Below are 57,426 nucleotides of genomic sequence, written 5' to 3'. Positions count from 1 at the left end.
ATGGATCGTTTTGTTGACGGTCTGCAGGTGCTTTCCGAGGTTGATGACAGATTTCCCAACGACCCGCGTCTCAATTTCCGCATGGGTGTTCTCTATGACAAGATTGGCAACAAGGATGCTTCAATCGCCCGGATGAAGAAGGTTTTACAGTTGACGCCAAATGATGTGCAGGCATTGAACTACCTGGGCTATACCTATGCGGAACTGGGTGTCAACCTTGATGAGGCACTGCAGTACCTGAAAAAGGCTTCTTCGCTACGGCCTGACGACGGCTTCATCATTGACAGTCTGGGCTGGGTCTATTTCAAGATGAAGCATTACGATCAGGCGGTGCGACAACTGGAGCGGGCAGTGGAACTGGTGGATGACGATGCCACTGTTATCAGTCACCTGGCAGATGTCTACTATGCAAAAAAAGAGTACCGCAAGGCCCTGGCCGGATTCCGCCGCGCCCTGAAACTTGAACCCGACAACAGAAGCATTGCCGAAAAAATAAAAAAAATAATGGCGGAGACCGGTGAAAAATGAGGATCGGCCCGATAGTCTTTCTCTGGCTGTTATTTTTCACCCTCCTTGTATCCTGCACGGATAAAAAATTACCAGAAACCACCGCCAGGGACGCCGGTACCCCCGCATACGGAGACGCCATCATTATCGGCTCCATCGGCGAACCTTCCACGCTTGTTCCCATCCTGGCTTCTGATTCCGCTTCCCGTGATATTGCCGCACTGATCTACAACGGCCTTGTCAGGTATGACAAGAACCTGAAACTGGAGGGGGAACTTGCCGAATCATGGGATGTTTCCAGGGACGGTCTGACCATTACCTTTCATCTGCGCAAAGGGGTAACCTGGCATGACGGGCATCCCTTTACCTCCCGTGATGTCCTTTATACCTATCGAGTGACCATAGATCCGAAAACGCCCACAGCCTATGCCGAAAATTTCAAGCAGGTGAAGCGGGCCGAGGCATTAGATCCCTACACCTTCCGTGTCACCTACGACAAGCCCTTCGCGCCTGCCTTGGAATCATGGGATCAATCAATTCTTCCTGCCCACCTGCTGGAAGGGAAGGATATAACCAAAAGTGAGCTGAGCCGCAATCCTGTCGGAACCGGTCCCTACAAGTTCAAGGAGTGGACTGCCGGCCAGCAGTTGGTTTTGGAATCCAACCACCACTACTTTGAAGGGCGGCCGCGGATCGACCGTTACGTCTACCGCATCATTCCCGACAGCTCAACCATGTATATGGAACTGAAGGCCGGGGGGCTTGATTACATGGGACTGAGCCCGGTGCAGTACCAGCGGCAGACCGATACACCCGAATTTCTCTCCAGGTTCAACAAGTACAGGTATCCCGCTTCGGTCTATACTTATCTGGGCTATAATCTGCGCCATCCGCTGTTTCGGGACAAAAGGGTGCGGCAAGCCATGTCCTCGGCCATCAATAAGGACGAGATCATTCAAGGGGTCCTGCTCGGCATGGGGCAGGTGGCCCATGGCCCATACAAGCCGGGTACCTGGCCCCATAAAACAGATATCGGTGATTTTGACTACAATCCTGACCGGGCACGAAAGCTTCTGGCCGAGGCGGATGGCAATTAAATTCAGCCGGCATGCTGGTAAAAGACGGCAAGCCCTTTTCCTTCACCATCCTTACCAATCAGGGAAACGACCTGCGCCTGAAGACCGCTCTGATCATCCAGCAGCGCCTGAAAGCCGTCGGCATCAATGTTAAGGTCAGGGTGGTGGAGTGGGCGTCGTTCCTGAAGAATTTCATCGACAAGGGTGATTTCGAGGCGATTATCATGGGGTGGTCCATTCCCCCCGACCCAGACCTTTTCGATGTCTGGCATTCCAGCAAGACCGGCCCCAGAGAGCTCAATTTCATCGGTTTCAAAAACAGAGAAGTCGATCAGCTCATTGAAGAAGGACGCTCCACATTCGATTTGAAGGAGCGCAAGCGCTGCTATTTCCGCATCCAGGATATCCTGGCCGAAGAGCAGCCCTATACCTTCCTCTATGTGCCCGATGCACTGCCCACCGTTAATGCCCGTTTTCGCGGGATAGAACCGGCGCCGGCAGGAATCATGTATAATTTCATCAGGTGGTATGTTCCAAAGGAGGAGCAACTCTACTGATGATCTACTATCTTGCAAAGCGTATATTGCTGATGATACCGCTGCTTATCGGTATTACCGTCATTACCTTCGGCGTCATCCACCTTACCCCTGGTGAACCGGTGGAGATGCAGGTGGCCATGAATCCCAAAGTGTCAGCTGAGACCAGGGACCGCTTGCGGAAATACTACGAGCTGGACAAGCCGATCCATGTCCAGTATTACCGATGGGTATCCCGTCTGGCCCGCCTGGATTTCGGCAACTCTTTCTCCCCCGATGGCCGGCCGGTGGCGACCAAGATCCGGGAAAGACTGCCAATCACCATCAATCTGAACATCATCTCGCTGATCCTTGAATTTGCCCTGGCCATACCTATCGGTGTCATGGCTGCGATCCACCGCAATGGGCCTCTCGACCGCTGGACAACGGTTTTCGTCTTCCTCGGCTTTGCGACACCGCTGTTTTGGCTCAGCCTGATCCTCATGTACCTGTTTGGCATCAAGCTTGGCTGGCTGCCCATTTCAGGTCTTCATTCCCTCGGTTATGCAACCCACGGCTTCTGGTGGCAGTTGTGGGACCTGGCCAAACATCTTGTCCTGCCGGTCAGTGTCGCCACCTTCGGCAGTCTGGCCGGGTTGTCAAGGTACATGAGGAGCGGCATGATCGATACCCTCGGCCAGGATTACATCACCACCGCCAGGGCAAAAGGGCTTTCCGAGCGGACGGTGGTTTATAAGCACGCCCTGCGTAACGCCCTGCTGCCGGTGATAACCCTGCTGGGCCTCTCTGTGCCTGGCCTGATCGGCGGCAGTGTCATTTTCGAGAGCATCTTTTCCATCCCTGGCATGGGACAACTCTTCTATCAGGGGGTGATGGCACGGGACTATCCGCTGGTCATGGGGATACTCGTCATCGGTGCGGTCCTGACCCTGCTCGGCAATCTTTTGGCTGATGTGGGCTACGCACTGGCCGACCCGCGCATCCGTCACGGGCGAGGGGGGGGATTATGACCAGGCGGGATAGTTACATGCGGGATGTCGTCTGGAGGCGCTTCCGAGGAAACCCCTTGGCACTTTCCGGTGCTTGGTAGTCTTCTTCATGTTCCTCATTTCCTTTTTGGCAACGGCGATAACCCCCTATCAGCCGAACACGCTCGACGCCTACCACGTGCTCCTGCCTCCCTCCACCAGCCATTGGTTCGGCACCGATGATCTGGGGCGCGATGTCTTCAGCCGCATGGTCTTTGGCGCCAGGGTTTCCCTCAAGGTCGGCTTTGTCGCCATCGGCATTGCCACGGTTATTGGCACCGTCGTCGGGCTTATTGCCGGTTACTATGGCGGCTGGGTCGACAGTCTGCTCATGCGCTTCGTCGACATCATGCTCTGTTTCCCCACCTTCTTTCTCATTTTGGCCATAGTGACCATTCGGGAACCCTCCATACTGAACATCATGCTCATCATCGGTTTTACCGGATGGATGGGGGTCTCCCGACTGGTGCGGGCAGAGGTCCTTTCCCTCCGGGAACGCGATTTCGTCCTGGCCGCGCGTGCCATCGGCTGCTCGGACCTGCGCATCATTTTTCGACACATTTTGCCCAATGCCATAGGTCCGGTGTTGGTTTATGCCACACTGGGCATTGCCGCTGCCATTCTTACCGAATCTTCCCTGTCTTTTTTAGGGATTGGCGTTCAACCCCCCGAGCTAGCTGGGGTAACATTCTGGCCTCCGGTAAGGAATTTCTCGAATTTGCCTGGTGGCTTTTTCTCTTTCCCGGATTGGCCATCACCATTACCACCCTATCCTATTACCTGGTGGGGGAGGGAATCAGAGATGCCCTTGACCCGCGAAACAAGTGGTGATTAACTAAAAATGAGGTTGCCATGGCTGAACGATGTGATGAATGTTTTGAAAATTTACAGCTGGATAAAAATTCCTTTAATCTGGGCACGTTGGAGGACGAACTGCGCGTTGACGGACTATGCAAAGATCTTCTCCTTCGCTTTTATGAAGAAACCTGTGCCCAGGGCATTGATGCGGCAGAAGCAACGACACTGGCTTCTTCCGCAGATTATTTCATCCGCGATTTCATCGTGGCCATAAAACAATTGAACATCTTCAGCGAACGTCCAGGCCTGGTCCGGCAATTTGCCGGGAATTGGTACATCGTCAACACCCTTGAGCCCCGCGACGCCGAAATAGATCGTCATCTGCAGGGGATACGTTCTTTCTACCGTTTTCTGCACGGACACGGGCTGATTACATTTCAATACCTGCAGACCATCGAGAAGGAGTGTGACGACCGGGATTTCTATGCAGGTCGCATAGATTCATTCTGGGACATACAGGGAGACGGCTACGGAGAATGGGAACGCCAGTGTACCCTGAAAGATCAACCTAATTCGCCTTAAGAGGAGGTACAGCCATGGGGAGATTTCACTTCTTTTTTCTGTCTCTGCTTCTGCTGTTTATTGGTAACGGCTGTGCTGTCAACCCGGAGAGAGTCGGCGGTTTCAACCTCATCTCCGTGGAAGAAGAGAAACAGCTGGGTGAAAAATTTGCCGCAGAGATCGAGAAGGAGCAAAAGGTAGTAAAAGACCCGGAGGTCCAGGCCTATATCAACAGGATTGGCGAAAAGCTTCTGACCGGCGTGGAGAAAGTGGAGTTCCCCTATACCTTCAAGGTTGTCAAGGATGACAACATCAATGCCTTTGCCATTCCGGGCGGTCACACCTATGTCAATACCGGCCTTATCAAGGCTGCCGAAAGTGAGGACGAGCTGGCGGCCGTCATGGCCCATGAGATCAATCACGTTGTCGCCCGGCATTCCACCAGGCAGCTGACCCAGCAGTACGGTTACTCACTTCTTCTACAGCTGGTGCTTGGCCAGGACCCGAACCTGCTGGCCCAGCTTGCCTCGCAGCTTTTCGGCAAGGCCGGGTCATTATACTACAGTCGCGGCATGGAGAGCCAGGCCGACTACCTGGGAGTCAAAACCATGTACAATGCGGGGTACAACCCTGCGGGGATGGAAAAGTTCTTCCAGAAACTCCAGGCCGAGAACAAACAAGAGCCGGGAAAACTGACTAAATTTCTCTCCTCGCACCCCTTGACTTCGGAGCGCATCCAGAACGTCAAGGCGGAGATCGGCAAACTTCCTCCAAAGCCTTTCGGAGCTTCGCAGGCATCCCCCGAATTTTCCAGAATCAAGGCAAAGTTACAGCAGCAATGATGGAGAAGGGGCAGCGATCTGGCCGCTCTGCCCGACAGGTTATCGATGACCTGTCGGGCAGGTTGATGCTCAGGGTTTGATAAGCTGTTTCAGGTTTTCCACGAGGTCGCGAAGGACATCGTAGCCGTTCTGCCAAAAATCCGGAGCTGACAGGTCTATGCCGGCCGATCTTACCGTATCTGCCGGTGATCGGGAGCCGCCACTGGCGAGGATCTCCCGGTAAACGGGAATGAAGGCCTCTCCTTCAGACAGATATCTTTGGTAGAGAGAGAGGACGAGCAGCTCGGCAAAAGTATAGGAATAGCAGTAGAATCGGGCGTGGATGAAGTGGGAAATATAGCTCCACCCCCAGCGATACGCATCGATCATCTCCACAGAATCCCCAAATAGCCGGGCATTTTCCTCCCACCACAGCTCGCAAAGCCTTGTCGCTGTCAGAAGCCCGTTCTGCCGTTCCAGATGCATACGTTCCTCGAACCGGGTGAGGACGTTCTGCCGGAACGTGGTGGCAATTATATCCTCAATCTGGGCGCAGAGCAGGGCGATCTTCACCTGCGGGTCGCTCTCTTCCTCTAGCAGGTGGCGGGTGAGCAGCATTTCGCCAAAGACGGAAGCCGTTTCCGCCAGGGGAAGGGGGGCATGGTAATTGACCATGGTCTGACGCTGTGCCAGGGTGAAGTGAATGCCGTGCCCCAATTCATGGGCAATGGTGGCCACATCGCGCAGATTTCCGGTAAAGTTGAGCAGGACGTAGGGTGAAAGAGCAGGCGTCATCCCCATGCAGAAGGCGCCACCGCTTTTCCCCGGCCGCGGCAGGGCATCTACTCGACCCTCATGGAAAAAAGCGGCAGCCATATCCCTAAAATCCGGTGAAAACCGCCCGTATGCTGCCAATGCCAGATCGCGGGCTTCATCGAAGGTATATCTCTTGTCTGTTTCCCCCAGTGGTGCGTAGACGTCGGTATTTTTCAGCTTGTCCATCTTCAGCAGCTTTGCCTTGATGCGAAAGTATTCCTGGGCCAGCGGGTAGTTTGCTTCCGAGACCGACATTAACCGGTTCACAACCTCAGCAGGAATTTCATTGCCCAGATTGGTGGGTTCCATGGAATGCCGATAGCTGCGGAGTTCTTGATCCTGGCCGTGATCCAGTGCCACTGTGTTGAAAACCGTGGAAAAGACAATGGCCTGCTCTTCATGACGCTTGAGAAAGATCGTAAAGGCCCGCTCTCTGACCGAAGCTTGTGGATGATGCAGCAGTCCCAGCAGTTCCTCGCCGGTAAGTTCCTGTTCTTCACCTTCAAGCTCCAATTTGTAACGGAAAGAAGCCGATATTTCGTCAAAAAGCCGGGAGAAGGCTTCTGTACCGGTCAGGCTCTTCTGCTTCAGGAGGGTTTCTTCCCGCTCCGGCAGCATGTGCGGCCGGAACTTGCGCTGGCTTTCCATGTAATGGCGGTAGTTGGCCAGCCGTTCATCGGCAGCCAGAGCAGAAAAAGCCGGCTCCTCCAGCTGAATGATCTCCAGATCGAAAAAGAGGACCTCTCTGCTCATCTGATTGCCGAATTCAGCAGCCTTTTGCGAAAGACGCTTATTGACTTCGTCCTCGGAATCGGCGGCAAAGAGCAAATGGGCATAAAGCTGCGGTTTGACGATCAATTCTTCCAGTTCTTCGTATTCCTTAAGGGCCTGCAGCAAACCAGCCCCGTCAAGGCTCGCAACCTTGCCCCGATAACGCTCTCGGAAGTCCATGGCCTTAGCCGTCGCCTTTTGGAAATCGTTATCCAGCTCAGCCGACTGTGGGCCAGGGTAGAGGGTGTGCGTCTTCCAGATGAGTGCGTCCAGGTTCTTTTGTTCCATTGATTTCTCCGGAAATGAGATGGAAAAGGAGTACTATTACGTTTCATCCTGTTCAATTGGATGGTAGTCTATGGTGGGTGGCCTGTCAAGAAAGCTCCTGCCATGAAAAATTTCAGCATCTAATGGAGATTGATGATGATACGAAAAAAACTTCTTTTGGTGCCAGTTCTGCTGTTTGCTCTTATTCTTCCTATTCTCAGCAATGCCAGCGCGGAAACTCTTTTCGAACAGTCCATGAGCAAATTGAAAGTGCACCTGAAAAAGGCAACAGTCGATGACTATACCTTTGTTGTCCTCGGTGACAGCCGGGACAATGACGCTGTCTTCAGAAAAGTGTTGGCAAAGGCGACGCAATATAAACCCCTGTTCATACTCCACCTGGGAGATTACTCCGACCGGGGAAGCCTCAAAGAGACCGAGCAGTTTCTCTCGCTCTTAAAAGACACGGTTCCTGACGTGCCGCTTTTTGTCGTGCCCGGCAATCATGAGAATCTGCAGGTTTTCCTGGACAAGATCGGGCCCCTGCATTTTACGCTGGAAGACTCCAGGCTTGGTTTCAAGTTAATCGCGCTGGACAATTCCGCCTATGAGCTTAAAAAAGCTGAGCTGGATTACCTGCGGGAGCAATTGAAGGCAAAGCCTGCCAACACCTTTCTTGCCATGCATGTGCCGCCAAAGACAAAGAAGTGGGACTGGCATACTTTCAGCAAAGGGGCAGCAGAGCTGGAGAAAATAACCACCGGCAGCAGTATTGACGGAATCTTCTTCGCCCACGTGCATCTTTATGCCAGAGACGAATTTAACGGCATTCCCCACATCATCACCGGAGGAGCAGGCGCACCACTGGTCAGGCTTCTCTTTCCAGGCGAGCCTGTTTATCACTTTTTGCTTGTCAGAGTGAATAAGGGTAAGGCGGTTACGGAGATGATCCGGGTGGAAGAATGATCGGTCGGCGGGCGTCACCAGGCGGCCCTTCAGCAGAATTTCGGGAAGATTTGCCAGGTCACAGCATGAGGATTTTTTCCCTGAAGATGAGGATTTCAAAAGCGAGCACGGCCTTGGCCAGAAGTCTGTGCAGCTCCATGAACCGTTCACCAAGCTCCTTTTCTCCTCCGTCAACATAAAGGATCATCACCACCCGGCCTGAGACGATCAGGGGGAGCAGCAGGGCGGCAGAAGGCTTCTCTCCCCCCATGCCGCTAATCATGACCATATTCTCAGCGGTATCGGGAATCGAGCCCAGATAATAGGCCATACCGTCAGTCACCGTCTTCAGCACCGATTGACCCATGAAAGGAATTACCACCTTGCCGAAGTCGCGGATTCCCTCACCCCTGTTGATACCTTTCCAACCGAAGGCAGCGTCACCTCTGATGACGAACAAGGCAACCCGCTTGAACTCCTGACTCAGGTAACCCACAAGGGTATCGGCAATTTCTTCCCGGTCATCCACCTTGGCCAGTGTCTGGGAAACCAGATCAATGGAGTAGTGACCGACCCGCCGCACCAATTCCTCATTATCGACAATTTCAACCTCTTGCAGATGATCTTCTTCGACGCTTCGGGTGCTGTCGTTTTTGCAGCCTCCGGGGCAGCGGCAGGTGCTGACTCTGTTGCTGCCGGTTTTTCATCAGTGGCCTTTTTTAGCTGAAGGCAGGACTTTGGGTTTTTCAGCCGGTTTTTCATGCTCTATGCGTTGCAATATCTGCAGATAGCGCCGGTCCACTTCATAATCGTAGTATTTACCCAGTGCTTGCATTAGACGTAGCTCCGGTGCCGCAACCGGATTGATGATGAAACCGGTCGTGAAGGAGAGCTCATCGATGGCCTTCAGATCGGCAGGATCGGACATGACAAGATACAGTCGTTTTTTATCCCGATGAATGGGAATAACACCATAGGTCAGCGCCAGTTCTTTCGGGATAAGCTCGATTATTTCAGGGGAGATGTTAAGCAGTCGATCGGCCCCGACAAAGGGGACGGCAAGTTTCTTGCCCAGGAAGCGAGCCAGGTCTTCTTCCTTTAAATATCCCAATTCTATAAGGCTGGTGCCGATCTTTCCACCATAAAGAACGCGGTTCTTCAAGGCTTCTTCGAACTGCTCCTTGTTGATAAGGTCGGCATTAAGCAACATGTCCAAAAGTGTAATGCCCATGGGATCTCCTTCAGGAAAAAATAGGCAGATAGTTATTCAGCTTATACGTTCAAACTCCCCGCCGTCGATCGATGACATTGTCTGCAAGGTTAAACGGATTTTTTCGGCCCGCTTCAAGCGTTTGATCTCTATCTCCCTTTTTCCGGCGCTGCTTCTGGAATGTCCCGACTCCACGTAAACCAATTTCTTTGGGGGATGAAGACGGAAATATTTTGCACCCCGGCCTGCGGCATGGTCCCTGAACCTTCGTGTTATGTCGGTGGTGATTCCGGTGTAGAGGGAACTGTCCAAGCACTGAATTATATAAACATGCCACTGCATAATTTTCGTTATTTCAGCGGCTACCAGTTTTCGCCCAAAAGCTCGAAATGGGCCTGTGGGTGATTGCATGCCGGGCATTTGTCCGGGGCGTCGGTGGAGTTTTCGTGGATGTAGCCACAGTTGCGGCATCGCCAGACGACCGGCTGTCCTTTTTTGAAAACCCGATTGTTGGCAATGTTGGCTTTCAGAGCCAGGTACCGTTTCTCGTGTTGTTTTTCCGCGACGGCGATGGCCATGAAGATGTCGGCAATCTCGAGGAATCCTTCCTCTCTGGCCACTTTGGCAAAGCCGGGATACATCTGGGTGTGCTCGTAGTTCTCGCCGCCAGCTGCCTCTTCCAGGTTCTCCAAAGTGGTTCCGATGACACCGGCGGGAAATGCTGCTGTAATCTGGACCTCTCCACCTTCCAAAAGCTTGAACAGCCGCTTTGCATGCTCCTTCTCCTGGTTTGCCGTCTCTTCGAAAATATCGGCGATCTGAACGAAGCCTTCATTCTTCGCTTTGGAAGCAAAGTAGGTATAGCGGTTGCGTGCCTGGCTCTCACCGCAGAAAGCGGTGAGTATATTCTTTTCCGTCTGTGTTCCCTTGATGGTCATGATCGGTTTCCTCCTTCGTGATTAGTTCGCTGCATTGTAGCATAACCGCGACCGAATTCAACGGTAGTGGTCGTGGCAGCAGCCTCTTTTTGCCTTTGGGAATCTCTTGGGATTGGAAAAAAATCCATAGGTGAGATGATGCGGTGGGACCGGACGCGTCGCCCGGTCCCACGTTGACGGTACTACTTGTTGTGTCCTCGTCCTTTACCCTTGCCTTTGCCTTTGCTGTGGTCCGAAGCGCCACCACCGGGGGTGCCGGTAAAGGATAGATTGCCGCTCTTCAGGGCATGGAACTCTGGCGAACCGGGTTTTATGCCCAGTTCCTTGGCCATTACGCCCCATCCCTTGCTCTTTTTGGCCTTGTATGTCTGGAGAACCGTATCCGGTTTGGCCTGCGCCATCTGGCTCAGTTGCAGGACCATGAAGGCGTCGGCGGGAGCGGCCACCGTACTGAGGATCTGCTCCACCTGGGGAACCGGCACGCCGAACTGTGCGCCAAGCTTGACGTTGAAGGCGCCCAGGTCCGCTTTGGCCTGAACGTTGAGGCTGGAAAGAAAGTCATCCAGTCCTGCGTGGGCCACGGCAGCCATGCCTGTGACTAAAAGAAAGAGAGATGCTACGACGGTCCTTTTCATTGCGTTACCTCCCGATGAAAATGTTGCCGAACCCGTCAGAGATTCGGCTGCCCCCTATATACACCCAAAACTTTTCGTCACCAAAGGAAAAACCTTAAGCAGGTCTTAAGAAGTAATCTTGGCGCTATTCTGCAAAACTGCCGGCAAAGTCCATGGCACACATGGATCTAAAGACCGAGCCCCCTGGCTGGAACGGCCGCGAAAAGTGCCGTGGCAATCAGCAGGTATGACATGAGCTTGGCAATCAAGGCAGCTCTTCTTCAACATCGGATGGTGCTTCCATAGTAAAAAGGCCCGCTTTGCAGCAGGCCTTTGTTGGTTTCTCTGAAAAAAAATTAAGCGCATTCGCTGTAGCCGCAGACCCGGCAGACGGCGCATCCTCTCGTGTTCGACGATGCCGCCGCATTCGGGGCATGCTCCACGGTCGAAGGCGGCCTGCTCTATGCCCATATCTATGCCACTCTCCTGCATGTGTGCCTGAATTGCTTTGGCTACAGCGTCGGCGCAGGAAAGAACCTTGTTTTCACCGAAGCCGGCCGGACAGTGGCACGAAATGCCCAGCAGCTGCTTGATAACCTGGCGGGCTTGAATGCCGCTACGCCATGCCAGCGATACCATTCGACCGATGGCTTCGCTCTGTGAGGCGGCACAGCCGCCGGCCTTTCCCATGGTGGTGAAAAGTTCAAAGAGACCACTCTTGTCTTCGTTGACCGTCACATAGAGGGGGCCGCAACCGGTCTGCATCTGATATGTCCACCCTTGAGAGCCTTGGGGCGCTCACGCTTGTGGGATCTTTTTTCATCGGCAGGCGGCAGGGTTTTCGGTGCTTCTTCCTTCTTGCCGGTGGAAAGAACCTGCTCGTCCCTGGAACCGTCGCGATAGATGGTCACCCCCTTGCAGTTTGTCTCATAGGCAAGGCGGTAGACCTTTTCCACGTCTTCGAGGGTGGCGGTATTGGGGAAGTTGACCGTTTTGCTGACGGCATTGTCGGTATGTTTCTGGAAGGCTGCCTGCATGGAAATATGAACTTCAGGGGTGATGTCGTGGGCGGTGACAAACACATTCCTGATCTGTTCGGGTATTTCCGGGATATCATGGACAGTGCCATGCTCGGCAATTTTCTGCATCAGCTCTTCCGAATAAAAACCCTCTTTTTTTGCCGTTTCTTCAAAGATGGGATTAACTTCGAGAAGAATATTTTTGTCCATTACATGGCGGATGAAGGAAACGGCAAAGAGCGGTTCCACACCCGATGAGGCGTTGGCAATAATGGAGATGGTGCCGGTGGGTGCAATGGTGGTGACAGTTGCATTTCTGATAGGCTCCATGCCCGGCTTGTCAAAGATAGAGCCTTTGAAATTGGGGAAAGGCCCGCGGAGCTTTGCCAGTTGCACAGAGGCGGCATGTCCTTCGTCGTTGATGAATTTCATGATTTTTTCGCCCAGCTCGATGGCTTCCTTGGAATTGTAAGGGATGCCGAGCAGGATCAGCAAATCGGCCCAGCCCATGACACCCAGGCCGATCTTGCGGTTGGCGCGGGTCATGGCGTCAATTTGTTCGAGGGGATAGTTATTGACCTCGATGACGTTGTCCAAGAAGTTCACTGCCAGCTGGATGACCTCCTTGAGCCGCTGCCAGTTGATTTCGCCATTTTCCACCATCTTGCCAAGATTTATTGAGCCCAGGTTGCACGATTCGTAGGGTAGCAGCGGTTGCTCTCCACAGGGGTTGGTGGATTCGATCTGGCCGATGTGGGGGGTCGGGTTGTCCTTGTTGAGGCGGTCGATAAAGATGATGCCCGGTTCGCCATTTTCCCAGGCCTGCTTGACGATCCGGTTGAAGACCTTGCGGGCGTTGAGACTACCGGCTTTTTCGCCACTGCGTGGGTTGATCAGGTCATAGTCGCGATCTGCGTCCGCAGCCCTCATGAATTCTTCGGTAAGGCCGACTGAGATGTTAAAGTTGTTCAGCTGTCTTTGATCTGCCTTGCACATGATGAAATCCATGATATCGGGATGATCGACCCGCAGAATGCCCATGTTGGCGCCGCGTCTCGTTCCTCCCTGCTTTATGGTTTCGGTAGCCACATCAAAAACGCGCATGAAGGATAGGGGGCCGCTGGAAATGCCGGTAGTGGACATGACCATGTCGTTGGCCGGGCGGAGACGTGAAAAAGAAAAACCTGTACCCCCTCCGGACTTGTGGATGAGGGCAGTGTGTTTTACCGCATCGAAAATTTCTTCCATGGAATCTCCCACCGGGAGGACGAAACAGGCGGAGAGTTGGCCCAGCTCACGACCTGCGTTCATCAACGTGGGGGAGTTGGGAAGAAATTCGAAGGAGGTCATCATGGCAAAAAATTTGTCGGCAAGAGCAGCGATATCAGCTTTTTTATCGAATCTTGCATCTGCTGCGGCAATGGATTCGGCAACCCGGTGAAACATATCCACGGGGGATTCGAGTACTTTTCCATCCTTGTCCCGCTTCAGGTAACGCTTCTCCAGGACAGTGACGGCATTTTTCGATAAACCCGGAATGTTTCCCTTGGTTGTTTTTTTCATGTTTCTCTTCTCCTTGAAATTAAATGGTATTTCAAATTTATACTATATTTAGTGGCACGGCATGAAATAAACCACAACATATATGGCCTGTCAAGCATATTTCGTAAGGGTTTGATTCAACGTGAAAAGTGCTGAAGACTCTTCAAACATGGCAGTGTTCTCATTTACAAGGTGGACAAATTGTGCTATCAGTTACCGATTAATTCAAACGGGGTAAGTATGGCGACAAGGGATAAGAAAAGAGACGCGCTGGAGGCGCAGGTTAAAGCGCTGAAAGAGCTGATTGAAGTGGCCAAGGCCGTTGTCTCCACCTTGGATCTTGATACGGTACTCCAGCTATCCTGACAAGCGCCATGCATTTTGCTGAAACGCCAGCCGGCAGCGTGGGGCTTTACGATGAAAACAAACATGAGCTGTCCCTGCATGCCCACTCGGGTTTAACTGCCGACTTCATCAAGAAGGAACGTTGGGATGTCTCTCCTGGCGGACTTACGGAACAGGTACTTAAGGCCAGAGAGATATTCTTTGTTGAAAATACTGCTACCGCCAATTTTTCCCAGAATCCCATGATGGTCAGGGAAGGGATCCAGTCGCTGGTCTGCGTTCCCCTTACCTTTGGCGACCGGGTGATGGGGGTCCTGTACCTGGACGATTTTGTTCCCCGTGACTTCGACAAGGAGCGGATGAATCTTCTATCGGTACTTTCCTCATTTGCCGCCATGGCCATTTATAACGCCAAGCTGCACAACAGGACAAAGCTTCTTGCCATAACCGATGCCCTTACCGGGCTGTACAACCACCGCCATTTTCACCATATTTTCAGCATTGAAATGGGTAGATGCAAACGCTATCACAAGGATCTGTCTATTATCATGCTTGATGTTGATGACTTTAAAAAATTCAATGACAGATATGGTCATTCGACAGGGGATCTGGTCCTTACCGCCATCGGCGAGCTCATAGCTGGAACACTCAGGGGGGTTGACTATGCCTTTCGTTATGGAGGAGAGGAATTCATCGTTCTTCTGCCTGAAACTCGCCTTGAGCAGGCATTCCAGGTTGCAGAGCGGCTTCGCCAGATAATCGAGACGGAAACGGCGACAAAATTCACCAAGCTTGCCGGACATGGAGTTACTGTCAGTGTGGGAGTAGCCTCTTATCCGGTCGACGCCGACAAGAAGGATCAATTATTCGAAAAGGTCGATGCACTGCTTTACCAGGCCAAGGTGTTCGGCAAGAACAAGGTGTATTACAGCAAGGAGGAGACGGCGGTTTAATTACTGACGTCGTGCCATCATGTATCTGATTTTCAAGAAAGTCTGCATTTATGCCGCTGTCGCCATAGGGTTGGCTTTGTCAGGAAATCTCGGTCCGGCAACTGCAGGAGACCGGGGTAATAAAACTGATAGTCCGGATCGTGCAGTTCTGTCTCCTGTTGCCGACCTGATTTATAAAAACGGAATCATAACGGAGGATGTAACCTGGAATGGCAATGTGCTTGTCGAAGGTGGACTCATTCTTGCCCCTCAGGCAACTCTCACCATGGAGCCTGGCACCACCGTTTTTTCAGGCAGTCACCTGGTGGGGACAAACCGGTTTTCTTGATACATGGCAGAATCCAGGCACTGGGGGGGCAGACAAACCAGTAATTTTCACCTCTTTATATACGGAGCCGACACAGGGAGACTGGCAAGGGATCGTCATCATGTCCAGCGACAAGAAAAATGTCCTGGAAAACTGCCGGATATCAGGTGCTGAAACGGGGGTCGAGGCGCTTTTTTCCAGAATAACCCTTAAAAATGTCGGTTTTGCGGCTTGTGGTACAGGTGCCAGGATTCAAGACTGCATGGCTGTTATCGTCGGAGGCGGGGCCACTGATTGCAGTATCGGGCTGGAACTGACGGAAACCGAGGCTGATGTGCGAGATGCTAATTATTCAGGCAATGGACAGGCGGTAGTTGCTGTCCAGTCTTCCCTTTATCTGGGCGGATCTACGTTCTACAGCAACAGCAGGAGGCGATCAAAGTCCAAGGAGGACGGATCAGGGTTATCGGCAACAGCTTCAGTGTCAACGGCAGCGGCGTTACCCTGATCCAAGGTGAAGGCACGCTATCAGGAAACAGAATCCTGAAAAACAAAGACTATGGCGTTACTCTGGCCAAAGCAGGGTGAAGGTGACGGCCAACGACATTTCCCATAACAGCAAAGTGGGTCTCAGGGTGGAAGACGGCAAGGGGGTCGCCTGGGGAAACACTTTTGTCGGTAACGGGGATTACGACCTATACAATGCCGGAGCAGATGATTTCAAGGCAATGGGTAATTGGTGGGGAGAGGGCACATCCGCCACCGGCGTGCGCATCTTCGACAAGAAGAACAACACCTCCATCGGCAGGGTTCTTTACCTGCCAGTTCTTCAGACCAAGCCCCAATCCGACTTGTAGATTTCACATTTCACATCTTTTAATAACAATCATTACCAGGGAGAATTATGCGCTTTGACGGACGTGGAGAAGGAAGTCTCAGAGAAGTTAGAATAACCCGCAATTACATAAAGCATGCGGAAGGAGCGGTGCTGGTCGAATTCGGAGATACCAAGGTCATCTGTACAGCTTCCGTAGAAGCATCGGTTCCGCCCTTTTTGCGCGGCAAGGGAACAGGCTGGGTCACAGCGGAATATTCGATGTTGCCCAGGGCTACCCATAGCCGGTCGCCAAGGGAAGCAGCGAAAGGGAAGGTGGGGGGGCGGACCCACGAAATACAGCGGCTGATCGGTCGTTCCTTGCGGGCGGTGGTGGATATGTCCCTCCTTGGCGAGAGAAGCATAATTATCGACTGTGATGTCATTCAGGCTGACGGGGGCACACGTACGGCCTCCATAACAGGGGCCTACGTGGCGCTATGCGATGCATTGCAGGGGCTGGTGGCAAAGGGTGAACTGCCGTCACTGCCGATCCGCGAGGCTGTTGCTGCCGTTAGTGTCGGCATCGTCGGCGGAGTTGCAGTTCTCGATCTGAATTATGTGGAGGACTCTGCTGCCGAGGTGGATATGAACTTTGTCATGACCTCCTCCAACCGTTTCGTCGAGGTCCAGGGAACTGCCGAGGCTGAACCTTTCACTATCGAGCAGATGGATGCCATGCGCACCCTGGCTGTTGACGGCATCAAGCAGCTGTTTCAGATTCAACAGGCGGTTCTCGCCCGATGAAAGAACTTGTGGTCGCCACGGGCAACAGGGGTAAGCTGCGGGAAATTGAGGAGCTGTTGCGCGGATGCGTCGAAAAGCTCCTTTCCCCAGCTGATTTTTCCTCATTTCCAACCGTTGTTGAGGACGGATTGACTTTCACGGAAAATGCAGTGAAAAAGGCAAAAGCCGCTGCAGAGGCCACAGGTAAGCCCGTTCTCGCAGATGATTCCGGGCTTGTTGTCGATGCCCTAGAGGGCAGGCCCGGCGTATTCTCGGCCAGATTTGCCGGGGAAGGGGCCAGCGACGCGGACAATAACGACAAGCTGCTTGGAGAACTGGCCCGACTGCCGGAGGCGAAGCGCTCGGCTGCGTTTCACTGTGTCGTGGCCCTATGTTACCCGGACGGGTCCTGCCATACCTTCGATGGGGAACTGCGCGGCCTGATCCTGGACAGCCCCAGGGGATCAGAGGGATTCGGTTATGACCCTCTTTTTCTGGTTCCCGAGTATAACCTGACCCTGGCCGAACTGCCCATGAGCATAAAAAACAGGATCAGTCATCGGGGCAAAGCTCTTGAAGCCCTGAAGAAATTTCTTGCCACCGTAAACACTTAGTGGAAATTTGAGTAAAAAAGCTTGCAGGTCACCCAATCATGTGCTATAAAGTTTGTCTTCGATCGGGGTGTAGCGCAGCCTGGCTAGCGCACCTGCCTTGGGAGCAGGGGGTCGGAGGTTCGAATCCTCTCACCCCGACCATTTTTGTGCGCCTGTGGCTCAGTTGGATAGAGCAACGGACTTCTAATCCGTAGGTCAGAGGTTCGAATCCTCTCAGGCGCGCCATTTCCCACATATGGTGGCTATGGTGAAGCGGTTAACACAAACGACTGTGACTCGTTCATACGTGGGTTCGAATCCCACTAGCCACCCCAACTAGACACAAAGCCCCGCCAAAACGGGGCTTATTATTAGTGACAGATAAGCGAGATTGGCGGAATTGGCAGACGCACCAGACTTAGGATCTGGCGGGGTGACCCGTGGGAGTTCAAGTCTCCCATCTCGCACCATTTAGCAATCTTTGAGGTTTGACCGAAACGGTTAAACCTTTTTTCATGGGCGAAAGCACCGCAAGAGGAAGGTCATGACAGGAAGAATATTGGCTGCAGGCAGTGAAATAGAATCAATGTGTACTCGATGCAAGGCTGTGTATAACCATACCATAATCGCCATGGTGGGAGGACGCGTGGCCCGCGTCAAATGCAATACCTGCGGCAGCGAACATAACCATCGTGCAGAGAAGCCGAAAGAAGACCCTAAACCGCGCAGAGCCGCTTCAGGATCAACTCCATCGCCGCGGCCGAAGGTGAAAAAAGACGCCGGAGAATCCGAACGTGAAGAGTGGGAACGACTTTTTCACACCAAAGATACCGGGCGGGCAATTCCCTACCATATGGATGGTTCCTTCAAAGTAGAGGATCTCCTGGATCACCCGGTATTCGGCTTTGGCGTAGTCTGCTCCCGCCAGCAAGGCAAGATAGAGGTCCTCTTCAACATCGGCAGGAAACTCCTCCGCTGTAAATAATCACATCAGTGCAGCAAAAGCAAAGGCGCAAATAATCCAAGAGCATCAGCTCCCCTTGGGTCATTTGCGCCTTTCTGTTCTCAGGCAATCATTTTCCCCGAGTCCTATTTTTTTACACGGAATCCCGCCTTTTCCCAGCCACTCAAATCTGCAGCCCCTGTATTTTTCCCGGCTGCGGGGCGTGATGCAGGTTTTTCCTTCTCTCCACCTGGCTCAGCTTCTTTAATGGACAGGGAAATTCGCTTCCGCTGCAAGTCCACGGCAAGAACTTTCACCTTGACGATTTCCCCCACTTTTACCGCTTCGCCAGCTTCCCTGATAAAGCGCCGGGACAGGTGGCTCACATGGACAAGCCCGTCCTGGTGAACGCCGATATCCACAAAGGCGCCAAACGCAGCCACGTTGGTGACAGTCCCCTGGAGGATCATCCCTTCCTGGAGGTCACCGATAGTTGTTACGTCGTCACGCAGTGTCGCCGTCTCGAATTTGGCCCTGGGATCCCGCCCCGGCTTTTTCAACTCTTCGATGATATCCCTCAGGGTCGGCAACCCGACCAGGTCAGTCACGTAGCGTTTCAGATCGATCCGGCCGACGATGGAAGGCTCCTTCACCATGTCTGCAACGGTAGTGGAAAGGTCCTGGGCCATGGCTGACACCAGCGAATAGTTTTCCGGGTGCACGGCGGTGTTGTCCAGGGGGTTCTCGCCATTTCTGATGCGCAGGAACCCTGCCGCCTGCTCGAAGGTCTTCGGTCCGAAACGGCTGACCTTGAGCAGCGCCTGTCGGGAGGCAAAGGGTCCATTCTGGTCGCGATGGCTGGTAATGGCCCTCGCCTGGGTTTCATTCAGGCCCGAAACATAGGAAAGCAGTGCCCATGAAGCGGTATTCAGGTCGACACCGACAAAGTTGACGCATGATTCAACAACCGCATCCAGTGCCTTTTTCAGGGCGTTCTGATTTACATCATGCTGATACTGGCCGACGCCGATACTTTTCGGATCGATCTTGACCAACTCGGCAAGGGGGTCCTGGAGACGCCTGGCGATGGATATGGCGCCACGCACGGTCAGGTCCAGATCGGGGAACTCCTCACGGGCGATATCCGATGCCGAGTAAACACTGGCTCCCGCCTCGTTGACGACAACGACCGGCAGCCGGAGACCGGCTTCCGTCAGTGTCTGGCGGACGAACAGCTCCATTTCACGGCCGGCGGTACCGTTGCCGATGGCCACCAGTTCGCTCTGGTGGCTGTGGATCATGCGCAGCAGCTCCCTTTTTGCCGGCTCGATATTGCCGCTCCCGGTGTGGGGATAGATGGTGCAGTGACCGAGGAAACGACCGGTTTCATCCACTGCTGCCAGTTTGGAGCCGGTGCGCAATCCTGGGTCAACGCCCAGCACGCGCTTGCTTCCAGCCGGCGGCAGCAGCAGCAGGTTCTTCAGATTTTCGGCAAAAACGGCAATGGCCGCCTCATCGGCCCGATTCTTGGATTCCAGCCGTAGCTCCACTTCAATGGAAGGTGCGACAAGCCTGCGGTACGCATCTTCGGCAATGACTTCCAGGAGCGGGCGGAAGATGCTGTCCCCCTTGATCAGCCTGGATTTCAGCCCTGCCAGAATTTCATCCACCGGGGCAATTATGGAGAGAAAGAGAAACTCCTCCTTTTCGCCGCGCCGCATGGCCAGCATCCGGTGGGACGGTATGGTCTTCAGCGGCTCCTGGTAGTCGTAGTACATCTCGAACTTGCTGACCGTCTCCTTTTGTCAGGCGCCACCCGCGAACAGAATATCCCCTGCTCACCGGAAACACGGCGGACAAAAGACCGGGCATCGGCATCCTCGCTGAGGCGTTCGGCCAGGATATGTCCTGCCCCTTCCAGGGCCGCCGCCGCATCGGCTACATCCTTGTCCGGATTTACAAAGGGCGCTGCTGCTTCCTCAGGGGTGCCGGCAGTCAGTTCCTGGGCCGCGACGATATCAGCCAACGGCTCCAGGCCACGCTCTTTGGCAATGGTCGCCTTGGTTCGCCGCTTTGGTTTATAGGGGAGATAAAGATCCTCAAGTTCTGTTTTGGTCCTGGTTTGTTCAATGCGGGTTTGCAGTTCAGGCGTCAGTTTTCCCTGTTCGCCGATGGTCTTGAGAACCGTTACTTTCCGCTCTTCCAGCTCGGAATGGTAAGCGAGATTATCTTCAATCTGACGAATCTGCACCTCGTCCAGCTCAAAGGTCAGTTCCTTCCGGTAACGGGCAATGAAGGGGACGGTAGCCCCTTCCTGGAGTAGGGTGACAGTGTTGGCCACCTGTTTGGCGGCGAGTCCGGTTTCTTCGACGATTACGCCAAGAATACGCGTCAGTTGCTGGTCTGTCAGAGTCATTGTTATTCCTTCCGGTCTACGTTGGGCATCAAATGCTCCCATTCGAAAAGCTCAGATTGATACACTTTTTCCCAAACACGGGCAAGCAAAAATTATTTCATCTGAGCCGCAGCGGCTGAAGGAAAGCCGCCAGAAAGCAGCGCCGCCGTTGACTTTCCTCCCTTTATCTGTTAGATACAACAGGCTGATCAATCATCGAGAATCCCAGGAGTTTCATGGAGAATTTTTTCCTCAAGCTTTCAATCATGCTCGTTCCCGCTCTGATGGCCATTACCTGCCACGAAGTTTCCCACGGCTTCGTCGCCGACAAGTTCGGTGACAATACCGCCCGCTATATGGGCCGTCTGACCCTTAATCCCCTGAAGCACCTTGATATTTTCGGGACGTTGATGATTTTCATTGTCGGCATCGGCTGGGCGAAGCCGGTGCCGGTCAACTTCAACAACCTCAGACATCCCAAACGGGATATGATCTGGGTTGCCGCGGCTGGTCCCATCACCAATTTCATCCTGGCAGCGGTTTCCGCTCTGGCCTTGCGAGTCCTGGCCACTCTCACCTATGATGGGTCCTCCATGCCGGCAGTTCAATCGGTTGTTGAACCGGTAGCGTTGATGCTCGGCTTTTCAGTTTATATCAACCTGCTGCTGGCCATCTTCAATCTGATCCCCATGCCGCCGCTGGACGGGGGACGGGTTACCGCAGGATTACTGCCCTACCGCCAGTCCGAGGCTTTTTCGAGGCTTGAGCCATATGGCATGATCATTATTATTGCCCTTGTCTTTTTTACCGACATTTTCAGTTATGTCCTGCTACCGATTTTAAGCGCCGGGATTCACCTGCTGGCCGGTCCGCAAAGCAGCCTTGTCTTCAGTGTCACCAAGCTGCTCATGCGATAAAGCGCACCCATGCGCTTTCTGCACCACAAATATCCAAAAGGAGTCAGTACCAAATGAAAAACAAACGTATCGTCAGCGGCATGAGGCCGACCGGAAAGCTGCACCTGGGGCATTACCACGGGGTACTCTCCAATTGGCTCGAACTTCAGCAGGAATTCGAATGTTTCTTCTTTGCTGCCGACTGGCATTCGTTGACCACCGAATATGCCAATACGGAAGGGATCCGGGACAATATCCGCGACATGGTGCTCGACTGGCTGGCTTTCGGCATCGATCCCGATAAAAGTACCGTCTTCATCCAGAGTCAGGTACCGCAGCATGCGGAACTTAACCTGGTTCTTTCCATGATCACCCCCGTTTCCTGGCTTGAGCGCAATCCAACCTATAAGGAGATGCAGGAAAACCTGACGACCAAGGATCTTTCCACCTTCGGTTTTCTAGGTTACCCGGTGCTCATGGCTGCCGACATCATTGTCTATAAAGCGGCCCGCGTACCTGTCGGCCAGGACCAGATTCCGCACCTGGAACTTACCCGGGAAATAGCCCGCCGCTTCAACTACCTCTATGGCGAGGTTTTCCCGGAGCCGTCTGCCCTTCTTACCGAGACCCCGAAGGTGGTGGGGCTTGACGGACGCAAGATGAGCAAGTCTTACGGCAATGCCATCTTCCTCTCTGACACCGCCGAAGAGACACGGAAAAAGGTCATGTCCATGGTGACCGATGCCCAGCGCCCATTGCGTAGTGATCCGGGCGAGCCGGATCGGTGCGTGGCCTTCACCCTGCATAGCCTGTATGTGCCCGAGGAGAAACGGTCGGAGATTGTCAGCGCCTGTCGCAGTGCCCAGATCGGCTGCGTGGACTGTAAAAAGATTCTGGCCCAGTGCATGATCGACACCCTGGCTCCTTTCCGCAGCCGACGTGAAGAGCTGTCCGAGAAACCGGAACTGATCGATGAGGTGCTTGCAAACGGCGCAGTCAAGGCTGCCGAGGAAGCCGGCAAAACCATGACCGATGTGAGGGCTGCCCTGAAAGTATAGGGGCCACTCATCCTATGGATTTGACTACCGAAAACTCCCTGTTTCCCACCGATGTTTCATATCAGGTGAACATTGAGGAATTCGAGGGTCCCCTCGACCTGCTCCTGCATCTGATCAAGAAGAATGAAGTCGATATCTACAACATTCCCATTGCTGCCATAACCCGGCAGTATCTGGATTACATCGACCTGCTGAAGGATCTGAATCTGGATATTGCCGGCGAATTTCTCGTCATGGCGGCAACGCTTCTTCAGATCAAGTCGAAGATGCTTCTTCCTGTTACTGTGGAAGAAGAGAGCGAAGAGGCAGAGGAAGACCCGAGGGCCGAGCTGGTACGCAGGCTCCTGGAATACCAGAAATACAAGGAAGCCGCCACCACCCTCGGCCAATGCGAGCTGCTGGGCCGGGACCTGTTTGCCCGCAAATTTCCTGCACCCGAACTTGCCTCCTTAGAAGCTGAAGAAGAACCTGCGGATGTGGAGCTGTTCGAGCTGATTGAGGCCTTTCAGCGCGTGCTGGCAAAGATCTCTCCGGACAGCTTCCATGAAGTAGGCGCCGACGGCCTCTCCATCGCCGACCGGATAACCGAGGTTCTAGCCCTGCTGGAGGGGGAGGAAGCCGTAACCTTTGAATCTCTTTTTATCGGCGACGTTACTCGGGATGCACTTGTCATCACTTTCCTTGCCGTTCTGGAGCTGTGCAAACTGAAGATGATCAGGATCACTCAGGTCAAAGAAAAGGGTACCATCTGGATCATGCCTGCGGTGGCCGATGGCGCTGATGAGCCTGAGGAAGTCGAAGAAGGGAATGCCCATGTCGGCGAATCTTAAATCAGTTGTCGAGAGCCTCATATTCGTCTCTGAGCAGCCGGTCTCCCTGGACAGGCTCTGCGGAGTCCTCGAAGAGCACGAACGGCCGGAGATACGCGAAGCGCTGGAATTGTTGGTCGAAGAGTACCGGGACTCCGCAAGGGGTATTGTTCTGGCAGAGGTGGCCGGTGGATACCAGTTTCGCAGTCGACCGGAGAATGCGGATTATCTTCGCCGGCTAACCCGCAGCAAAACCACGAAGTTCAGCCAGTCGGCCCTGGAAACCCTTGCCATCATTGCCTACCGCCAACCCATAACCCGTGCCGAGATTGAATATCTGCGCGGTGTCGATTCAGGCGGGGTGGTTAAGAGCTTGCTGGAAAAAAAGCTCCTGAAGATCCTCGGCAAAAAGGAAATTCCAGGCAAACCGCTGATCTATGGCACCTCCAGGGAATTTCTCGAACTGTTCAACCTGAAAGACCTGTCCAGCCTGCCGTCGTTGAAGGAGATCCAGGAACTGGCTCCGACAGATGCCTTTTCAGCCCAGCAGGATCTGCCCCTTGATGATCCGGAACAGCCTGAACAATAGCAGTCTGTACTGGTGCTGTGCAGCGGTTGTGGTAATATTCTCTTGCTGCGACTGTTAATAGCCAACTGGAGGCGTCATGATTCGTCAGCCGGCAGTAGCAGGTCAGTTCTACACCGATGATCCGGACAAACTGCGAGCCCAGTTAAAGGCAATGATTTCGCCGGCGCCGGTCAGGGAGAAGGTCCTTGGTGTCATTTCCCCCCATGCGGGATATGTTTATTCCGGTGCCGTTGCCGGCAAACTGTTCGGCGAGGTGGCTGTTCCATCGACGGTCGTCATACTTGGCCCCAACCATCATGGCATCGGCGCCCGTGCCGCCATCTTTCCCGAGGGAAGCTGGCAGACCCCCCTTGGGACTGCACCGGTAAACAGTTCCCTTGCTACCCTCATCAAAAAACACTCCTCTATCGTTGAAGCAGATCAGAAAGCCCATATCTTTGAACATTCCCTGGAGGTTCAACTCCCTTTTCTCCAGTTTCTCAGGCCGGACGTCAGCATTGTCCCTATTTGCCTGGGGTTCCGCGACTTCAAGAGCTGCCTCCTGCTGGGCTCGGGCATTGCCGCTGCCATCAGGGAATATGGCGATGAGGTTCTGATCGTGGCAAGCAGCGACATGACCCATTATGAGACTGCGGCCAGCGCAAAGCAGAAGGATGAACAAGCCATTAACATGGTGCTTGCCCTTGATGCTGAAGGGTTGTTACTGGTCTGCGCACAGAAGGATATCACCATGTGCGGTGTGGTTCCTGCCACGGTCATGCTTGTCGCGGCCAAGGGACTCGGGGCAACCGGGGCCAGGTTGGTACAGTACGCCACCAGCGGCGATGTTACGGGAGACAACCGCCAGGTTGTGGCCTATGCAGCTCTAACGGTAAAGTGATGGATGTCATTACCACCCATGTGAATGCCGATTTCGATTGTCTTGGGGCAATGGTTGCAGCAAAAAAGCTCTATCCGGACGCGCTGATGGTTTTTTCCGGAGCCCAGGAAAAAAGCATGCGCGACTTTTTCCTCAAATCCACCGGCTATGCCCTCAATTTCACCAGGCTGAAGGATCTTGACCTGGACAGCATCACCCGCCTCATCCTCGTTGATTGTCAGCACTCCTCACGCATCGGAAGATTCTCGGAAATCCTTAACCGGCCGGGTTTGGAAATCCATATCTATGATCACCACCCCGAATCATCGGGCGACATCTCCCCAACCGGCGGTGTGATCCGCGCCAGCGGGTCTTCTACCACCATCCTTACCTCCATCTTGCGGGAGAAAGGGATAAATGTAAACGCTACCGAAGCGACGCTGATGATGCTCGGCATCTACGAAGACACCGGCAGCCTCATCTTTCCCTCGACCACAACCGAAGATTTTCATGCTGCAGCCTGGCTGCTGGAGCATGGAGCCAGCCTCAATACCGTTGCCGACTTCATAACCCAGGAACTTACTGCCGAACAGGTTTCTCTTTTGAACGACCTGCTGAAATCCCTGAAAACCACCGAGCTCCACGGGGTGGAGATCTCAATCGCCCAGGCTTCGGTCGATTACTACATCGGGGATATTGCCGTTCTTGCCCATATGATGCGGGATATGGAAAACCTGGAGGCTCTTTTTGTAGTTGTCGGCATGGCGAGTCGGGTTTATATCGTTGCCAGAAGTAGGATTCCCGAGGTGAATGTCAGCGATATCCTTCATGAATTCGGCGGCGGCGGTCATTCTTCTGCCGCTTCGGCAGCCATTAAGGATCTGACGGTTATCCAGGTCCTGGAGAAGCTTGAAACGGTCCTGCGGGCAAGGGTCAATCCGAAAAGGGTTGCCGGAGACATCATGTCTTCACCGGTGAAAACCATTGATGCCACGGCAACCATGGAAGAGGCCCGGGACATGTTGACCCGCTACAATGTCAATGCCTTGCCGGTTATCAAGGATAAGCGGTTGGCCGGCATAATATCCAGAAGAATTGTGGAAAAATCCCTCTACCACAACCTTGGTCAGGTCCTGTCACCGATTACATGCATTCCGAGTTTATGACCGCCGCACCCGATACCAGCATCAAGGAAATCCAGGACTACATGATCGGGCGCGACCGGCGCATGGTCCCTGTCCTGGACAAGGGCCGGCTTGCAGGGGTAGTGACGCGTACCGACATTCTTCGCTACATGCACAACGGCGAAGGGCTTTACGATCTTGCACGTAATGCCGTGCCCATGAAGAGCAAGGAGGTCAGGGGGCTGATGGGCAAAAACCTGGCGCCGCGGATTCAGCAGATTCTTCATGATCTTGGCCGGGTGGGTGATTCCCTTGACGTTCCCGTTTTTGCGGTGGGGGGATTTGTCAGGGACCTGCTGATGAACGTACCCAATCTGGATATGGATGTGACGGTGGAAGGAGACGGGATACTCTTTGCCGAGACCTTTGCCGGCCAGTACGGTTGCCGGGTCAAGAGCCATGATAAATTCGGTACGGCGGTGATTGTCTTTCCCGACGGTTTCAAGATCGACGTGGCCAGTACTCGCCTGGAATATTATGTTTCACCCGGAGCACTTCCCACCGTCGAGCGCTCTTCACTGAAAATGGATCTCTATCGCCGTGATTTCACCATCAACACCCTGGCCATCAGGCTCAATGAAGCGGATTTCGGGGTTATGCTCGATTTTTTCGGGGCGCAACGGGACCTGCAGGATCGTCTGATCCGGGTTCTGCATAATCTGTCCTTCGTTGAAGACCCGACCGTGTCTTTCGCGCCATCCGTTTCGAGCAGCGTCTTGATTTTACCATTGCCAAGCATACGGAGAACCTCATCAAGAACGCGGTCAAGATGGATTTTCTTGAAAAGCTGGGCGGTAAAAGGCTTCTGACCGAGCTGGTTTATATCCTGCGTGAGAATGAGCCATTGAAAGCCATCGAGCGGATGGCCTCTTTCGGCCTTCTCCGGTTCATCCATCCGGAGCTGGAATTGACTATCGGGACGAGAAACATGCTGGAAGAAGCACGCAGGATCATTTCCTGGTTCGACCTGTTGTTCCTTAACCGGGCCTACGAGCGCTGGGCGGTTTATTTTCTCGCCCTGTGCGAATCCCTGACCCATGATCAGTTGTGGGGAGCATGCACCAGGCTGGCGGTCAGCGAACATTACCGGGAGAAGCTGTTCGAGACGCGCAGGCAGGGTGAGGAGGCGCTTGTCACAATCGAGAAAAAAATTGCCAGGACCGGCGCCATTGAAAAGAGTGAGGTCTACTTTCTGCTGAAAGATCTTCCTGTGGAAGTCCTGCTCTATCTGATGGCAAAAACCGGCAGTGAAGAAGTCAAAAAATGGCTGTCCCTCTATTTTACCCAGCTGCAGAATGTTCGCTGCTTCATAACCGGTCATGACCTGAAACGCCTGCAAGTGCCGCCGGGCCCTCTTTATAAGGATCTTCTCGACCTTGTGCTGAAGGCACGTCTGGATGGCAGGGTCATCAGCCGCGAAGACGAGCTGGAACTGGTGAGGCATAAATTGAAGAAACTGTAGCAAATTTGCAACAATCCCTCCTCCAAAAGGCTTACTTTCATTTCCGGTGCCCCCAGTCACATAAACATAAGGCTCCATCGGGTAAAACTGTAGCATATCAAGCTTATTCAAGAGCGAATCAAGCCCAGCCTTTCATTGAAGCCCAAACCAGAGTAACTCCGAGATGTCCTCTTAGCCCAATATGGCTTATTTACCAAGTTTGGTCCGGATATTGCTGCCATGTGGCTGTTTGGAACAAATCCAGGAGCGAAAATGAACAGACTGAGGAAATTTACCTTTTTACTGGCAGCAGTCTTTCTTACAACTTTTACAGCTCCCTCCTTTGCTGCGGATGATCAAAACCACGTGGAGAGGAATCCTTTCAAGGAAATTTTCGTCAATTCAATTTATGGTGGTTTGGCGGGCACATTGGTTGGTGGCGCCATGCTTGCCTTTACCAGAAGGCCAGCAGACCATGTGGACCGTCTGGCATATGGTGCTGCGGCAGGAGCTCTTTTAGGCGCCGGCTACGGTGTTTTCAAAGGGACCCGCTCCCTGATGGAGGTGGAAGACGGTAAGGTGAAGTTCGCCATGCCGACCATCATGCCTGACATCAAGGAAACCAATTCAAAAGGGCAGACGCCCATTGTCGTTATGGCTGAATTTCTTCGCGGTACTTTCTGAGGATTTGCAGGAGGGATTGCAGTTTTGGTTGAGGGGCCGGTTAAAGGGCCCCTTTTTTTGTCTCTTATTCCGTAACCTCACGGATCGATGCTTCGATACCGTCCATGAGCTCCTTGAGTTCTTCCAGCGAGATGGACAGGGGAGGGAAGACGACGATGATATTCCCCAGGGGTCGCAGGAAAATCCCGTGCTTTCTCGCAGCTCTGCATACCAGGACCCCGATTCGCTCCTCCCAATGGTAGCTTTCCTTTGTTGCCCTGTTTCTCACCAGCTCAATGCCGCCGATGAGTCCTTCCTGACGCACATCACCCACGTGAGCCAGCGATTGTAGAGAATTCAGCCGGTCTTTCAGATACTCGATCTTGGGTTGCAGATTGGCCAGCAGCTGTTCTTTCTCAATGAGGTCCAGACTGGCCAGTGCGGCTGCACAGGCAATTGGATTGCCGGTAAATGTGTGGCCATGGAAAAAGGTCTTCAGCTCACGGTATTCCCCAAGAAAGGCATCGTAAACCTGCTGGGTGGTAAGGGTTGCTGCCAGGGGGAGATAACCTGCGGTAATTCCCTTGGATAAGGCCATAAGGTCAGGAGTTACTCCTTCCTTTTCACAGGCGAACATGGCGCCGGTCCGGCCGAAACCCACTGCCACCTCGTCGGCGATCATGAGGACATTATATTTGTTGCACAGCTCGCGTACCGCCCGGACAAAACCTTCCGGCTGGGTGATCATCCACCGGCGCCCTGCACTCGGGCTCGATAACCAGGGCCGCCAGTTCGTGGGCGTGATCAGCCATCAACCGTTCCAGCTCCTTGAGACATAACTTTCCGCAGCTGGAGCTGTCCGAGGTTTCCATGGGGCAGCGGTAGCAGTAAGGTGCCGGTGCCTTGATGGTGGGGAAGAGAAGGGGGGAATAGACATCGTGGTAGATGTCGATGCCGCCGACGCTCATGGCTCCAACTGTGTCACCATGGTAGGCGTTGGTGAAGGAGATGAATTTTGTCTTGCCGGTGTGCCCTTGGTGCTGCTGGTACTGGAAGGCCATCTTTACGGCAATTTCCACAGCGGTTGAGCCATTGTCGGAGTAAAAAACCTTGCAAAGGCCGGGCGGGGCAATATCCACCAGCCGCTTGGCGAGCAGCGCAGGCTGTTCGCCGGCCAGGCCCAGCAGTGTCGAGTGCTCAAGCCTGTCAACCTGGGCCTTGATCGCCTCATTAATCTCTTTCTTGCAGTGGCCGTGAACATTGGTCCATATTGCGGCAACCCCGTCCAGATAGCGGGTGCGTCTGTATCTATAAGGTATGATCCCTCACCCCGTTCAATGACAATCGGCTCGTCCTCCTCCCACTCCTTCATCTGGGTGAAGGGGTGCCAGACATAGCGGCGATCATATTCCTGAAGGGTTTGTGTATCGTATTTATTCACCTTGTGCTCTCCTTTGTTCATAAGGCTGCGCCAGCCCCTAATTCACGCAGCATCAACGCCGTTGCCGGGTCCTGCTCAAGGATCGAAACAATCTCTTCCACAAGGGTGTGTTGATCCAGCCTTGGGCTGTGCGGGAAAACCCCCAGCAGCGGTGCCCCGGAAAGGGAGCCCAGCATGTGCGGCGCGTATTCCTCGGCCTTGTTCGGAGCTGAAGGATAATTGTTGACGATGATCCCTTTGACAGGAATGTCCATCTGTCTTGCGGTAAAAGTGGTGAGCAGGGTGTGGTTGACGGTGCCGAGGTTGGGACGGGCGACGACTGCGACTGGAAGATTCAGGTGATTGATCAGGTCGCAGTCAACAGCCCACCGGCCAGGGGGACCATCAGTCCGCCTGCACCTTCGACAATGACAAAGTCATGCTTTGCTGCCAGCCGCTCGTAAGCAGCCTTGATTATGGAAAAGTCGATGCGGACCTTGTCAAGTTCGGCCGCCACTGAAGGGGCCAGCGGTTCCCTGAGCAGATAAGGGGTCATGTCAGGATCGTCTTCACGTGTATGCACAGCCCATTTCAACAGCTCTGCATCTTCGGAAAGAAGTTTACTTCCGATCTCCATGCAGCCGCTGGTGACCGGCTTCATGACCCCGACAGACAATCCTTTATTAGCCAAGAGCCGTGCTAACACAGCCGAGACAATAGTCTTGCCGACACCGGTATCTGTGCCGGTAATGAATATCCCCTTACAGTTTGCCATTCACCGCCTCCGATTTAGCCAATCACCAACCACCAACCACCAACCACCAACCACCAACCACCAACCACCAATCACCAATCACCAATCACCAATCACCAATCACCAATCACCAATCACCGCTACTCGCAGCAGCTCGCCACCGACAGGTTCAGGTCCTTGAGCATCTGCCAGTCTTCCTCGGCAGCCCTGCCGGTGGTGGTCAGATAATTGCCGATCATGGTGCCGCTGGCGCCGGCAAAAAAGATCCACGATTGCAGATCGCGCAGGTTTTTCTCCCGGCCGCCACAAATCGAAATCCGCTTTGTGGGAAGGATCAGGCGGAAGAGGGCGATGGTTTGCAGGCATTCCATGGGGGTTATGTTCTGTGCATTTTCCAGTTTTGTTCCTGCGATTGGATTGAGGAAATTAAGGGGAACCGAGTCCACATCCAGTTCCCGATGTATGCCATCTCGATTCTCTGGGCCACACTTTCTCCCAGGCCGAAGATGCCTCCGCAGCAAACCTTCAGCCCAGCTTTTTTCGCGACCCGTACGGTGTTCACATCTTCTTCATAGTCGTGGGTGGTGCAGACGTTGGGGAAAAAGCTGCGGGCAGTTTCAAGGTTGTGATGGTAGGTTTCCACGCCCGCTTCAACAAGGGCAGATGCTGTTTCATGATCGATAATACCAGTGAACACGAGGGGGTGATGCCTGTCTCCCGGCGGATGCGTCGCACGGCATTGCAGATCCGTTCCAGCTCTTCCCCTTTCTTGATTGATGTGCCGCTGGTTATGATGCCGTAACAGGATGAGCCGTTTTTTTCCGCCTCCCTGGCGCAGGCCACCATTCGCTCCTCATCGATCAATGAGTAGACCGGGGCATCGGTTTTGTGGTGGGCCGATTGGGCACAAAACGAGCAGTTTTCCGGGCACCGGCCCGATTTGGCATTGACAATGGAGCAGAGGAAGACCTTGTCTCCGACAAAGTGCTCCTTGATGCGACTTGCTGCACCAAACAGCGGGTACAAAGCTGAACCATGAAGATTTGCCAGCTCCAGTGCCTCTTCAATAATAATATCTCCACCTTCAATAATGCGTTCGCTTAGTTTTTCCAGGTTCATTTTCATCTGCTGCCTCCGTAAATCGGATTTATCACAGCAGGTCAGCCTTGTCAACCGGTTTTAGATAAATGGTTGACGAGTAACAACGGGCCAGGACGTAAAACCATGGCAGTTTTATAGAAAGTGGATGTTTGGGAATATGTGCGATTGTGAAATGTGAGAATCTATAGGGGCAAGAAGGGGATGACTGACTGTCGAAAAACTACTGCTGGGGCAGCTTCAGTTCGGAACCCGGGCGTAGATCGGTTACGCCTGGGTTCCATAGCTTGGGCAAATTTCAGGGTTTTTTTGCCTTTGCCGATATCTTTGCTGTTTTCTTTTTTGTGGCTGCTTTGGGAGCGGCTTTGGCGGCAGGCTTTGCCGGTTTTGCTGCCTTTTCGTCGGTTGCGGCTTTTGCCTTTATCTTGGCAGCTCTTACGGCTCTAGCTTGGCCAAGTTGTCGGCGAGACCGCGGTCCTGAGCCATTTTCCTTCTGGCTTCAGAGAAGTTTTTGGCAGTAAGCGCTGGTGGATGGGATCCCAAACTGTTTTCTGTATGCTCCCGGCTTCATGTCATGTACCTGGGCCAGATGGCGGGCAAGGGTCTTCATGCCGGTTTTGCCGCAGATCATGCAGGAGACCTGATCCGGCTGGAATGCTTTTTTCAGTGAGATGGCTGGAGTCTTGCTTTCCGATTCCGCTTCTGCTGGTGCTTCCAATTTTTGCAGTGCTGCGTGAACTTTCTGCAGTTCGGCAAGCAGTTCTTCACTGGACATCTCTGATACTGATGCATGTGAAGAAACAATGCTTGCTGTCAGTTCCAATAAGGTTGAGGCCATTTTACTTCCTCCTTTGTCAAGACAAGAGAATATTTATTCAAGGTTTTTATATTTAACTATATTATTTCTCTAAATCAAGAAAAAAGGTGGTCTTTATAAATAAAAAGCGTTGACTGATCAGAGACATATCTGATAATTTGGCCTTCCTGATTAGCATAGCGTTGAGTGACAAGGGAAGCACTTCACATGGCAATGATAAAGATTGACGAACAACGATGCAAAGGATGCGGCCTGTGCACAATAGCATGTCCACACAAGCTGCTTTCTTTATGTGACAAGATAAACAATCAGGGCTATACTCCTGCTCGCATTTCCTCAGCAGATAAGTGCACAGGCTGTGCACTGTGTGGTGAGATTTGTCCCGATGTTGCCATTGCCGTCTTCAAATAATCCATAGACTTTCCAGTCCCGGTTCAAGCTGTTTCATACACAGTTTCTCATCTGCAGAAATTGCTCACCCGTGTTTAACAACGGAGGTAGTTTTGACAAAGCGTCTTTTTGTGAAAGGAAACGAAGCAGTGGCCATGGCTGCCATAGAGGCCGGCTGCCGCTATTACTTCGGTTATCCCATTACGCCACAGAGTGACATTCCCGAATATCTTTCACGGGAGCTGCCAAAGCTGGAAGGTGAATTTATCCAGGCTGAAAGCGAGATCGCTTCCATTAACATGCTCCTTGGTGCCTCGGCTACCGGGGTTCGAGCAATGACATCCTCATCGAGCCCGGGAATTTCCCTCAAGCAGGAGGGAATATCCTACATGGCCGGATCAGAGCTTCCCGGCGTCATCGTTAATATTTCCCGTTCAGGCCCCGGCCTTGGGGGAATCGATGCTTCACAGGCCGATTACTTTCAGAGTGTGAAAGGGGGAGGTCATGGCGGCTACCATGTCGTCGTCCTTGCTCCGGCATCGGTCCAGGAAATGTATGACCTTACAATGCTTGCATTCGATCTGGCAGATCAGTACAGGATGCCGGCCATGATACTTGCCGACTCCGTTATCGGTCAGATGAAGGAAGGCCTTGTGGCCAACAAGAGGCCGGTGCGGGATTTGCCTGCCAAAGATTGGGCTGTGCGCGGTAAAGGTGGCGGAGAGCAGCGTGTCGTCAAATCCCTTTTTCTTGGTGATGGTGAGCTGGAGGCCCATAACTGGAAGCTCCACGCCAAATACCAGATGCTGAAGGAGCAGGAGGCTCGCTGGGAGGAATATGAAACTGCCGGCGTCAATCTGCTGATTTCGGCATTCGGCTCCACTGCGAGAATTGCCAAAACAGCCATCATGATGGCAAGGGAAGAAGGGCTTAACGTGGGGCTGTTGCGTCCCATAACCCTTTTCCCGTTCCCGGAGAAGGCATTTCTAGAGCAGACCAGAACCTGCAAGAAAGTGTTGGTCATTGAGCTGAATACCGGCCAGATGGTTGAAGATGTGAGGCTTTCCGTGGCTAAAGATGCAGAAGTCAGCTTTTATGGCAGACCGCCAGGTGCAGGGTCGCTGCCTACTCCGGAAGAGCTGCTGGAACAGATCAAGAAACATTATTGATCGGTGATTGGTGATTGGTGATTGGTGAGGGGCAAACCTCGAACTCCGAACCTTGAACCTCGAACTTCGAACTTTTACGAGGATTATTATGCAGCAGGTTTTCAAAAGACCGGCAAGTCTGAAGGATGTACAGACCCATTTCTGCTCCGGTTGCCATCATGGGACCATCCATCGTCTGGTTGCCGAAGCGATTGACAAGTTTGGAGTACAGGACAGGACCATCGGCGTTGCATCTGTCGGTTGCTCGGTGTTCCTCTACGGATATTTCGATGTGGATGTGGTCGAAGCTCCCCATGGCCGGGCTTCTGCCGTTGCCACAGGCGTAAAGCGGGCCAAGCCGGAAAACTTTGTCTTTACCTATCAGGGGGATGGTGACCTGGCAGCCATCGGCACTGCAGAAATTATTCACGCAGCCAACCGCGGTGAAGATCTCACCGTTTTTTTCGTCAACAACACCACCTACGGTATGACCGGTGGCCAGATGGCTCCGACGACACTGGTGGGACAGAAAACCTCCACTTCGCCCTATGGCAGAAACAAAGCCAAGGATGGCGCCCCCATCAGAATGGCAGAACTTCTGGCCCAACTGGAAGGGGTCGCCTTTTCCGCCAGAGTGGCGGTTAACTCCCCAAAGAACCTGATGGATGCAAAAAAACAGATACAGAAGGCCTTCCAATACCAGGTGGAGGGAAAAGGTTTCTCATTCATCGAGGTTCTTTCAGCCTGTCCGACCAATTGGGGGATGAATCCTCTTGCAGCCAATGAACGGGTCGGAACTGAAATGAGTGAATATTTCAAGCTGGGTGTTTACAAGAACACCGCCAACTTGTAGGGAGTATCTTCATGCGACAGGATGTATTCATATCCGGATTTGGCGGACAGGGGGCGCTCCTGGCCGGTAACCTGCTTGCCTATGCTGCCATTATCGAAGGCAGAAACGTTTCTTTCTTCCCGTCCTATGGTGTCGAGAAACGTGGTGGTGCTGCCATGTGTACCGTTGTCATCGCCGACGGCGATGTGGGTTCGCCTATCATCGGTACTCCTTCCTTCATGATCGTTCTCAACCAGTCGTCACTGGATAAATATGGCGCCAAGGTTAAACCCGGCGGGGTCTGCATCGTCAATTCCAGCCTGGTCAGCACTGAAGACTTTCACCGTTCCGATATCAACATCATTGAAATTCCCATGAATGACATTGCCATGGAACTTGGCGATGCAAGAATGGTGAACATGGTGGGACTTGGCGCCTATGTGGAAAAATCCGGTGCCGTATCCCTTTCCGCTCTTGAGGACGGGCTAAAGGAAGTACTGCCGGAAAGGAACCATCGCTTCATACCAGCCAATATCATGGCCATTGAAGCTGGCGCCCGGAAAGCCAGATAGCGTTGTCCTGTTGACCAATTTAAAAATGCTGAAAACTGTTGACGGGCGCAACCTGAATCTGCTATATAAGGCGTTCATGTTGGGGTGTCGCCAAGCGGTAAGGCAACGGACTCTGACTCCGTCATCCAAGGTTCGAATCCTTGCACCCCAGCCATCTAAAGATAAACAAGAGTGAAGCGTGAAAAGTGAAGTGTGAGAGGGATATAAACGTTTTTGAGAATCATTCTTCATTCACAATTCAGCAGACACTTATTCTCAGGTCCCATCGTCTAGCGGTTAGGACACCGGCCTTTCACGTCGGTAACAGGGGTTCAAGTCCCCTTGGGATCACCATTATTGAACAGTAACCTCCATTGGGGATTGCTGTTTTTTTTTGCTTTGCCGTCACTACTACTTATTAGTTCAGGAATCAGAGGATGAAAAAGAAGATTTTAGGTTTTATTGTGGCATTGCTGATTTCGATTTGTTCCATGCCGGCGTTCGCCCTGTCTGTGGATGAAGCGAAGCAGAACGAGGATCAGGGCGTTTTTATCGGCGAAACAAAGAAAGGTACGCCCTTGGGGGAGCTTAACGAGCCCACCTCGGGATTCTCCAGCACAGGATTTTCCAACACGGGATCCTCCAGCGAACTTGAAAGAGGCCTGCTCAACAAAGACACCTTTGGTGATCAGCGGAGCCTTGCTGAAAAAGCAAATCTTCTTAAGGATAAAGATAAGGCCAAAGAGCCTGCAGCCAAAAAGCCAAAAGTATTTCTCAAGGTTGAACCCGGCGACGGATTGGTTCGACTCAACTGGGACGTGAAGGGCTTGCAGGCGAAGCCTGGCGATGCACCGGTCAAGTTTACCCTATTTTATGGCCTTGAGCCGGGTCGCTATGAAAAGAAAATCGAGATTGGCAGTGTTCGGGAATACACGCTTCGCGGACTCATCAACAATTATATTTATTATGTCAAAGTTCAGGGAACCGTCCAGCTTCGACAGGAATCAGAGGATGCGGAAGAAAAACCGGCTGAGCAGGTTATTTTTTCCAATGAAATCAAGGCGACCCCGCTTCCTGCTGGAGAACAGGTTCCCAACTGGAAAAATCCTTTGCCAGAAAAGTAAGTACTTTCCAGGATAATCTTGAAGCTGATCCTTTCAAGAGAGAGTTGAAGCAGTTCGGCTATGATTTCTTCGAAAACAGCCTTGCCACTTTGACCATGAGCGATAACCTTCCCGTCGGCGGGGATTATATCATCGGTCCCGGTGATTCCCTGCGGATCGACCTGTGGGGTACCCTGCAGGGCAAGTACGATGTGGTTGTCGACCGTAACGGTGAAATCACCCTGCCTAAAGTCGGTACTGTAAAGGTTTGGGGGATCAACTATGCCCAGGCAAAGGAAGTCATCAATAAGGCGGTTTCACGCTATTTCAAGGGTTACGAGCTCAACGTCACTCTGGGTAAACTCAGGACCATTCAGGTATACGTGGTTGGCGAAGTCGTGTCCCCCGGCACCTATTCCGTCAGTTCCCTGGCCACGGTAATAAATGCCCTTTCCCAGGCAGGTGGCCCCTCGAAAAACGGCAGCCTGCGTACCGTTCGTCTGCTAAGGGGGGGCAAGCTGATACAAGAAGTTGACCTGTATGACATGCTTCTTGGCGGTGACCGCAGCAAGGATCTTCGGCTGGAAAACGGGGATACCTTGCTGGTGCCGGTGATCGGGCCTGTAGCTGCCGTTGCCGGTGAAATAAAACGCCCGGGTATTTATGAACTCCTTGGCAAGACAAGCCTGTCCCAGGTGCTGCAATTCGCCGGGGGGATCACCGCCGCCGGAGACACTGCCAGGGTACAGGTTGAAAGGTTTGAGGGAAACCATGCCAGGGTGGTGCAGGATTACGAGGCCAAGCCTGGCCAGCAGGGTCTTGACTTGAATAGCATCCATATGCACGACCAGGATATGATCAAGGTATTCCCTGTGTTCAAGGCGCTGCGCCGCGTGGTGACTCTCAAGGGGAATGTGGTTCGTCCAGGGGAGTATCAGTATCGGGAAGGAATGAGGATCACCGATCTGATACCCTCATTTGCTGCTGTTCTGCCGGATTCCTATATGGAATCGATTGAGATCCTTCGAGTGGTGCCTCCCGATTTCCACAAAGAGACATCATCCATAAACTTGCGCCTGGCTCTGCAAGGAGAAGAAAAAGAGAACATCCTGCTCCTGGAGCAGGACTCCATCAAGGTCTTTCCCCGTTCCGAGATGGAAGAAAAACCGGTCGTCGCCATCAATGGGCAGGTATTGAATCCCGGCACCTATGACTATTATCCGCGAATGACCGTCAGAGACCTGGTTACTGCTGCCGGTAGTCCAAAGAGAAGCGCACATCTTGAGAACGCCGAGCTGACCCGGGTCAGGGTCGAGGGGGGGCGGGCACAGGTGAAGCGGAAGATTGTCAACCTGAAGTTCGCCTTGGCAGACGATCCGGAGCACAATTTAGTGCTAGAGGCGGATGATGTCCTCAGCGTAAGATCCATCCCTGAATGGCTGGATACCGACGACCGGTTCGTGACCTTGAAAGGTGAGTTCCGCTTCCCGGGCATCTATTCCATAGCCAAAGGGGAAAAGCTCGATTCCGTCATTAAGAGGGCTGGGGGCTTTACGAATGAAGCCTATCTGAAAGGCGCAAAGTTCACCAGGAAATCGGTCCAGGAGAGCCAGCAAAAGCGAATGGAAGAAGTTATTTCCCGTAGCGAGCAGGACATTGTCAAGAAACAGGGTGAATTGGCGTCACTGGCAGCGTCGAAAGAAGAGCTGGAGGCTACCAAGGCTTCCCTGGAGGGACTGCAGAAGAACCTTGAGCAGTTAAAGCTGAAAAGGGCGGAGGGGCGTGTTGTGGTGCATCTGGTAGCCTGAATGAGCTGCCACAAACTCCCTACAATCTGGAGATGTCCGGGGGAGACGTACTTGAAGTCCCGCCTGTACCCAGCGTCGTCAATGTCATGGGCCAAGTTTACAACCCAACCACATTTGTCCATCTTCCCGGCAATACGGTTTCGGCATATCTCAGGCAAGCTGGAGGGCCGAACCATGATGCAGAGGAAGACGACATGTACATCATAAAAGCTGACGGTTCTGTAGACAGCCGCCAGCAATCACGGTTCGGCATCCGCTGGAATGAAGACGACAAAAGCTGGAGCTTCGGCAGCTTCATGTCAAAGCCCATGAATCCGGGGGATACACTTGTTGTGCCCCAGAAACTTGAGCGCACGGCCTGGCTCAGGGATATCAAGGACATTACGACCATCATTTCACAGATTGCCCTCACTGCAGGCACTGTCTTCATCGGGTTGAAATAGAGGATTCAGGGATGGACACAAATAAGGACGAACTCCAGTCGGAAGAGGAAATCAACCTGCTTGATCTTCTCAGGGTCATTGTCCGGCGTAAAAAGCTGATAATCAAGATATGTGTGACAGCCGTTGTCTTGTCGGTGGCATATAGCCTGACCCTTCCCAATATTTACACGGCTACAGCCCGCGTTCTTCCGCCACAGAAGGAAGGCGGTGGCGGTATCTCCGCACTGCTCGGTCAGGTGGGTGGGCTTGCGGGATTGGCCGGCGGGGCACTTGGCGGGAGTTCCGATCTCTATCTGGGCATACTGAAAAGCCGCTCCGTTGCCGACGCAGTCATTAAAAAGCTGGACCTGCAGAAAAAGTTCGAATGTAAGAACATAGACGAGGCCAGGCAGGCTCTTGCACGGGTTGTAAAAACACAGGCGGGCAAGGATGGGATTATCACTATCACTGCAGACAACAAGGATGCTGTACTTGCCGCCACTCTTGCCAACACCATGGTTGCCGAACTGGGCAACAGAAGCGTGCAGCTGAACCTGACCAAGGCAGGGTCAGAGCGGGTCTTTCTGGAAAAACGCCTTGATCTGGTGAAGGATGATCTGCCAAGGCAGAAAATAGCCTCAGGGATTTCCAGCAAAAAAACAAGATGCTGAAGGTGGACTCACAGGCTGCAGCCACCATCGAGGGCATAGCACAAATCAGGGCCGAGATTGTCGCCAAGGAGGTGCAGCTGGCTTCTCTCAAATCCTTCCAGACCGATGAAAGCCCGGATGTTCAGTTGCTTAAGACTTCCATTGCCAAGCTCCGCAACCAGATGGGCTCTTTTTCCGGTAATGGTGCTGGAGATGTCATACCCGCAGTCGGTAACGTGCCGAACCTGGGGCTTGAATACGCACGGAGACTGCGTGAACTAAAGACCCAGGAAGCTATCTTCGAGCAGCTGAAGAAGCAGTACGAAGTAGCGAAGTACAATGAAGCGAAGGATTCTTCCTCCGTTCAGGTACTGGATGATGCGGTGGTGCCGGCAAAAAAAGCAAACCCAAGCGCTCGCTGATAGTTCTGCTTTCGGCAGTAACTGCCTTCTTCGCTTCGATTTTCATAGTATTCATTCAGGAATACTTTGATAAAATGTCCGATGATGACAGGGGCCGCTGGAATGAGATCAAGTCTTCCCTCATGCTCCGCCGCCGGCAAAATTAGACAAAACTTCTACAACAGAGGTTCCTTGGAAAGGTTAAGGTCAAAATTATTTCTCCTCAGGTGGCTGCTGTTCATCGTCTGGGGAGTTCTTGTTTTATGGCTATCTCTCATGTCGGATCCACCGGCTATCGACGATGACTTGTTGGGTTGGGACAAATTCGAGCATGGTGCTGCCTATTCCCTTTTGACAATTCTCGCCGGCTGGGCTTTCTGCAATTTCCGGCTATCGGCAAAGCTTCGCTGGTCAATGGCAGCATCTGTCGCGGTCGGGATCGGTGCTCTTCTGGAGGTCCTCCAGGGTTCCTTCACTCGAACAAGAACTGCAGAATGGGGCGATCTGCTGGCCGATGCCATAGGGGCAGGCATAATTCTTCTGCTGGCAATTGTCCTCGAAAAAAAAATCGGTGCCGCAAATAGGGGTTGATGTGCAACGGCTGATTTACTTCCTTGTCATGATTTTACTGATCTCTTCGCCGGTTCTGGCTGAAGATAATTTATTTAACAGCACCACTGCAATAAAGGATGAACTGGGGCGACTGGGAGAAGAAGCCGTCCAGGTTGCAGCGGCTCCTGTGGACAGAGACGCTCTTTTCGTTACACTGGCCACAGCCGGTGCAGTGGGGCTTACCTATTACTTTGATGACGATATCAGGTCGAAGGTTCTGGGGCTGAAGGGAAAAAATCTGGATCGGGCGACCGACGCCGGCAATCTGGTCGGCAATCCCTACCTTCACCTTGGCGTGGCTGCTGCCGTCTATGGCGGCGGAATCCTTGCCGGTTCCGAAAAATACAGGAGCCTTGGAGAAATGCTTGGTGAATCGGTAATCCTGGCCGATGCTGCCACCTTTCTTCTAAAGGAAGGTTTTGGCAGGGGGCGTCCGTTTAAAAGCGGCGACAAGGCCGATTTCAAGCCGCTTTCCTTCGATACTGATTTTGATTCCCTGCCTTCCATGCACACTGCCAGCTCCTTTGCCATGGCCTCCGTCATGGCGAGAACTTCCGAAAGTTTCAGCGTCAAGTGGTTGTCCTATTCTGCCGCTGCCTTTGTCGGTTTTTCCCGCATCTATCAGGACAAGCACTGGGCCAGCGATGTTCTGCTCGGGGCTGCCATAGGTGAGTTGTGCGGCAGGGTCGTTACCAACTTTCATGCCGGCAAGGGGGCTTCCAGACTGACCATTGCGCCTTCTGCATCCGCTGATGGCGCTTCGCTGGTGCTGCTCGGCAAATTCTAGTGTATGGGGGATACCATGCTGGCTGCGGTTATCTTTGATTTTGACGGTATCATAGTCGATACAGAGCCACTGCATTACAAGGCCTTTCAGGAAGTGCTCGTTCCTCTGGGACTGGGCTATTCCTGGGAAGATTACATCAGCCATTATATAGGTTTCGATGACCGCGACGCCTTTCGGGAGGCCTATGCCATGGCCGGCAGGCCGCTCGACGTCAACGAACTCAGCCTGCTCATCGCTAAAAAGGCAGCTGCTTTCATCAGGATCATTGCTTCAGGTGTAACCCCTTTTCCCGGGGTAGTTGAATTGATCAAGTCACTGAACGGCAGCTGTCCGATTGCTCTCTGCAGCGGTGCTCTCGCTTCGGATATCGGCCCGATTCTTCAGCAGCTTGCCATTACCGATGCATTTGCTGTAAAGGTAACTGCCGATGAGGTGTCTGCCAGCAAACCCCATCCCGAAAGCTATGAACTTGCCGTGAAAAGGCTTGCCCAGAAGTTTCCTTCCCTGGGCATTGCTCCATCGCGGTGTCTTGCCATTGAAGATACTCCTGCCGGGATAGCCTCTGCCAACGGTGCCGGTCTGAAGGTCCTCGCCGTGACCAACAGCTATCCTGAGGAGAAGCTGGGATCTGCCTGAAGGTGGTTGATTCGCTGGTTGGCATCGATTACCAGGGGTTGGGGACATATTTCCACTCACTCACATGAAACAGCTGCCCATCGATGAAATCCTTCCGCAATTACTTAATATCGTTAAAGATAATCCTGCTTTAGTCATTCAGGCCCCTCCAGGGGCCGGTAAAACCACCAAAGTTCCGTTAACCCTGCTGCAGGTCCTGCCGCCTGATCGAAAAATCATCATGCTGGAACCACGGCGACTGGCCGCCACCAATGCCGCCCGTTGGATGGCTGCCCAACTGGGGGAGGAGGTCGGCAATACCGTCGGCTACACCATTCGCTTCGAGCGCAAGGTCTCAGCCGCGACACGTATCGAGGTCGTGACCGAAGGTATTCTTACCAGGCGGCTGCAGACCGATCCACAACTCACTGGTATCGAACTGGTCATTTTTGACGAGTTCCACGAGCGAAACCTGCACAGCGACCTGGCCCTGGCACTCTGCCGCGACGCCCAACTGGGGTTGCGTCCCGACCTGAAACTGATCGTCATGTCCGCTACCCTTGATGCCGAACCCATTGCAAGGCTTCTTGGCGGTGCTCCTCTATTGACCAGTGAAGGGCGGTCCTATCCTGTGGAACTCCGTTACCTTTCGGGTGAGCCGGTCGGCAGGACAGCAGAAATCATGTCTGCTGCCATCCAAAGAGCATTGAGAGAAACGGAAGGGATATACTCGCTTTTTTGCCCGGTGCCGGTGAAATCAACCGTTGTGCTGCTCTTCTCAATGGTTCTACGGCTGCAGCGATCCACCCCCTTTACGGCGATCTTCCTTTTGCCAGACAGGAAAAGGCCATACTGCCGGGTCCCCAGCGCAAGATTGTCTTGGCCACCAACATTGCCGAGACCAGCTTGACCATCGAGGGGGTGATGGTGGTCATTGACAGCGGTTTGTGCCGCCAGCTGCGCTTCGATCCCGCCACCGGTCTCAACCGGTTGGTCACCACCCGCATTTCGGCTGCGTCAGCCTCCCAGCGGGCCGGGAGGGCAGGACGCACAGCACCCGGAACCTGTTATCGCCTCTGGACAGAGCATTCCCAGTCCACTCTGATCCCTTTTACCGTGCCTGAGATACGTTCATCAGACCTGTCGTCCCTTGCCCTTGAACTGGCACTGTGGGGGGTGAATGATCCGGCTGCCCTTTCGTGGCTTGATGTGCCGCCGGCTGCTGCCTTGGCTGAGGCACGCGAACTCCTGAAAAAACTTGGTGCTCTTGACCATAATTTCCTGATTACCCAGCTTGGGCGCAAAATGGCTCTCCTTCCGCTTCATCCCCGGCTTGGGCATCTCATCATCGAAGGGGAAAGAAGGGGATATGGGGAGCTGGCCTGTGATATGGCCGCTCTGCTCACTGAGCGTGACATAATTTCCCGCAGTTCTTCGCATGTGACTCAAGTGAGTGACAGTGACATCCTTGACAGGATTGAGCTTGTGGCCGACTGGCGTAAGGGAAAGAATTGCAGCAAGGGGACCGAGGGCATGGACTCGCACAGCTTTTCGGCTGTCGATCGCATGGCAGGGCAGCTGAAGAAGCTGGTCGGCACTGGAAGGGCGACATTACCAGCAACCGCCCAGGCCGTTGGTCTTCTCTCGGCTTTGGCGTATCCGGATCGCATCGGTCAGCAGCGGGAACCCGATTCCTCCCGTTATCTTCTTGCCAATGGACGCGGCGCAACCTTGAGCGGCAGGAGTTCCCTCAGGAATGCTGCTACATTGTCGCCGTTGTATGGAGGGAGGGGAGAAGGGTGATGGGCAGATTCATTCAGCCAATGCCTTGGATTTGGCAACATTACGAAAAGAGTTCGCTGCAGATATCCAATGGTTGAGGTCGGTCAGCTGGGATGATCGGCTGCAGAGGGTGCTTGCCCGTGAGGAAGAGCGACTTGGGGCGCTGGTTCTGGCAACGAGGCAGATAAATCCATCGGCGGAAGAGGTGACGGCAGCACTCCTTGGGGGATAGCCTGTGGAGGCGGCCTCACTGCATTGAACTGGACCAGCCGCGCCGAGCAGTTTCGCTTGAGGGTATTATTTCTCGAAGGTATCTTTCCCGAATCCGGTTTGCCCGATTTTTCAGCGGATAATCTGCTGAGGACATTGCCCCAATGGCTGGGCCCATACCTGAGTGGCGTCAAAAATATGGCGGAGCTGCAGGCCGTGGATATCTACACACCCCTGAAGAATATGCTGGATTACACCCAGCTCCGTTTGCTGGAGGAGGGGGCGCCGACGCACATCACGGTGCCGAGCGGTTCATCCATTCCACTGGAATACTCGGAGGACAAGCCGCCTGTACTGGCTGTCAAGTTGCAGGAATTGTTCGGCCTTGCCGATACCCTCCGGGTGGCGGGAGGGAGGATTGCCGTCACTCTGCATCTTCTTTCTCCGGCACGTCGCCCCATCCAGGTGACGCAGGACCTGAGGAACTTCTGGAATTCGACCTATGTTGAAGTAAAAAAGGAGTTGAAGGGGCGTTATCCGAGGCATCCATGGCCTGATGATCCATGGAACGCGACTCCGACGCGAAAGGCCAAGCCAAAGGGATAAAGACTTGAGAGAAAGATTTATTGGGACAAGTTGGTGAAGACGATGGTGCCGTTTTTCTCCACAAACCGCCTGATCTCGGCATGTTGAATGCGGTTGGCTACAATAGTGGCGTTTTTGAAACTTCCCTGTCGATCTTCCACATAGGCCTGAGTCAGGTTTGTACCGTGTTTCCATAGCTCAAAATGGAGATGTGGGCCGGTTGACCGGCCGGTGGACCCGGACAAGGCAATCGTTGTCTGGGCATCGACCTGCTCGCCTGTTGCAACGAGCAGCAGGGAGTTGTGCCCGTACAGAGAGGTCATGCCGCTGTCATGCTCGATGATGACCAGATTGCCGTACCCGCCACGGGGGCCGCTGAAGGTGACTTTTCCCGGTGCGATTGATTTTACCGGTGTTCCTGAGCCTACGGCTATGTCAATGCCGCTGTGATGTCTGAGATTGCCGTCGATGGGGTCATGCCGCCAGCCATAGTTGGAGGAAATTGTTCCTGTTACCGGTACTTGCAGTTGCAGGCTTTCCTGATCCTTCGTAAAGGATTTCCTGTTTTCCTGGAGAGTCTTTTTCAGGGCAAACTTTTTCTTTTCTGACGGCCTTTGGGGCGCATCTTCCTTCATGATCTTCACCGCACCCGATCTGGTGGGGGTATTGGTAAAAACTTCTACGCCATCTTCCATTTCGAACCGGTAAAAATCGGCATGGGCGTTAATAGAGACAACGAGCAGCAATATGGTGAAAACAGGGCTTTTCCTTGGGGAGAGCAGCATTCTGGCTCTTTCCTTATCTACTGTTTTGGGTAAGCGTTGTAAATATACAGCGTTACCCCTTAATTTACAAGCTTATGGAGGTAGGAAGTGCGTATTGCCGTTGTCGGGGCAGGAGCCCTTGGTCTGTATTATGGATCGATGCTGCAGAAGGGTGGGCATGAGGTATGTTTTCTTCTGCGGCGCGATCTTGATGTCATCCCAAAGAGCGGCCTCAGCGTTTTTTCCATAAATGGCGATTTCAAGCTCTTTCCGGTTGCAGGATACGGGAGCAGTGAAGAGATCGGCATGGTGGACCTTGTGCTGGTCGGGCTGAAAACCTTTGCCAACCAGTCGTACCGGCAGCTTATAACTCCGCTTTTGAAGGATAACAGCATCATCCTCACCTTGCAGAACGGGCTTGGCAACGAAGAGGCTCTTGCTGAAATTTTCGGCAGCGAACGGATCATGGGAGGAGTGGCATTTCTCTGTTCCAACCGGGGAGAACCCGGCGTAGTGCATCATTTGGGAGCGGGGAGAATAATCCTGGGGGAGTTTGCCAGACCACATATGGACAGGGCAGAATCAGTCGCCGCAATGTTCAGCATGGCAGGCGTTCCATGCCAGGCCGTTGCTGACCTGAAAAAGGCCCGATGGGAAAAACTGATCTGGAACATTCCCTTTAATGGAACATGTGCCCTGCTGCAGAAGCCGGTGAATGTCCTTCTCAGTCACCAGAGGACGCGGTGTTTGCTTCGGGACATCATGCTTGAACTGATCGAAGCGGCAAATGGCCAGAGCCTTTCGAACCCGATACCGCTGGCCTATGCCGATGAGATGCTGGAGTTCACAGACGCAATGGGCCCCTATAAGCCATCAATGCAGATCGACCGGGAAGAGGGCAGGGAACTGGAGCTTGAGGCAATTTTTGCCAGGCCTCTGGATGCAGCTCGGCAGAAGGGGATCATCATGCCGCGGGTGGACGCACTGCATGCACTCCTTGAGGAATCCACAAGCCGATCCTGATCATATTGGTAGTGGTTATATATTGGGCATAGGGGTCAGGTTTTGCCTAATTTATGGGCTGTAATTATCGGTGGTTTATTGCCATAAAATCTAAGTTACTTATTTTATTAACTAAATGTTGGAGATGGCCGTTGGCAGAAAAATTGCTATAATTTCCACAGCTATAAAATCGTGATTCGTTGGCTTTAATTGATTAGCCTTGCATTTTGAAAACAAGGCAAATATAATCCGCTCGCTTTTGAGCAAAACGATTCGGGGGTGAGATCATTGAAGAAAGTTGAAGCCATCATCAAGCCTTTCAAACTGGATGAAGTCAAGGAAACATTGAATGAAATCGGCATTCAGGGAATAACCATAGCTGAAGTCAAAGGATTTGGTCGCCAGAAAGGCCATACCGAACTGTATCGCGGCGCTGAATACGTCGTTGACTTTATTCCCAAAATAAAAATCGAGATTATTGTCAGTGACGACATTGTCACCAAGGTCATTGATACCATAGAGCAGGCAGCAAAAACCGGCAGAATCGGTGACGGCAAAATTTTTGTAACGCCAGTGGAAGAGGTTGTAAGGATCAGAACTGGTGAGCGTGGCGAAGATGCTCTTTAGCAGGTTGTTGAAAAACTATTGCGGGGTCGCTCTGCTACGTTGCCGCTCGCTCGGAAACTCAACGTACATAGGGTACGCCTCGTCTCCTCGCTCGCTTGAGCCTTGCATAGCGACCTCCTCATGACGTTTTTCAACAACCTGTTAGACTAGTGTAAAATTAATAAACAGTTAGAAAAGGAGATTTGTTGATGACACCAAAACAAGTGGTTGAGTTTGCCAAAGAAAATGGCGCACTGATGGTCGATTTTAAATTTATGGACTTCGTGGGAATCTGGCAGCACATTTCGATTCCCATCACGGAGTTCAGTGAAGATACCTTTGAAGAAGGGCAGGGATTTGATGGTTCCTCCATCCGCGGCTGGCAACCGATCCATGCTTCCGACATGATCCTGCTCCCTGATCCTTCCACCGCCAAAATGGATCCCTTTGTCGCGATTCCGACTCTTTCGCTCATCTGCAACGTCTTCGATCCTATCACCAAGGAAGACTACACCCGTGATCCTCGTAACATCGCACGGAAGGCTGAGGCGTACCTGAAGTCCACCGCCCTCGGCGATACTGCCTTTTTCGGACCTGAAGCTGAATTCTTCATCTTTGACGATGTGCGCTATGATTCAAGCTCTAACCAGTCCTTCTATGTCGTTGACTCCGTCGAAGGCGCCTGGAATACCGGCCGTGAAGAGTTCCCGAATCTCGCTACAAGCCCGGCTTCAAGGGTGGCTACTTCCCGGTTTCCCCCAACGATTCCCAAAATGACCTCCGTAATGAAATGGTCATAGAACTGCAGAAGGTCGGCATCAGGGTTGAGTGCCAGCACCACGAGGTTGCCACTGGTGGCCAGGCCGAAATTGATATGCGGTTCTCTTCGCTGGTGGACATGGCCGATCAGCTCCAGTGGTTCAAATACGTCATCAAGAACGTAGCCAACAGAAACGGCAAAACTGTAACCTTCATGCCGAAGCCGCTCTTTGGCGACAACGGTTCCGGCATGCACTGCCACCAATCAATCTGGAAAGACGGCCAGAACCTGTTTGCCGGCGACGGTTATGGCGGGCTTTCCAAAATGGCCCTTTACTACATCGGCGGCATCATCAAGCATGCAAAAGCCTCTGTGCCTTCACCAACCCCACCACCAACTCCTACAAGCGTTTGGTTCCCGGGTATGAAGCTCCTGTCAATATGGCATATTCGAGCCGTAACCGTTCCGCTTCCATAAGGATCCCGATGCTGTCATCTAACCCGAAAGCAAAGCGGATCGAATATCGGACACCCGACCCGTCCTGCAATGGTTACCTTGCCTTCGCCGCCATGCTTATGGCCGGCCTCGACGGTATCGAAAACAAGATCGATCCGGGCCAGCCACTGGACAAGGATATCTACGGACTTTCTCCGGAAGAGCTTGCCGATATTCCTTCAGCTCCGGGTAGCCTGGAAGAAGCTCTCAACGCACTCAAGGAAGATCACGAATTCCTCCTCAAAGGTGACGTCTTCACACCAGACGTCATTGAAAAATGGATCGAGTACAAGACTGAGGCAGAGGTTACCCCTGTCCGCATGCGTCCGGTTCCCCTTGAATTCGCTCTTTACTTCGATATCTAAGCTTACTGTATCGATGAACGACAAGGGCGGGGGATTTCTCCCGCCCTTTTTTAATTTCTTGACAGTCCCGGTGCTATGCGTTTAAGTATCAAACGCGGTAGAAATCCCCCATAAACAGGAGTATTGCATGTCAGAATTCAGTAATGTAACCGTAGTAAAAGAGGCAAATATATTCTTCAATGGCGGTGTAACAAGCCGCACCATCATCTTTTCTTCGGGCAGCAAAAAAACCCTGGGCATCATGATGCCGGGAGAATATGTATTCAATACAGCCGGTGCCGAGTTAATGGAAATTCTTTCCGGTGACCTGGAAGTGCAGATTGCGGGTATCGACTCGTGGAAGCCCGTAAAAGGCGGGGAATCCTTTGAAGTTCCTGCCAGCTCCAGTTTCGGATGAAGGTAAAAACCGTTACCGATTATTGCTGTTCGTTTCTTGCCTGAACAAAGGTCATCCCCATGGACTCAGCCGGATTAAACCCTGATCCTGTTGTCGGGCGTTTTGCACCATCGCCCACGGGGCCGTTGCACCTGGTTCTCTTGTTGCCGCATTGGGAAGCTACCTCTTTGCCAGGCACGCCGGAGGCCGATGGCTGCTGCGCATGGAAGATATTGATCTGCCGCGTGTCGTACCGGGCATTGCAGACGATATGCTGGCTACGCTGGAAATTCTCGGTTTTCAGTGGGATGGAGAAGTGCTTTACCAGAGCAAAAGGACGGAGATTTACGATGCTGCGCTGCAAGATTTGATCAAGAAAGGGGTTGCCTACCTGTGTGGTTGCACAAGATCGGAAATTGCCAATATTTCGTCAGCCCCTGCTTCCGGTTCCGATGACATTGTCTATCCCGGCCTCTGCCGCGAAGGAATAGCACCCGGCAAGGTGGAACGTGCTTACCGGGTGAAGGTCTATGATGAGGTGCTTTCTTTTATAGACGGCATCATGGGGCGTTACAGCCAGGTGTTGACCGCTTCTTGCGGCGATTTTGTCATTCGGCGTGCCGATGGACCTTTTGCCTATCATCTGGCTGTTGTTGTGGACGATGCGGCAACTGGTATCAATCAAGTGGTGCGTGGCTCGGATCTTTTAAGTTCCACACCGAGACAGATCTATCTCCAACGGCTTCTTGGTTACTCGACCCCATCATACGCCCATCTGCCGCTTGTAACCGGCCCGGACGGAGCGAAGTTGAGCAAGCGGGACAATGCCGTTTCCCTTGCCGCAAATGTCGATCTGCATAAAGATGGTGGAGCTCTCCTCCTGGCGGCACTGCGCTTTCTTGGCCAGGCACCACCCTTGTTTTTAAATGGAGCGCCACAACAGGAAATTCTCCATTGGGCGGTATTTAATTTCAAACCCGAGAATATCCCCCGCATTTCTTCTTCTTTTACACCAGCTTGATGTTGTAGAACGAGCTTTTGCCCTGGATTGGCAGTTATCGTCAAGGGTATAATAATGCAATTCAAGCATCAGCCCTGGAAAAAAATCGAAAGTCCAGAAAAAAAGTATTGACTCGCGATGGGGCATTTGCTATAAGTTGGAACTCGTTGAGCGGGAATAACTCAGTGGTAGAGTGCAACCTTGCCAAGGTTGAAGTCGCGGGTTCGAATCCCGTTTCCCGCTCCATTAAATACTATACCAACTAATATATAGTGTCCGCATACGGCCCCTGACTTTCAAAAACCTCTCACTGGAGGTCAAGAACTCAGGGGCTTTTTGCGTCTGGCGGTAAGAACATGAAAAAGTTTAATGAATCTAATGCGCAGGGAAGACGGATTTTCTCAGGTACCTTTACTGGTACTGACATTGTCTTTACCTTCATTGTATTCTTAGTGGCATTGGCTGCCAGAACACTCCCCTGGCACCATGTGTTTTTTTCGGGAAAGGTTTACCTCTTCGACCCGGATTGCTATATCCGCTTGCGTAAAATACTCATCTATATTCATTCCTTTCCTCAAACTCATGTTTACGACTATTTTCAAGGATTTCCCAAAGGGACAGGGGTCATTTCCTCCCCGGCCATGGAGTATCTCATCGCTGTTTTCAGCTATCCCTTTCATAACCTTTCCGGTTTCAGTACTCAGCTGGGGAGAGCCGTTGCCCTGGCTCCTTCCCTTATCGGTTCAGTCACTGCAGTTGTAATGTACTTCTTTGTTAAAGGTTGGTGGGGTAGGGCAGCTGCTTTATGTTCCGGCTTGGTCCTGGCTCTTCATCCCAAACATGTCGAAGCAACCGTTCTGGGCCGTTTCGACAACGAAATGATTGAACCTTTACTGCTGATGGTGACGTTCTGGCTCTACATCGTTTCCTGCCAGAACAGGAAAAACCTTCGTTACTGGTCAGGCTTGGGAGTCTTGAGCGCAGTTTATCTGATGGCTTGGCGTGGTGCTCTCTTTCCCTTGTCTATCATAGGTGTGGACCTGATCCTGCAGGTATTTCTTCACCGCAGTGATGTGGACAGGCTCAGGGATTTGGGGAAGGGTGCCGGATTGATGTATTTAACCGCGGCAGCTATCCTGGGTTTGATCTGCATTACTGATATGTGGGGAACAGGGGGAATGTTCAGCTGGAATATTGTTTCCTGGTTCCATGTGGCGCTTTTTGTCTGTGCCGGAGTCCCGTTCTTTTTGCTTTACCAATGTGCGGGGAGCAACAAGCTGGACAGGCAAAAGATTATAAAATACGCGTGTGTCGCAGTGGTCTTCTTTGGATTGATGTTTGTTTTATTCGGTACACACATCGGTGAAGGACTGAAAGTGATAGGTGGCGGCAATGCATGGATTGACAGCATCTCCCAATACCAGCGCTTAAGCCACATCTCAAAATGGTTAAAATCTTTCGGTATTCTTTCCCTGCTGGCTCCGTTTGCCCTTTTCCTTTTGCCGGGCACCTCTTTCAGTGGGATGAAGTGGAAACGCTTCTTGGTCCTTTGGACGCTGGTTATGGTGGTCTCAACTATCGGCCGGAACAGGTATGCTGAGTATCTGACTTTAAATGTCTCCATATTGGCCGGCATGATCATCTACTATTGCCACTCCATTGGAGACATCCGACGTGCCGTCATGAGAAGTTCCGGTGCTGTGGCAGTTCTGCTCTGTCTGCAGATTCCCACCTTCGCGTATTTCAGTAACCTGCATAGAACCGGCGGTGTCTTCAAAATAAAAGGGGATATTGAAGATACCATGCTCTGGCTGAGAGACAATACGCCTTCACCTGGCGATCCTTACCGTCCGTCTACAAAGCCGGCTTACGGTGTAATGGCACGCTGGGATTATGGGGGTGGTGGAATCCATTGCCCTGCGTCCTTCCATTGCAACCAATTACGGCACGGAAACCTATGGCATGGAAGAAGTGGCCAGATTCCTTTTGGCTAAGGATGAAGATGAGCTGCACAAGGTTCTGGAACGAAACAGGGTCCGATATATCATTGTTGATAAAATTCTTGGTGATCTTCCCATGTATGCGAAGCTGATCGGTAACAATTCGCAATTCTTTGTGGAAAGGTGGAACCCCCAGGTTAAAAAGACAGAGTATCTACCGGCACCTGAAACATTTTCCCTGATTTCTTCTCGTCTTTTCTTTGCTGACGGGAGCCTTGCCGAGGCAGCCGGCATACAATTCCAGCCGGTCGAAGGGGTCAGGCTGGTTTACGAGTCAGCTTCACCAGCATCGGTTGGCGGCTTCCCCTGGGAAATCAAGCGCTTGAAGATATTTGAAAAGGTAGAAGGTGCCAGAGTAAACGTAAGAGGGGTCCCTGGCGCAGTGGTAAACCTTTCGCAGCCCATCGAGACCAATCAGGGACGTGTCTTTGTCTACAATAATAAAAAATATTTTGACCGACACGGCATGGCCACATTTAAATTATTGTATCCGCGAAAGAACACCCCCCGGTCAACGGGAGCCCTAGAGTCACCTCAAATTACCAGCAACGGTAGAAAGCAGGCCATTCAGGTCCGGGATTCAGACATATCCACCGGTTGCACTCTTGAAGCCACTCTGGCACAGTAAACCATGAACAGAGCTCGCAGAAGGCTGGCCGACAGGGCTTGACCATGTCTCCCGACCCGACCTGTGATACCAAAGTTATTGAACTTTCAACCGGTAGCCGACACCCGGTTCTGTGATGATATACCGTGGGCGTGAGGGGTCCTTCTCTATCTTATGCCTCAGATTGCTTATGTTTACCCGCAGGACGTGCGGCTGTTCCACATAACCTACGCCCCAGATCTGTTTCAGGAGGTGGGCATGGGTAAGAACTCTGCCCGCGTGTGTGACCAGCAGACGCAGGAGATCGTATTCCGTGGGAGTTACCTGTACATCTTCTTCCTGCACCCTTACCTTCCGTAGATGTAAATCCACTTCCAGATCGCCGCTCCTGAATACCGGTTCCACCACCTCCTGCAAAGAACGCCGCAGAGCTACACGCATGCGTGCCAGGAGTTCAGGGATACCGAAGGGTTTGGTCACATAATCATCTGCCCCGGCATCCAGCGCCTTTACCTTGTCATCTTCCCGCTCCCGCACCGACAATACGATAATCGGTACCTGAGACCATTCCCTCACCCGCCGGATCACCTGGACCCCGTCCATATCCGGGAGACCCAGATCGAGAAGGATAATGTCCGGTCGCGTAGCCACTGCAGCCGCCAGTGCCGAGTGGCCGTCGTCTGCTTTGTGGAGGCTGAATTCACCGGTATCGAGCGCGGTCTGAAGAAATCGCTGGATTGCAGGTTCATCGTCAACAATAAGTATTCGCGGCAAGCCGTTTTTCTGGTTCGTCATTCAAGTTTCCTTATTCAGTGGAATGGTTACAAGGACTCTCAATCCGCCACCTTCTATATTTTCTGCCCGGATTGTTCCGCCGTGTGCTTCTACCAGGCCTTTGCAAATGGAGAGACCCAGGCCCGTTCCTCCCGCGCCTTCCGGAACAGGTACTCGGTAGAATTTATCGAAGATTTTTGCCAGCTCCTTCTCGGGAACACCCGGCCCCCGGTCTTCAACGGCAAGAATAATGAGATCGTCTTCCGCCTTGGCCCGGATTGCTAAAGGTGTCCTTGGAGGGGAATACTTCAGGCCGTTTTCCAGAAGATTGACCAGAACCTGGGTCATGAACACCATATCCATTTGAACCAGCGGCAGGTCATCGGAGAGGTCGATAAGAACCTTCCTGTCGTGCAGGCGCGATTCCAAAGGGGCCAATGCACATCCAACCAGGTCCTGTATATCGCAGGGCTCTTTTTTCAGTTTCAGTTCGCCTGCTTCCACCCTGGTCATATCCAGCAGATTGCCGACGAAACGATTGAGCCGCTCCGCCTCCTCCCAAGCGGCATCCACCAGCTCCAGCCGACCCTTCTCCTGAAGTCCGTACCCTTCGTTCCTGAGTGTGCTCAAAGCTCCGGTAATGGAAACCAGCGGAGTGCGCAAATCGTGTGAAACGGAATTGAGCAGGGCCCGCTCCAGTTTCTCCCTTGCCTGCAGTATCTGGGCGTGCTCTGCCTGTCGAGCCAGATGTGCTCGCTCCAGTGCCATTGCCGTCTGTGCGGCAAAGGCTGCCACCAGTCGGCGCACTTGCTGATTTTGATGCTCCTCCTCCACGTTCAGCTTGATTCCAAGAATCCCCAGGATCTCCCCCTTGGTCTGGAGCGGCAGGTACAAGTGGTTTGATCCGTCGGGAAGGATCACTTCTCCATCTTCTGCCCTGGTATTGTAAAAAGCCGATTCTGCGGCTGTCTGTTCCTTTTCTCCCCATCTGCCATCGTGATTTACTCCATGAAGCTTCAGCCGGTTTTCATGGGGTAGAAATACCGCCACCTCCGCCTTGAGCGATTCGCCCACATTGTTGACGACCGCTTCCACGATGGAGTCCACATCTACAGCAGCGGCCAGGCTGCGGCTGAGGCGATACAGTGCAGAAGTCTGCATCTCCCGTTGTCGCACGGCATCGGCGCGTTCGTTGGCCGTGGCCACCAGCGAGCTGATGACAACTCCCACCATGAAAAGTGCCAGGAATGTGATGAGGTATTCGCTGTCGGAGACGGCAAGGGTCAGGTGGGGGGGTACGATGAAGAAATCAAAGGCCAGAAGCTGAGAAAGGCGGTCAGGATGGCTGCTTTTCGCCCCAGGCGAACGGCAGCGAGAACGACTACGAGCAGATAGATCATCACCAGGTTGGTCGGCGCGATGTAATTGTTAACGATTTTGCTGATTAATGTAGCAGCGGTAACGAGTGCAACGCCTGTGGCATATCCTGCCCATGGCTGCGTTTTGCTGAAGAAGTGGCGTTCCCGTTTTGTTTCCACCTGGTCGATGCTGACCACGTAAACGTCAATGGAGCCGCTCAGGTAGATGATGCGATCCACCAGGGGAGGGCGCAGGAATTCCAGCCAGCGCGGCTTTTTCGGCTTTCCCACTACGATCTTGGTGACCTTGTGGCTGACGGCGAAGTCGACTATCGCCTCGGCCACCGATGCTGCTGTCACGGTCTCTATTTGTGCACCCAAGGTTTCCGCCAGACGGAGATTGTTCCAGACCCGTTCCCTGTTTTCCTGCAGGTGTCTGCCTCCTGCTGTCGTTTCAATATATACGACCATCCAGGGTGAATTCATGCCCTTGGCCAGGTGGTGCGTGGTGCGGATCAACTTGTCGCTGAAGGGGCTGCCGCTCACGCAGACCATAAGCCGTTCCTCAAGCGGTGTCGGCCAGTAGCCGGCGGGAGATGTCGTTCTCTGAAGATCCTCTTTGGCAATGTATTCCGTCATGGCGACCATTTTACATGAAATTCGTTTCAAAGATGAGGTTTTTAAAGGGATCGAAGCTTTCTTGATATTTTCTTGATGTGGATGCGGTCAGTTTTGAGTCTATCTTTATGCGAATCAGGGTATTTTCTCTGAGAACAGCACCGAATCACAGCATCTTTTTGTTCAAGTATCAGGAGAACACATGAAATCAATTCAAGAACCCGCCTGGAAGGGGATTGTGAGGTCATTCGGCTTGGTATTCGGCGACATCGGTACGAGTCCGATTTACACGCTCACCGTGATTTTCGCCCTGACCAAACCGACGCCGGACAATGTCATGGGCATCCTCTCCCTGGTGTTCTGGACCATGACAATTCTCGTTACTGCCGAGTATGCCTGGCTGGCCATGGCCCTGGGCAGGAAGGGGGAAGGGGGCACCATCGTTCTCCGGGAAATTCTCATCCGCATGCTGAAGCCGGGGAGGCAGATTGCCGTCATCAGTTTCCTCTCCTACCTGGGAGTCTCGCTCCTTTTGGGTGACGGGGTCATCACTCCGGCAATCAGCATCCTTTCGGCAGTGGAAGGGATGGTTCTTATTCCCGGCTTGGAATACCTCCACCAGTGGAGCCTGATCTTGATTGCTGCGGTCATCGCGGTAATGCTGTTTTTCTTTCAGTATTGGGGGACAGACCGAATGGCCAGTGCCTTTGGGCCGATCATGGTGGTATGGTTTCTGGCTTTAAGCGTTTCCGGTGTCGTCTCCATCGCAAGCCATCCGGAAGTCGTGGCTGCCGTCAGCCCGTTCTACGCGGTGAAATTCCTGGCCGACAACGGATTTGCCGGATTCTTTGTCCTGTCCGAGGTCATCCTCTGCGCCACCGGCGGAGAAGCGCTTTACGCCGATATGGGGCATCTGGGGCGCAAGCCCATCATCAGGGCATGGTCGATCGTTTTTTTCGCTCTCGTTATCAACTACCTGGGACAGGGGGCTTATGTGCTTTCCCACGGAACGGCAAAGAACCTCCTTTTCGGCATGATCCAGGAGATGGCGCCCATGTTTTACATACCGTTCCTCATCCTCACTATCATGGCGACGATCATCGCATCCCAGGCAATGATCAGCGGCGTATTTTCCGTCGTATACCAGGGGATCACCACCAGGATCATGCCTCTCCTGAAGGTGGACTACACCTCGACCCATCTCAAGTCACAGATATACATCGGCTCGGTCAACTGGATGCTCCTCGGTGCCGTGATCTGCATAATGCTCATCTTCCGGAAGTCGGAGAACCTGGCTGCCGCTTACGGTCTGGCAGTCACAGGCACCATGACTCTCACCGGCATTATGATAATTATGATTTACAGCCGAACCACTAAGAAATGGAAAGTGCCCTTTGCCGTACTCGTGACATTGGTCGACGTGGTATTTCTAATTGCTTGTCTCAACAAAATTCCCCACGGCGGCTACTGGTCGATTGTGCTCGCCTCCATCCCGTTCGTTACGATCCTCATTTGGACCCGGGGCCAGCGCGCACTTTACAGGGCGTTGCGCCCCCTGGATTTGGAAACTTTTCTCATTGCCTACGAGCAGATATATTCGAAAGGGAGCAACATTCCCGGTACGGCCCTCTTTTTCACGCGAGAGGCGCGAGTTGTCCCCCCATATGTGGTGCACTGCGTCATTTCAAGCAACATCATCTATTCTCGCAATGTTTTCGTTTCAATAGTGCGCACTGACGAACCCTTTGGGGTCAAGCAGCAGATGACCGAAGGATTAGGTTCCGGACTGGATGCCCTTGAGGTTATGGCCGGGTACATGGAAATAATCGATCTCGAGAAAATCCTGAAAGAGATCGGCATCAGGGAGAAGGTCATTTTCTATGGTATCGAGGACATCGACACGACCAACTTCGCCTGGCGCATTTTCAGCACAATCAAGAAGCTGACCCCCAACTTCGTAAAGTTCTACAAACTTCCTCCGAGCAAGCTTCAGGGGGTTGTGACGCGGGTAGAGATGTAGCTTTGGTATAAGCTGGCGAAATCAGCTTGATTAATGACTCCTGCGCGATGCAAGGAGGAACTGACTGGCAGTAATCGATGGGACGCAGGCAGCTGATACTGCTACCCTATGGTGTCTACTTGCACCGGGTAAACGACCCTCTTTCGATAAGCTTTGCAATCCTTTGCAATTCTTCATTTCTGGCCGCCTGATCTGTTGACGGACAACTTTTCTTTCCCCACATGGAGTGAAATAATCTTTCTATAACTCTGCTGACCGCTCCACCGGAGAGAAACCCTCTTTTGTCCATTCCTTCCCCCTCTGTTGCTGCTTTTATGGAAAGTGCCGACATATTGTTGTGACAGGCAGGTATAGGTGTACTTTCTCTTTTCGTCAGTAATTCTGAAAACTTGAAAATAATTTGAATTTGTCAAGGAATTTTCTTTCAGGCAGGTCAACGGGGGATCGGGTGGGCGCATTAGCCATCTCGAACAGCCGGCATTAAATGTAATTGTACCGGCATTAGGAGAAGGAGAAGAAGAGGGTAAGATACATGGGGTATCTGGCAGAGAAGACGAAGGAGCAGGCTGACGTTTGTCAGCCTGCTTCCCTGTTTCAGGAGGTCCTAGGAGT

46 protein-coding genes, 7 tRNA genes and 15 pseudogenes (1 of these 68 only partly in view) are annotated in these 57,426 nt (G+C 52.8%); 50 read left to right on the top strand and 18 right to left on the bottom strand.

Annotated elements, in window-relative coordinates; genetic code table 11:
• From JCM15764_RS22195 to JCM15764_RS06645, 6 genes and pseudogenes are all read left to right on the top strand, one after another.
• Nucleotides 1-528: the 3' portion of a tetratricopeptide repeat protein gene (locus JCM15764_RS22195; protein ID WP_243688499.1), read on the top strand. The gene continues 102 nt to the left of window position 1, outside the view; only the last 528 of its 630 coding nucleotides appear in the window; the start codon falls outside the window, past its left edge; it ends in the stop codon at nucleotides 526-528.
• Nucleotides 525-2,140 (top strand): annotated as a pseudogene (locus JCM15764_RS06665) (peptide-binding protein). Before JCM15764_RS22195 ends, JCM15764_RS06665 begins: the two are co-directional and overlap by 4 nt.
• Nucleotides 2,140-3,129 (top strand): ABC transporter permease, encoded by a 990-nt coding sequence (locus JCM15764_RS06660; protein WP_054693858.1) that lies wholly within the window; start codon nucleotides 2,140-2,142, stop codon nucleotides 3,127-3,129. The pseudogene JCM15764_RS06665 and the gene JCM15764_RS06660 overlap by 1 nt, the downstream one beginning before the upstream one ends.
• Nucleotides 3,126-3,978 (top strand): annotated as a pseudogene (locus tag JCM15764_RS06655) (ABC transporter permease). Before JCM15764_RS06660 ends, JCM15764_RS06655 begins: the two are co-directional and overlap by 4 nt.
• A gap of 21 nt (nucleotides 3,979-3,999) precedes the next feature.
• On the top strand, nucleotides 4,000-4,527 hold the full coding sequence (locus JCM15764_RS06650; protein WP_054693855.1) for a hypothetical protein: 528 nt from the start codon (nucleotides 4,000-4,002) through the stop codon (nucleotides 4,525-4,527).
• A 14-nt stretch (nucleotides 4,528-4,541) separates the two neighbouring features.
• Nucleotides 4,542-5,348: a M48 family metallopeptidase gene (locus JCM15764_RS06645; RefSeq protein ID WP_054693853.1), complete on the top strand. Its 807-nt coding sequence runs from the start codon at nucleotides 4,542-4,544 to the stop codon at nucleotides 5,346-5,348.
• 69 nt (nucleotides 5,349-5,417) lie between these two features.
• Here the strand turns inward: JCM15764_RS06645 and JCM15764_RS06640 are convergent, their stop codons facing one another.
• A complete protein-coding gene (locus tag JCM15764_RS06640) occupies nucleotides 5,418-7,202 on the bottom strand; it encodes a M3 family oligoendopeptidase (RefSeq protein WP_054693850.1) in 1,785 nt (594 codons plus the stop codon).
• 132 nt (nucleotides 7,203-7,334) lie between these two features.
• On the opposite strand from JCM15764_RS06640, the gene JCM15764_RS06635 reads away from it, so the two are divergent.
• A complete protein-coding gene (locus JCM15764_RS06635; RefSeq protein WP_054693847.1) occupies nucleotides 7,335-8,147 on the top strand; it encodes a metallophosphoesterase family protein in 813 nt (270 codons plus the stop codon).
• A gap of 58 nt (nucleotides 8,148-8,205) precedes the next feature.
• Here the strand turns inward: JCM15764_RS06635 and JCM15764_RS06630 are convergent, their stop codons facing one another.
• The 7 genes from JCM15764_RS06630 to JCM15764_RS06605 all read right to left on the bottom strand — a co-directional run bounded on the left by JCM15764_RS06630 (nucleotide 8,206) and on the right by JCM15764_RS06605 (nucleotide 13,470).
• Nucleotides 8,206-8,709, bottom strand: coding sequence for a hypothetical protein (locus JCM15764_RS06630; RefSeq protein ID WP_054693844.1), 504 nt, complete (start codon nucleotides 8,707-8,709; stop codon nucleotides 8,206-8,208).
• Between the two features lie 123 nt (nucleotides 8,710-8,832).
• Nucleotides 8,833-9,357 (bottom strand): GspE/PulE/PilB domain-containing protein, encoded by a 525-nt coding sequence (locus JCM15764_RS06625; RefSeq protein WP_054693839.1) that lies wholly within the window; start codon nucleotides 9,355-9,357, stop codon nucleotides 8,833-8,835.
• Between the two features lie 36 nt (nucleotides 9,358-9,393).
• Nucleotides 9,394-9,678, bottom strand: a complete 285-nt coding sequence (locus JCM15764_RS06620) for a GIY-YIG nuclease family protein (RefSeq protein WP_054693836.1) — start codon at nucleotides 9,676-9,678, stop codon at nucleotides 9,394-9,396.
• 20 nt (nucleotides 9,679-9,698) lie between these two features.
• The gene (gene rbr, locus JCM15764_RS06615) at nucleotides 9,699-10,274 is read right to left on the bottom strand and encodes a rubrerythrin (RefSeq protein ID WP_279384312.1); all 576 of its coding nucleotides are present in this window, start codon (nucleotides 10,272-10,274) and stop codon (nucleotides 9,699-9,701) included.
• Nucleotides 10,275-10,456: 182 nt separating this feature from the next.
• Complete coding sequence (locus tag JCM15764_RS06610; RefSeq protein WP_054693830.1) at nucleotides 10,457-10,909, bottom strand: hypothetical protein; 453 nt, start codon at nucleotides 10,907-10,909, stop codon at nucleotides 10,457-10,459.
• 105 nt (nucleotides 10,910-11,014) lie between these two features.
• On the bottom strand, nucleotides 11,015-11,653 hold the full coding sequence (locus JCM15764_RS29375) for a TSCPD domain-containing protein (protein ID WP_279384311.1): 639 nt from the start codon (nucleotides 11,651-11,653) through the stop codon (nucleotides 11,015-11,017).
• Entirely contained in the window at nucleotides 11,623-13,470 is a 1,848-nt protein-coding gene (locus JCM15764_RS06605; RefSeq protein ID WP_279384310.1) for a vitamin B12-dependent ribonucleotide reductase, read from the bottom strand. Before JCM15764_RS06605 ends, JCM15764_RS29375 begins: the two co-directional genes overlap by 31 nt.
• Nucleotides 13,471-13,689: 219 nt before the next feature.
• Here JCM15764_RS06605 and JCM15764_RS26235 point away from each other — a divergent pair, with 219 nt between their 5' ends.
• From JCM15764_RS26235 to JCM15764_RS06550, 11 genes are all read left to right on the top strand, one after another.
• The gene (locus tag JCM15764_RS26235; protein WP_279384309.1) at nucleotides 13,690-13,815 is read left to right on the top strand and encodes a hypothetical protein; all 126 of its coding nucleotides are present in this window, start codon (nucleotides 13,690-13,692) and stop codon (nucleotides 13,813-13,815) included.
• 8 nt (nucleotides 13,816-13,823) lie between these two features.
• The gene (locus tag JCM15764_RS06600) at nucleotides 13,824-14,747 is read left to right on the top strand and encodes a sensor domain-containing diguanylate cyclase (protein WP_243688498.1); all 924 of its coding nucleotides are present in this window, start codon (nucleotides 13,824-13,826) and stop codon (nucleotides 14,745-14,747) included.
• A gap of 209 nt (nucleotides 14,748-14,956) precedes the next feature.
• Nucleotides 14,957-15,562, top strand: a complete 606-nt coding sequence (locus JCM15764_RS22190; protein WP_243688497.1) for a hypothetical protein — start codon at nucleotides 14,957-14,959, stop codon at nucleotides 15,560-15,562.
• Between the two features lie 82 nt (nucleotides 15,563-15,644).
• A complete protein-coding gene (locus JCM15764_RS06585) occupies nucleotides 15,645-15,911 on the top strand; it encodes a hypothetical protein (protein WP_054693820.1) in 267 nt (88 codons plus the stop codon).
• 47 nt (nucleotides 15,912-15,958) lie between these two features.
• Nucleotides 15,959-16,675, top strand: a complete 717-nt coding sequence (gene rph, locus JCM15764_RS06580; protein WP_054693818.1) for a ribonuclease PH — start codon at nucleotides 15,959-15,961, stop codon at nucleotides 16,673-16,675.
• Entirely contained in the window at nucleotides 16,672-17,268 is a 597-nt protein-coding gene (locus JCM15764_RS06575) for an XTP/dITP diphosphatase (RefSeq protein WP_054693816.1), read from the top strand. Before rph ends, JCM15764_RS06575 begins: the two co-directional genes overlap by 4 nt.
• 63 nt (nucleotides 17,269-17,331) lie before the next feature.
• Nucleotides 17,332-17,409: transfer RNA gene (locus JCM15764_RS06570), tRNA-Pro, on the top strand.
• A 7-nt stretch (nucleotides 17,410-17,416) separates the two neighbouring features.
• Nucleotides 17,417-17,493: transfer RNA gene (locus JCM15764_RS06565), tRNA-Arg, on the top strand.
• Nucleotides 17,494-17,506: 13 nt separating this feature from the next.
• Nucleotides 17,507-17,582: transfer RNA gene (locus JCM15764_RS06560), tRNA-His, on the top strand.
• A 50-nt stretch (nucleotides 17,583-17,632) separates the two neighbouring features.
• A tRNA-Leu gene (locus tag JCM15764_RS06555) sits at nucleotides 17,633-17,717 on the top strand.
• A 74-nt stretch (nucleotides 17,718-17,791) separates the two neighbouring features.
• Entirely contained in the window at nucleotides 17,792-18,232 is a 441-nt protein-coding gene (locus tag JCM15764_RS06550) for a hypothetical protein (RefSeq protein WP_054693813.1), read from the top strand.
• A gap of 104 nt (nucleotides 18,233-18,336) precedes the next feature.
• On the opposite strand, the pseudogene JCM15764_RS06545 reads toward JCM15764_RS06550, so the two are convergent.
• Nucleotides 18,337-20,606, bottom strand: a pseudogene (locus JCM15764_RS06545) (Tex family protein).
• Between the two features lie 215 nt (nucleotides 20,607-20,821).
• On the opposite strand from JCM15764_RS06545, the gene JCM15764_RS06540 reads away from it, so the two are divergent.
• The 7 genes and pseudogenes from JCM15764_RS06540 (at nucleotide 20,822) to JCM15764_RS06510 (ending at nucleotide 28,105) form a co-directional block, all read left to right on the top strand.
• On the top strand, nucleotides 20,822-21,502 hold the full coding sequence (locus JCM15764_RS06540; RefSeq protein ID WP_012648088.1) for a site-2 protease family protein: 681 nt from the start codon (nucleotides 20,822-20,824) through the stop codon (nucleotides 21,500-21,502).
• A gap of 53 nt (nucleotides 21,503-21,555) precedes the next feature.
• On the top strand, nucleotides 21,556-22,539 hold the full coding sequence (gene trpS / locus JCM15764_RS06535; protein ID WP_054693811.1) for a tryptophan--tRNA ligase: 984 nt from the start codon (nucleotides 21,556-21,558) through the stop codon (nucleotides 22,537-22,539).
• A 14-nt stretch (nucleotides 22,540-22,553) separates the two neighbouring features.
• A complete protein-coding gene (locus JCM15764_RS06530; protein ID WP_054693808.1) occupies nucleotides 22,554-23,369 on the top strand; it encodes a segregation and condensation protein A in 816 nt (271 codons plus the stop codon).
• Nucleotides 23,353-23,937: an SMC-Scp complex subunit ScpB gene (gene scpB, locus JCM15764_RS06525; protein WP_243688496.1), complete on the top strand. Its 585-nt coding sequence runs from the start codon at nucleotides 23,353-23,355 to the stop codon at nucleotides 23,935-23,937. Before JCM15764_RS06530 ends, scpB begins: the two co-directional genes overlap by 17 nt.
• Nucleotides 23,938-24,013: 76 nt before the next feature.
• Nucleotides 24,014-24,817: an AmmeMemoRadiSam system protein B gene (amrB, locus tag JCM15764_RS06520; protein WP_054693802.1), complete on the top strand. Its 804-nt coding sequence runs from the start codon at nucleotides 24,014-24,016 to the stop codon at nucleotides 24,815-24,817.
• A pseudogene (locus JCM15764_RS06515) lies at nucleotides 24,817-27,442 on the top strand (A-adding tRNA nucleotidyltransferase). The gene amrB and the pseudogene JCM15764_RS06515 overlap by 1 nt, the downstream one beginning before the upstream one ends.
• Nucleotides 27,443-27,694: 252 nt before the next feature.
• Nucleotides 27,695-28,105: a hypothetical protein gene (locus JCM15764_RS06510; protein ID WP_054693800.1), complete on the top strand. Its 411-nt coding sequence runs from the start codon at nucleotides 27,695-27,697 to the stop codon at nucleotides 28,103-28,105.
• A 64-nt stretch (nucleotides 28,106-28,169) separates the two neighbouring features.
• On the opposite strand, the pseudogene bioA reads toward JCM15764_RS06510, so the two are convergent.
• From bioA to JCM15764_RS06490, 4 pseudogenes are all read right to left on the bottom strand, one after another.
• Nucleotides 28,170-29,525: pseudogene (gene bioA, locus JCM15764_RS06505) on the bottom strand (adenosylmethionine--8-amino-7-oxononanoate transaminase).
• A 17-nt stretch (nucleotides 29,526-29,542) separates the two neighbouring features.
• Nucleotides 29,543-30,279: pseudogene (bioD, locus tag JCM15764_RS06500) on the bottom strand (dethiobiotin synthase).
• Nucleotides 30,280-30,398: 119 nt separating this feature from the next.
• Nucleotides 30,399-31,383: pseudogene (gene bioB / locus JCM15764_RS06495) on the bottom strand (biotin synthase BioB).
• 271 nt (nucleotides 31,384-31,654) lie between these two features.
• A pseudogene (locus tag JCM15764_RS06490) lies at nucleotides 31,655-32,194 on the bottom strand (Ros/MucR family transcriptional regulator).
• A gap of 186 nt (nucleotides 32,195-32,380) precedes the next feature.
• On the opposite strand from JCM15764_RS06490, the gene JCM15764_RS22185 reads away from it, so the two are divergent.
• The 16 genes and pseudogenes from JCM15764_RS22185 (at nucleotide 32,381) to JCM15764_RS27950 (ending at nucleotide 44,090) form a co-directional block, all read left to right on the top strand.
• The gene (locus JCM15764_RS22185) at nucleotides 32,381-32,584 is read left to right on the top strand and encodes a 4Fe-4S dicluster domain-containing protein (RefSeq protein ID WP_243688495.1); all 204 of its coding nucleotides are present in this window, start codon (nucleotides 32,381-32,383) and stop codon (nucleotides 32,582-32,584) included.
• 92 nt (nucleotides 32,585-32,676) lie between these two features.
• Nucleotides 32,677-33,732 (top strand): 3-methyl-2-oxobutanoate dehydrogenase subunit VorB, encoded by a 1,056-nt coding sequence (locus JCM15764_RS06485; RefSeq protein WP_054693797.1) that lies wholly within the window; start codon nucleotides 32,677-32,679, stop codon nucleotides 33,730-33,732.
• An 88-nt stretch (nucleotides 33,733-33,820) separates the two neighbouring features.
• On the top strand, nucleotides 33,821-34,564 hold the full coding sequence (locus JCM15764_RS06480; protein WP_054693794.1) for a thiamine pyrophosphate-dependent enzyme: 744 nt from the start codon (nucleotides 33,821-33,823) through the stop codon (nucleotides 34,562-34,564).
• Between the two features lie 11 nt (nucleotides 34,565-34,575).
• Nucleotides 34,576-35,115, top strand: a complete 540-nt coding sequence (locus JCM15764_RS06475) for a 2-oxoacid:ferredoxin oxidoreductase subunit gamma family protein (RefSeq protein WP_054693791.1) — start codon at nucleotides 34,576-34,578, stop codon at nucleotides 35,113-35,115.
• A gap of 80 nt (nucleotides 35,116-35,195) precedes the next feature.
• Nucleotides 35,196-35,269: transfer RNA gene (locus JCM15764_RS06470), tRNA-Gln, on the top strand.
• Nucleotides 35,270-35,373: 104 nt separating this feature from the next.
• Nucleotides 35,374-35,448 (top strand) — tRNA-Glu (locus tag JCM15764_RS06465).
• An 83-nt stretch (nucleotides 35,449-35,531) separates the two neighbouring features.
• Nucleotides 35,532-38,448: pseudogene (locus JCM15764_RS29370) on the top strand (SLBB domain-containing protein).
• Between the two features lie 11 nt (nucleotides 38,449-38,459).
• The gene (locus tag JCM15764_RS22165; RefSeq protein ID WP_243688491.1) at nucleotides 38,460-39,098 is read left to right on the top strand and encodes a Wzz/FepE/Etk N-terminal domain-containing protein; all 639 of its coding nucleotides are present in this window, start codon (nucleotides 38,460-38,462) and stop codon (nucleotides 39,096-39,098) included.
• Nucleotides 39,092-39,499, top strand: a complete 408-nt coding sequence (locus JCM15764_RS22160) for a hypothetical protein (protein WP_243688490.1) — start codon at nucleotides 39,092-39,094, stop codon at nucleotides 39,497-39,499. The genes JCM15764_RS22165 and JCM15764_RS22160 overlap by 7 nt, the downstream gene beginning before the upstream one ends.
• Nucleotides 39,500-39,670: 171 nt before the next feature.
• Nucleotides 39,671-40,069 (top strand): VanZ family protein, encoded by a 399-nt coding sequence (locus JCM15764_RS06450; protein ID WP_243688489.1) that lies wholly within the window; start codon nucleotides 39,671-39,673, stop codon nucleotides 40,067-40,069.
• 1 nt (nucleotide 40,070) lies between these two features.
• Nucleotides 40,071-40,877 carry a phosphatase PAP2 family protein gene (locus JCM15764_RS06445; RefSeq protein WP_054693784.1) on the top strand — a complete coding sequence of 269 codons (807 nt, stop codon included), beginning with the start codon at nucleotides 40,071-40,073 and terminating at the stop codon, nucleotides 40,875-40,877.
• Between the two features lie 15 nt (nucleotides 40,878-40,892).
• Nucleotides 40,893-41,581 (top strand): annotated as a pseudogene (locus tag JCM15764_RS06440) (HAD family hydrolase).
• Nucleotides 41,578-42,006: pseudogene (locus tag JCM15764_RS27965) on the top strand (DEAD/DEAH box helicase); the annotation flags it as partial. The pseudogenes JCM15764_RS06440 and JCM15764_RS27965, both read left to right, overlap by 4 nt.
• A 224-nt stretch (nucleotides 42,007-42,230) precedes the next feature.
• Nucleotides 42,231-43,295 carry a helicase-related protein gene (locus JCM15764_RS27960; RefSeq protein ID WP_369412270.1) on the top strand — a complete coding sequence of 355 codons (1,065 nt, stop codon included), beginning with the start codon at nucleotides 42,231-42,233 and terminating at the stop codon, nucleotides 43,293-43,295.
• The gene (locus tag JCM15764_RS27955; protein ID WP_369412269.1) at nucleotides 43,249-43,506 is read left to right on the top strand and encodes a hypothetical protein; all 258 of its coding nucleotides are present in this window, start codon (nucleotides 43,249-43,251) and stop codon (nucleotides 43,504-43,506) included. The genes JCM15764_RS27960 and JCM15764_RS27955 overlap by 47 nt, the downstream gene beginning before the upstream one ends.
• Before the next feature lie 23 nt (nucleotides 43,507-43,529).
• Nucleotides 43,530-44,090, top strand: a complete 561-nt coding sequence (locus tag JCM15764_RS27950; protein WP_369412268.1) for an ATP-dependent helicase C-terminal domain-containing protein — start codon at nucleotides 43,530-43,532, stop codon at nucleotides 44,088-44,090.
• A 17-nt stretch (nucleotides 44,091-44,107) separates the two neighbouring features.
• Here the strand turns inward: JCM15764_RS27950 and JCM15764_RS06430 are convergent, their stop codons facing one another.
• Complete coding sequence (locus JCM15764_RS06430; RefSeq protein ID WP_054693781.1) at nucleotides 44,108-44,854, bottom strand: M23 family metallopeptidase; 747 nt, start codon at nucleotides 44,852-44,854, stop codon at nucleotides 44,108-44,110.
• A gap of 87 nt (nucleotides 44,855-44,941) precedes the next feature.
• On the opposite strand from JCM15764_RS06430, the gene JCM15764_RS06425 reads away from it, so the two are divergent.
• From JCM15764_RS06425 to JCM15764_RS06390, 8 genes and pseudogenes are all read left to right on the top strand, one after another.
• Nucleotides 44,942-45,856 carry a putative 2-dehydropantoate 2-reductase gene (locus JCM15764_RS06425; RefSeq protein WP_054693778.1) on the top strand — a complete coding sequence of 305 codons (915 nt, stop codon included), beginning with the start codon at nucleotides 44,942-44,944 and terminating at the stop codon, nucleotides 45,854-45,856.
• Nucleotides 45,857-46,123: 267 nt separating this feature from the next.
• Nucleotides 46,124-46,462 carry a P-II family nitrogen regulator gene (locus tag JCM15764_RS06420; RefSeq protein ID WP_012648065.1) on the top strand — a complete coding sequence of 113 codons (339 nt, stop codon included), beginning with the start codon at nucleotides 46,124-46,126 and terminating at the stop codon, nucleotides 46,460-46,462.
• Nucleotides 46,463-46,650: 188 nt separating this feature from the next.
• Nucleotides 46,651-48,061: pseudogene (gene glnA, locus JCM15764_RS27945) on the top strand (type I glutamate--ammonia ligase).
• A 127-nt stretch (nucleotides 48,062-48,188) separates the two neighbouring features.
• Nucleotides 48,189-48,502, top strand: a pseudogene (ppnP, locus tag JCM15764_RS06410) (pyrimidine/purine nucleoside phosphorylase).
• 15 nt (nucleotides 48,503-48,517) lie between these two features.
• A pseudogene (gluQRS, locus tag JCM15764_RS06405) lies at nucleotides 48,518-49,458 on the top strand (tRNA glutamyl-Q(34) synthetase GluQRS).
• 150 nt (nucleotides 49,459-49,608) lie between these two features.
• Nucleotides 49,609-49,683 (top strand) — tRNA-Gly (locus tag JCM15764_RS06400).
• Nucleotides 49,684-49,793: 110 nt separating this feature from the next.
• A complete protein-coding gene (locus JCM15764_RS06395) occupies nucleotides 49,794-51,431 on the top strand; it encodes an STT3 domain-containing protein (protein WP_054693775.1) in 1,638 nt (545 codons plus the stop codon).
• The gene (locus JCM15764_RS06390) at nucleotides 51,340-52,065 is read left to right on the top strand and encodes a hypothetical protein (protein ID WP_243688488.1); all 726 of its coding nucleotides are present in this window, start codon (nucleotides 51,340-51,342) and stop codon (nucleotides 52,063-52,065) included. Before JCM15764_RS06395 ends, JCM15764_RS06390 begins: the two co-directional genes overlap by 92 nt.
• Nucleotides 52,066-52,140: 75 nt before the next feature.
• Here JCM15764_RS06390 and JCM15764_RS06385 read toward each other — a convergent pair whose 3' ends face one another.
• From JCM15764_RS06385 to JCM15764_RS22150, 3 genes and pseudogenes are all read right to left on the bottom strand, one after another.
• The gene (locus JCM15764_RS06385; protein WP_054693769.1) at nucleotides 52,141-52,839 is read right to left on the bottom strand and encodes a response regulator; all 699 of its coding nucleotides are present in this window, start codon (nucleotides 52,837-52,839) and stop codon (nucleotides 52,141-52,143) included.
• Nucleotides 52,840-53,331: a sensor histidine kinase gene (locus tag JCM15764_RS22155; RefSeq protein ID WP_369412275.1), complete on the bottom strand. Its 492-nt coding sequence runs from the start codon at nucleotides 53,329-53,331 to the stop codon at nucleotides 52,840-52,842.
• Nucleotides 53,332-53,370: 39 nt separating this feature from the next.
• Nucleotides 53,371-54,647 (bottom strand): annotated as a pseudogene (locus JCM15764_RS22150) (DUF4118 domain-containing protein); the annotation flags it as partial.
• Nucleotides 54,648-54,996: 349 nt separating this feature from the next.
• Here JCM15764_RS22150 and JCM15764_RS06370 point away from each other — a divergent pair.
• On the top strand, nucleotides 54,997-56,814 hold the full coding sequence (locus tag JCM15764_RS06370) for a KUP/HAK/KT family potassium transporter (RefSeq protein WP_054693760.1): 1,818 nt from the start codon (nucleotides 54,997-54,999) through the stop codon (nucleotides 56,812-56,814).
• A gap of 173 nt (nucleotides 56,815-56,987) precedes the next feature.
• Here the strand turns inward: JCM15764_RS06370 and JCM15764_RS22145 are convergent.
• The coding region (locus JCM15764_RS22145; RefSeq protein ID WP_243688487.1) for a hypothetical protein at nucleotides 56,988-57,426 on the bottom strand (439 nt) is incomplete at its 5' end.

Source organism: Geotalea toluenoxydans JCM 15764, from assembly GCF_001311985.1.
Taxonomy (GTDB): domain Bacteria; phylum Desulfobacterota; class Desulfuromonadia; order Geobacterales; family Geobacteraceae; genus Geotalea; species Geotalea toluenoxydans.
The sequence above is the reverse complement of the archived record's forward strand: the minus strand, read 5'-3'. Positions and strand labels throughout refer to the sequence as shown.

Bases quoted from the DNA above. Each gene is read 5' to 3' on its own strand.
- scpB (WP_243688496.1), top strand. From the start codon at position 23,353: ATGTCGGCGAATCTTAAATCAGTTGTCGAGAGCCTCATATTCGTCTCT.
- rbr (WP_279384312.1), bottom strand. From the start codon at position 10,274: ATGACCATCAAGGGAACACAGACGGAAAAGAATATACTCACCGCTTTC.
- JCM15764_RS06530 (WP_054693808.1), top strand. From the start codon at position 22,554: ATGGATTTGACTACCGAAAACTCCCTGTTTCCCACCGATGTTTCATAT.
- JCM15764_RS06430 (WP_054693781.1), bottom strand. From the start codon at position 44,854: ATGCTGCTCTCCCCAAGGAAAAGCCCTGTTTTCACCATATTGCTGCTC.
- JCM15764_RS06610 (WP_054693830.1), bottom strand. From the start codon at position 10,909: ATGAAAAGGACCGTCGTAGCATCTCTCTTTCTTTTAGTCACAGGCATG.
- JCM15764_RS06370 (WP_054693760.1), top strand. From the start codon at position 54,997: ATGAAATCAATTCAAGAACCCGCCTGGAAGGGGATTGTGAGGTCATTC.
- JCM15764_RS06550 (WP_054693813.1), top strand. From the start codon at position 17,792: ATGACAGGAAGAATATTGGCTGCAGGCAGTGAAATAGAATCAATGTGT.
- trpS (WP_054693811.1), top strand. From the start codon at position 21,556: ATGAAAAACAAACGTATCGTCAGCGGCATGAGGCCGACCGGAAAGCTG.
- JCM15764_RS06650 (WP_054693855.1), top strand. From the start codon at position 4,000: ATGGCTGAACGATGTGATGAATGTTTTGAAAATTTACAGCTGGATAAA.
- JCM15764_RS27955 (WP_369412269.1), top strand. From the start codon at position 43,249: ATGCTGCTACATTGTCGCCGTTGTATGGAGGGAGGGGAGAAGGGTGAT.
- JCM15764_RS06395 (WP_054693775.1), top strand. From the start codon at position 49,794: ATGAAAAAGTTTAATGAATCTAATGCGCAGGGAAGACGGATTTTCTCA.
- JCM15764_RS06540 (WP_012648088.1), top strand. From the start codon at position 20,822: ATGGAGAATTTTTTCCTCAAGCTTTCAATCATGCTCGTTCCCGCTCTG.
- JCM15764_RS06600 (WP_243688498.1), top strand. From the start codon at position 13,824: ATGCATTTTGCTGAAACGCCAGCCGGCAGCGTGGGGCTTTACGATGAA.
- JCM15764_RS06625 (WP_054693839.1), bottom strand. From the start codon at position 9,357: ATGGGCATTACACTTTTGGACATGTTGCTTAATGCCGACCTTATCAAC.
- JCM15764_RS06640 (WP_054693850.1), bottom strand. From the start codon at position 7,202: ATGGAACAAAAGAACCTGGACGCACTCATCTGGAAGACGCACACCCTC.
- JCM15764_RS06480 (WP_054693794.1), top strand. From the start codon at position 33,821: ATGCAGCAGGTTTTCAAAAGACCGGCAAGTCTGAAGGATGTACAGACC.
- JCM15764_RS06475 (WP_054693791.1), top strand. From the start codon at position 34,576: ATGCGACAGGATGTATTCATATCCGGATTTGGCGGACAGGGGGCGCTC.
- JCM15764_RS22190 (WP_243688497.1), top strand. From the start codon at position 14,957: ATGGCAATGTGCTTGTCGAAGGTGGACTCATTCTTGCCCCTCAGGCAA.
- JCM15764_RS06605 (WP_279384310.1), bottom strand. From the start codon at position 13,470: ATGAAAAAAACAACCAAGGGAAACATTCCGGGTTTATCGAAAAATGCC.
- JCM15764_RS26235 (WP_279384309.1), top strand. From the start codon at position 13,690: ATGGCGACAAGGGATAAGAAAAGAGACGCGCTGGAGGCGCAGGTTAAA.
- JCM15764_RS06635 (WP_054693847.1), top strand. From the start codon at position 7,335: ATGATGATACGAAAAAAACTTCTTTTGGTGCCAGTTCTGCTGTTTGCT.
- JCM15764_RS06575 (WP_054693816.1), top strand. From the start codon at position 16,672: ATGAAAGAACTTGTGGTCGCCACGGGCAACAGGGGTAAGCTGCGGGAA.
- amrB (WP_054693802.1), top strand. From the start codon at position 24,014: ATGATTCGTCAGCCGGCAGTAGCAGGTCAGTTCTACACCGATGATCCG.
- JCM15764_RS06510 (WP_054693800.1), top strand. From the start codon at position 27,695: ATGAACAGACTGAGGAAATTTACCTTTTTACTGGCAGCAGTCTTTCTT.
- JCM15764_RS22185 (WP_243688495.1), top strand. From the start codon at position 32,381: ATGGCAATGATAAAGATTGACGAACAACGATGCAAAGGATGCGGCCTG.
- JCM15764_RS29375 (WP_279384311.1), bottom strand. From the start codon at position 11,653: ATGCAGACCGGTTGCGGCCCCCTCTATGTGACGGTCAACGAAGACAAG.
- JCM15764_RS06660 (WP_054693858.1), top strand. From the start codon at position 2,140: ATGATCTACTATCTTGCAAAGCGTATATTGCTGATGATACCGCTGCTT.
- JCM15764_RS22155 (WP_369412275.1), bottom strand. From the start codon at position 53,331: ATGACCAGGGTGGAAGCAGGCGAACTGAAACTGAAAAAAGAGCCCTGC.
- JCM15764_RS06620 (WP_054693836.1), bottom strand. From the start codon at position 9,678: ATGCAGTGGCATGTTTATATAATTCAGTGCTTGGACAGTTCCCTCTAC.
- rph (WP_054693818.1), top strand. From the start codon at position 15,959: ATGCGCTTTGACGGACGTGGAGAAGGAAGTCTCAGAGAAGTTAGAATA.
- JCM15764_RS22165 (WP_243688491.1), top strand. From the start codon at position 38,460: ATGGACACAAATAAGGACGAACTCCAGTCGGAAGAGGAAATCAACCTG.
- JCM15764_RS06385 (WP_054693769.1), bottom strand. From the start codon at position 52,839: ATGACGAACCAGAAAAACGGCTTGCCGCGAATACTTATTGTTGACGAT.
- JCM15764_RS22160 (WP_243688490.1), top strand. From the start codon at position 39,092: ATGCTGAAGGTGGACTCACAGGCTGCAGCCACCATCGAGGGCATAGCA.
- JCM15764_RS06645 (WP_054693853.1), top strand. From the start codon at position 4,542: ATGGGGAGATTTCACTTCTTTTTTCTGTCTCTGCTTCTGCTGTTTATT.